Source organism: Streptomyces sp. CA-250714 (genome assembly GCF_050936705.1).
Lineage (GTDB): Bacteria > Actinomycetota > Actinomycetes > Streptomycetales > Streptomycetaceae > Streptomyces.
The window spans coordinates 3,230,944-3,288,382 of sequence record NZ_JBNJMI010000002.1; the positions used below are offsets into that span (position 1 = coordinate 3,230,944).

At 67.8% G+C, this 57,439-nt stretch carries 52 protein-coding genes and 1 CRISPR repeat array (2 of these 53 running past the window's edge); of the genes, 25 read left to right on the top strand and 27 right to left on the bottom strand.

The window, feature by feature from the left end; genetic code table 11:
* From ACQEU8_RS33325 to ACQEU8_RS33390, 14 genes are all read right to left on the bottom strand, one after another.
* Positions 1 to 168, bottom strand: partial view of a hypothetical protein gene (locus ACQEU8_RS33325; protein WP_433107767.1) — the 5' portion only. It extends 939 nt beyond the left edge of the window; only the first 168 of its 1,107 coding nucleotides appear in the window; its start codon is at positions 166 to 168; its stop codon lies beyond the left edge, outside the window.
* Positions 169 to 239: 71 nt separating this feature from the next.
* Positions 240 to 2,321, bottom strand: a complete 2,082-nt coding sequence (gene fxlM, locus ACQEU8_RS33330) for a methyltransferase, FxLD system (RefSeq protein WP_433107769.1) — start codon at positions 2,319 to 2,321, stop codon at positions 240 to 242.
* Between the two features lie 26 nt (positions 2,322 to 2,347).
* Entirely contained in the window at positions 2,348 to 3,622 is a 1,275-nt protein-coding gene (locus ACQEU8_RS33335; protein WP_433107771.1) for a lanthionine synthetase C family protein, read from the bottom strand.
* A complete protein-coding gene (locus tag ACQEU8_RS33340) occupies positions 3,619 to 6,690 on the bottom strand; it encodes a lantibiotic dehydratase (protein ID WP_433107773.1) in 3,072 nt (1,023 codons plus the stop codon). Before ACQEU8_RS33340 ends, ACQEU8_RS33335 begins: the two co-directional genes overlap by 4 nt.
* Before the next feature lie 82 nt (positions 6,691 to 6,772).
* A complete protein-coding gene (locus ACQEU8_RS33345) occupies positions 6,773 to 6,901 on the bottom strand; it encodes an FxLD family lanthipeptide (protein ID WP_433108900.1) in 129 nt (42 codons plus the stop codon).
* A gap of 262 nt (positions 6,902 to 7,163) precedes the next feature.
* Positions 7,164 to 7,832 (bottom strand): NUDIX domain-containing protein, encoded by a 669-nt coding sequence (locus ACQEU8_RS33350; RefSeq protein ID WP_433107774.1) that lies wholly within the window; start codon positions 7,830 to 7,832, stop codon positions 7,164 to 7,166.
* A 68-nt stretch (positions 7,833 to 7,900) separates the two neighbouring features.
* Positions 7,901 to 8,104, bottom strand: coding sequence for a hypothetical protein (locus tag ACQEU8_RS33355; RefSeq protein WP_433107776.1), 204 nt, complete (start codon positions 8,102 to 8,104; stop codon positions 7,901 to 7,903).
* An 81-nt stretch (positions 8,105 to 8,185) separates the two neighbouring features.
* Positions 8,186 to 8,329, bottom strand: coding sequence for a hypothetical protein (locus ACQEU8_RS33360; RefSeq protein ID WP_433107778.1), 144 nt, complete (start codon positions 8,327 to 8,329; stop codon positions 8,186 to 8,188).
* Complete coding sequence (locus ACQEU8_RS33365; protein WP_433107780.1) at positions 8,314 to 9,120, bottom strand: hypothetical protein; 807 nt, start codon at positions 9,118 to 9,120, stop codon at positions 8,314 to 8,316. The genes ACQEU8_RS33360 and ACQEU8_RS33365 overlap by 16 nt, the downstream gene beginning before the upstream one ends.
* Before the next feature lie 118 nt (positions 9,121 to 9,238).
* A complete protein-coding gene (locus tag ACQEU8_RS33370) occupies positions 9,239 to 10,009 on the bottom strand; it encodes a winged helix-turn-helix domain-containing protein (protein ID WP_433108903.1) in 771 nt (256 codons plus the stop codon).
* Between the two features lie 188 nt (positions 10,010 to 10,197).
* Positions 10,198 to 10,674, bottom strand: coding sequence for a hypothetical protein (locus ACQEU8_RS33375; RefSeq protein ID WP_433107782.1), 477 nt, complete (start codon positions 10,672 to 10,674; stop codon positions 10,198 to 10,200).
* Between the two features lie 304 nt (positions 10,675 to 10,978).
* Positions 10,979 to 11,356: a hypothetical protein gene (locus tag ACQEU8_RS33380; RefSeq protein ID WP_433107783.1), complete on the bottom strand. Its 378-nt coding sequence runs from the start codon at positions 11,354 to 11,356 to the stop codon at positions 10,979 to 10,981.
* The gene (locus tag ACQEU8_RS33385; RefSeq protein WP_433107785.1) at positions 11,353 to 11,808 is read right to left on the bottom strand and encodes a DUF6415 family natural product biosynthesis protein; all 456 of its coding nucleotides are present in this window, start codon (positions 11,806 to 11,808) and stop codon (positions 11,353 to 11,355) included. The genes ACQEU8_RS33380 and ACQEU8_RS33385 overlap by 4 nt, the downstream gene beginning before the upstream one ends.
* Positions 11,805 to 12,215 (bottom strand): ATP-binding protein, encoded by a 411-nt coding sequence (locus tag ACQEU8_RS33390; protein ID WP_433107787.1) that lies wholly within the window; start codon positions 12,213 to 12,215, stop codon positions 11,805 to 11,807. Before ACQEU8_RS33390 ends, ACQEU8_RS33385 begins: the two co-directional genes overlap by 4 nt.
* A 690-nt stretch (positions 12,216 to 12,905) precedes the next feature.
* Here ACQEU8_RS33390 and ACQEU8_RS33395 point away from each other — a divergent pair.
* Positions 12,906 to 13,916: a hypothetical protein gene (locus ACQEU8_RS33395; RefSeq protein WP_433107789.1), complete on the top strand. Its 1,011-nt coding sequence runs from the start codon at positions 12,906 to 12,908 to the stop codon at positions 13,914 to 13,916.
* The gene (locus ACQEU8_RS33400; protein ID WP_433107791.1) at positions 13,913 to 14,749 is read left to right on the top strand and encodes a DUF1932 domain-containing protein; all 837 of its coding nucleotides are present in this window, start codon (positions 13,913 to 13,915) and stop codon (positions 14,747 to 14,749) included. The genes ACQEU8_RS33395 and ACQEU8_RS33400 overlap by 4 nt, the downstream gene beginning before the upstream one ends.
* Before the next feature lie 46 nt (positions 14,750 to 14,795).
* Here ACQEU8_RS33400 and ACQEU8_RS33405 read toward each other — a convergent pair whose 3' ends face one another.
* The gene (locus ACQEU8_RS33405; RefSeq protein WP_433107793.1) at positions 14,796 to 14,921 is read right to left on the bottom strand and encodes a hypothetical protein; all 126 of its coding nucleotides are present in this window, start codon (positions 14,919 to 14,921) and stop codon (positions 14,796 to 14,798) included.
* A 507-nt stretch (positions 14,922 to 15,428) separates the two neighbouring features.
* Between ACQEU8_RS33405 and ACQEU8_RS33410 the strand changes: the two genes are divergently transcribed.
* The 3 genes from ACQEU8_RS33410 (at position 15,429) to ACQEU8_RS33420 (ending at position 18,534) form a co-directional block, all read left to right on the top strand.
* The gene (locus ACQEU8_RS33410) at positions 15,429 to 15,767 is read left to right on the top strand and encodes a hypothetical protein (RefSeq protein ID WP_433107795.1); all 339 of its coding nucleotides are present in this window, start codon (positions 15,429 to 15,431) and stop codon (positions 15,765 to 15,767) included.
* Positions 15,768 to 17,356: 1,589 nt separating this feature from the next.
* Positions 17,357 to 17,809 carry a hypothetical protein gene (locus tag ACQEU8_RS33415; protein WP_433107797.1) on the top strand — a complete coding sequence of 151 codons (453 nt, stop codon included), beginning with the start codon at positions 17,357 to 17,359 and terminating at the stop codon, positions 17,807 to 17,809.
* Positions 17,810 to 17,862: 53 nt separating this feature from the next.
* Positions 17,863 to 18,534, top strand: coding sequence for an HNH endonuclease family protein (locus ACQEU8_RS33420; RefSeq protein ID WP_433107799.1), 672 nt, complete (start codon positions 17,863 to 17,865; stop codon positions 18,532 to 18,534).
* Positions 18,535 to 18,686: 152 nt separating this feature from the next.
* Here the strand turns inward: ACQEU8_RS33420 and ACQEU8_RS33425 are convergent, their stop codons facing one another.
* Positions 18,687 to 18,812 (bottom strand): hypothetical protein, encoded by a 126-nt coding sequence (locus ACQEU8_RS33425; RefSeq protein WP_433107801.1) that lies wholly within the window; start codon positions 18,810 to 18,812, stop codon positions 18,687 to 18,689.
* A 1,866-nt stretch (positions 18,813 to 20,678) separates the two neighbouring features.
* Here ACQEU8_RS33425 and casA point away from each other — a divergent pair.
* A complete protein-coding gene (gene casA, locus ACQEU8_RS33430; protein WP_433108905.1) occupies positions 20,679 to 25,403 on the top strand; it encodes a type I-E CRISPR-associated protein Cse1/CasA in 4,725 nt (1,574 codons plus the stop codon).
* Between the two features lie 5 nt (positions 25,404 to 25,408).
* Here the strand turns inward: casA and ACQEU8_RS33435 are convergent, their stop codons facing one another.
* Entirely contained in the window at positions 25,409 to 26,611 is a 1,203-nt protein-coding gene (locus tag ACQEU8_RS33435) for an IS110 family transposase (protein WP_433107803.1), read from the bottom strand.
* 208 nt (positions 26,612 to 26,819) lie between these two features.
* On the opposite strand from ACQEU8_RS33435, the gene casB reads away from it, so the two are divergent.
* From casB to ACQEU8_RS33490, 11 genes are all read left to right on the top strand, one after another.
* Entirely contained in the window at positions 26,820 to 27,620 is an 801-nt protein-coding gene (casB, locus tag ACQEU8_RS33440) for a type I-E CRISPR-associated protein Cse2/CasB (RefSeq protein WP_433107805.1), read from the top strand.
* Positions 27,621 to 27,703: 83 nt separating this feature from the next.
* Positions 27,704 to 28,903 carry a type I-E CRISPR-associated protein Cas7/Cse4/CasC gene (cas7e, locus tag ACQEU8_RS33445; RefSeq protein WP_433107807.1) on the top strand — a complete coding sequence of 400 codons (1,200 nt, stop codon included), beginning with the start codon at positions 27,704 to 27,706 and terminating at the stop codon, positions 28,901 to 28,903.
* Positions 28,900 to 29,652 carry a type I-E CRISPR-associated protein Cas5/CasD gene (gene cas5e / locus ACQEU8_RS33450; RefSeq protein WP_433107809.1) on the top strand — a complete coding sequence of 251 codons (753 nt, stop codon included), beginning with the start codon at positions 28,900 to 28,902 and terminating at the stop codon, positions 29,650 to 29,652. Before cas7e ends, cas5e begins: the two co-directional genes overlap by 4 nt.
* Complete coding sequence (gene cas6e / locus ACQEU8_RS33455; RefSeq protein ID WP_433107811.1) at positions 29,652 to 30,380, top strand: type I-E CRISPR-associated protein Cas6/Cse3/CasE; 729 nt, start codon at positions 29,652 to 29,654, stop codon at positions 30,378 to 30,380. The genes cas5e and cas6e overlap by 1 nt, the downstream gene beginning before the upstream one ends.
* Positions 30,377 to 31,333, top strand: coding sequence for a type I-E CRISPR-associated endonuclease Cas1e (gene cas1e, locus ACQEU8_RS33460; protein WP_433107813.1), 957 nt, complete (start codon positions 30,377 to 30,379; stop codon positions 31,331 to 31,333). The genes cas6e and cas1e overlap by 4 nt, the downstream gene beginning before the upstream one ends.
* Positions 31,330 to 31,692: a type I-E CRISPR-associated endoribonuclease Cas2e gene (gene cas2e, locus ACQEU8_RS33465; RefSeq protein WP_433107815.1), complete on the top strand. Its 363-nt coding sequence runs from the start codon at positions 31,330 to 31,332 to the stop codon at positions 31,690 to 31,692. Before cas1e ends, cas2e begins: the two co-directional genes overlap by 4 nt.
* 90 nt (positions 31,693 to 31,782) lie before the next feature.
* Positions 31,783 to 32,240: direct repeats of the CRISPR family, unit length 29 nt; unit sequence GTGGTCCCCGCGCATGCGGGGCTGTTCCC.
* Between the two features lie 481 nt (positions 32,241 to 32,721).
* Entirely contained in the window at positions 32,722 to 34,329 is a 1,608-nt protein-coding gene (locus ACQEU8_RS33470) for a restriction endonuclease fold toxin-2 domain-containing protein (protein WP_433107817.1), read from the top strand.
* A gap of 10 nt (positions 34,330 to 34,339) precedes the next feature.
* A complete protein-coding gene (locus ACQEU8_RS33475; protein ID WP_433107819.1) occupies positions 34,340 to 34,807 on the top strand; it encodes a hypothetical protein in 468 nt (155 codons plus the stop codon).
* A gap of 1,613 nt (positions 34,808 to 36,420) precedes the next feature.
* Positions 36,421 to 36,609 (top strand): hypothetical protein, encoded by a 189-nt coding sequence (locus tag ACQEU8_RS33480; RefSeq protein ID WP_433107821.1) that lies wholly within the window; start codon positions 36,421 to 36,423, stop codon positions 36,607 to 36,609.
* A gap of 1,127 nt (positions 36,610 to 37,736) precedes the next feature.
* Positions 37,737 to 38,177 (top strand): hypothetical protein, encoded by a 441-nt coding sequence (locus ACQEU8_RS33485; RefSeq protein ID WP_433107823.1) that lies wholly within the window; start codon positions 37,737 to 37,739, stop codon positions 38,175 to 38,177.
* Positions 38,178 to 38,365: 188 nt separating this feature from the next.
* Positions 38,366 to 39,190 (top strand): SAM-dependent methyltransferase, encoded by an 825-nt coding sequence (locus ACQEU8_RS33490; RefSeq protein WP_433107825.1) that lies wholly within the window; start codon positions 38,366 to 38,368, stop codon positions 39,188 to 39,190.
* A 51-nt stretch (positions 39,191 to 39,241) separates the two neighbouring features.
* Here the strand turns inward: ACQEU8_RS33490 and ACQEU8_RS33495 are convergent, their stop codons facing one another.
* From ACQEU8_RS33495 to ACQEU8_RS33505, 3 genes are all read right to left on the bottom strand, one after another.
* Positions 39,242 to 40,156 carry a helix-turn-helix domain-containing protein gene (locus ACQEU8_RS33495; protein WP_433107827.1) on the bottom strand — a complete coding sequence of 305 codons (915 nt, stop codon included), beginning with the start codon at positions 40,154 to 40,156 and terminating at the stop codon, positions 39,242 to 39,244.
* A 105-nt stretch (positions 40,157 to 40,261) separates the two neighbouring features.
* Entirely contained in the window at positions 40,262 to 40,495 is a 234-nt protein-coding gene (locus tag ACQEU8_RS33500; protein WP_433107829.1) for a DUF397 domain-containing protein, read from the bottom strand.
* Between the two features lie 900 nt (positions 40,496 to 41,395).
* Positions 41,396 to 41,878: a MarR family winged helix-turn-helix transcriptional regulator gene (locus ACQEU8_RS33505; RefSeq protein ID WP_433107831.1), complete on the bottom strand. Its 483-nt coding sequence runs from the start codon at positions 41,876 to 41,878 to the stop codon at positions 41,396 to 41,398.
* 110 nt (positions 41,879 to 41,988) lie between these two features.
* Between ACQEU8_RS33505 and ACQEU8_RS33510 the strand changes: the two genes are divergently transcribed.
* Positions 41,989 to 42,735, top strand: coding sequence for a dienelactone hydrolase family protein (locus ACQEU8_RS33510; protein ID WP_433107833.1), 747 nt, complete (start codon positions 41,989 to 41,991; stop codon positions 42,733 to 42,735).
* A 222-nt stretch (positions 42,736 to 42,957) separates the two neighbouring features.
* Here the strand turns inward: ACQEU8_RS33510 and ACQEU8_RS33515 are convergent, their stop codons facing one another.
* Both ACQEU8_RS33515 and ACQEU8_RS33520 read right to left on the bottom strand, forming a co-directional pair.
* A complete protein-coding gene (locus ACQEU8_RS33515; protein ID WP_433107835.1) occupies positions 42,958 to 43,221 on the bottom strand; it encodes a hypothetical protein in 264 nt (87 codons plus the stop codon).
* A 20-nt stretch (positions 43,222 to 43,241) separates the two neighbouring features.
* Positions 43,242 to 44,156, bottom strand: coding sequence for an SDR family NAD(P)-dependent oxidoreductase (locus ACQEU8_RS33520; protein WP_433107837.1), 915 nt, complete (start codon positions 44,154 to 44,156; stop codon positions 43,242 to 43,244).
* A 146-nt stretch (positions 44,157 to 44,302) separates the two neighbouring features.
* On the opposite strand from ACQEU8_RS33520, the gene ACQEU8_RS33525 reads away from it, so the two are divergent.
* Positions 44,303 to 45,181 carry a helix-turn-helix transcriptional regulator gene (locus tag ACQEU8_RS33525; RefSeq protein WP_433107839.1) on the top strand — a complete coding sequence of 293 codons (879 nt, stop codon included), beginning with the start codon at positions 44,303 to 44,305 and terminating at the stop codon, positions 45,179 to 45,181.
* Positions 45,182 to 45,273: 92 nt separating this feature from the next.
* Here the strand turns inward: ACQEU8_RS33525 and ACQEU8_RS33530 are convergent, their stop codons facing one another.
* Together ACQEU8_RS33530 and ACQEU8_RS33535 are read right to left on the bottom strand one after the other, a co-directional pair.
* Positions 45,274 to 45,699 (bottom strand): hypothetical protein, encoded by a 426-nt coding sequence (locus tag ACQEU8_RS33530; RefSeq protein ID WP_433107841.1) that lies wholly within the window; start codon positions 45,697 to 45,699, stop codon positions 45,274 to 45,276.
* Positions 45,700 to 45,943: 244 nt separating this feature from the next.
* The gene (locus tag ACQEU8_RS33535; protein WP_433107843.1) at positions 45,944 to 47,206 is read right to left on the bottom strand and encodes a helix-turn-helix domain-containing protein; all 1,263 of its coding nucleotides are present in this window, start codon (positions 47,204 to 47,206) and stop codon (positions 45,944 to 45,946) included.
* Between the two features lie 186 nt (positions 47,207 to 47,392).
* On the opposite strand from ACQEU8_RS33535, the gene ACQEU8_RS33540 reads away from it, so the two are divergent.
* Positions 47,393 to 48,010 (top strand): flavoprotein, encoded by a 618-nt coding sequence (locus tag ACQEU8_RS33540; RefSeq protein WP_433107845.1) that lies wholly within the window; start codon positions 47,393 to 47,395, stop codon positions 48,008 to 48,010.
* Positions 48,011 to 48,275: 265 nt separating this feature from the next.
* On the top strand, positions 48,276 to 48,680 hold the full coding sequence (locus tag ACQEU8_RS33545) for a VOC family protein (protein WP_433107847.1): 405 nt from the start codon (positions 48,276 to 48,278) through the stop codon (positions 48,678 to 48,680).
* 78 nt (positions 48,681 to 48,758) lie between these two features.
* Here the strand turns inward: ACQEU8_RS33545 and ACQEU8_RS33550 are convergent, their stop codons facing one another.
* Entirely contained in the window at positions 48,759 to 49,607 is an 849-nt protein-coding gene (locus ACQEU8_RS33550) for an NAD(P)H-binding protein (protein ID WP_433107849.1), read from the bottom strand.
* 177 nt (positions 49,608 to 49,784) lie between these two features.
* Here ACQEU8_RS33550 and ACQEU8_RS33555 point away from each other — a divergent pair, with 177 nt between their 5' ends.
* Positions 49,785 to 50,444, top strand: coding sequence for a TetR/AcrR family transcriptional regulator (locus tag ACQEU8_RS33555; RefSeq protein WP_433107851.1), 660 nt, complete (start codon positions 49,785 to 49,787; stop codon positions 50,442 to 50,444).
* Positions 50,445 to 50,557: 113 nt separating this feature from the next.
* Positions 50,558 to 50,950: a VOC family protein gene (locus ACQEU8_RS33560; protein WP_433107853.1), complete on the top strand. Its 393-nt coding sequence runs from the start codon at positions 50,558 to 50,560 to the stop codon at positions 50,948 to 50,950.
* Between the two features lie 54 nt (positions 50,951 to 51,004).
* Here ACQEU8_RS33560 and ACQEU8_RS33565 read toward each other — a convergent pair whose 3' ends face one another.
* Both ACQEU8_RS33565 and ACQEU8_RS33570 read right to left on the bottom strand, forming a co-directional pair.
* Complete coding sequence (locus tag ACQEU8_RS33565) at positions 51,005 to 52,873, bottom strand: MFS transporter (protein ID WP_433107855.1); 1,869 nt, start codon at positions 52,871 to 52,873, stop codon at positions 51,005 to 51,007.
* Positions 52,874 to 53,269: 396 nt separating this feature from the next.
* Complete coding sequence (locus tag ACQEU8_RS33570; RefSeq protein ID WP_433107857.1) at positions 53,270 to 56,074, bottom strand: serine hydrolase; 2,805 nt, start codon at positions 56,072 to 56,074, stop codon at positions 53,270 to 53,272.
* Between the two features lie 193 nt (positions 56,075 to 56,267).
* On the opposite strand from ACQEU8_RS33570, the gene ACQEU8_RS33575 reads away from it, so the two are divergent.
* Positions 56,268 to 57,047, top strand: coding sequence for a GOLPH3/VPS74 family protein (locus tag ACQEU8_RS33575; RefSeq protein WP_433107859.1), 780 nt, complete (start codon positions 56,268 to 56,270; stop codon positions 57,045 to 57,047).
* Positions 57,048 to 57,390: 343 nt separating this feature from the next.
* Positions 57,391 to 57,439, top strand: the 5' portion of a protein-coding gene (locus tag ACQEU8_RS33580) for a helix-turn-helix domain-containing protein (protein WP_433107861.1). Its footprint extends 812 nt past the window's final position; only the first 49 of its 861 coding nucleotides appear in the window; it begins with the start codon at positions 57,391 to 57,393; its stop codon lies beyond the right edge, outside the window.

Genomic DNA, 57,439 nt, shown 5'->3' on the forward strand with positions numbered 1-57,439 from the left:
GAGCGCCGACTGGTTGTAAACGGCCGAGGCAAGTCCTTGATCTTCCTTGCGCGCCGCGGTGTCGGCGAGGTCGACCAGCGCGTGCACGCGCTCGGGCAGCGGGACGCAGGCGGGGCGGAAGCGGGCGACGAGCGGGAATCGCTGGGCTATGGGTCCGTACGGGTCCATGGTTCCCCCGGTGGTGGGAGGAAGGGTGAAAGTGGTGCCCGCCGCTCGTGCTCCGGCGGGCACCGTAGGGGTCACTGCCAGTCAACGACGATGCGGTTGAGCGGGGTGTCGATGGCGAAGAGGCCGGGGCGCTGCTCGATCGCCGGGGCGTCGATAGGCTGGATCTCGAACGTGGCCTCCCGTGCGCGGAAGTCGTGGTCCCAGGTGCGGATCAGGTCGGCGACCTTCGCGGCCAGCTCGTCGCTGCCGGGCCCGTGGCCGATGACGCCGAATTCCCAGAGTTTGCCGCCCTCGGGGGTCTTCTTCTCCGACAGGCGGCGGGCGAGGTAGGTGATGGCGCCCTTGTCGACGGCCACGGTGGAGGAGGGGTAGGGGTCCTCGGTGAGGACGGTGCCTTTGGCTTCCTTCGGGAACAGCATCCGGATCATACCGCTGGGCAGGGAGCAGGAGAGGAACAACTCCATCCACTCCGGGGACTCCATCGCCCGGACCATCATGCCGGTCCACTCTTCGGTGCGCGGCTGGTCCAGAACGCCGGCCAGCGCGTCAGCGTCGATGTGCTGCGTTGCGGGGGCCTGGAGTCGTACGGTGCCGTCGGAGCTGAGCGGGATGATGCGGCGGTCGTCGTCGGCGATGCCATGCCTGAGCGGCATGAAAGTGTTCATCTTGCTGCTGATGGACACCCACCGGCCGTCGTGGTGCTCGTAGGCGATGGAGCGGGCCACGCTGCCCTTGAGGCGCTGCGGGACCAGGAGCCGTCCTCCGGGGGCCAGTTGCTGCATCCAGGCGTGCGGGACGCCGTGTGCGCCAACGGTGGCGATGATCCGGTGATACAGGGCGCCCTCGGTGTGACCGATCGCCCCGTCGCGGGTCAGGGCCTCGACGTTGGTGACTCCGGCTGCGGCGAGGTGCGCGCGGGCGCCTTCCACCAGGTCATCGTCGACGTCGATGGTGGTGACGTGACCGGTCTCGCCGACCAGGTAGGCGAGCAAGGCAGCGTTGTAACCGGTGCCGGCTCCGAGTTCAAGGATGCGCTCGCCGGGCTGGACCTCCAGTTGATCCAGCATGAGGGCGACGACTCCCGGCTGGGATGCGCACGAGAGGGACGTACCGTTGGTGTCGTACTTGATGTTGACCGGCGCGTTGGCGTACGCCTCCTCAAGCGTCGCGTCGGGCACGAACACGTGTCGTTCGACGTTGCGCAGCGCGTTCTCGACAGCGGGGGTGCGGGCGTACCCGGATTCGCGGATCTTGTCGACCAAGGTGTTGCGAAGGCGTTCGGCGTCGGCCTCGTGGGTGGTGAGCGTGTCGGTGTGCACCGCGCTGACGCTATCGGTCTCCGCCGTGGCATCGGAGGGCGACGCGGTGCTGTCACTCGATCCCATGACTACCTCTCGTGCAATGTGGGAAATGGCGTGCTGGTCGTCTCGATGGAGACCGGCGCGATTGGCGTGAAAGATGGCGTGGTGGGCGATAACGGCTCGCAGACCACGGGTGAGCCCGCCGTGGGCGGCGAGGTCGGCGAGTGTGGTTCCGGCTCGATCGAAGGCCGCCACCCACTCTGCGTGCCCGTCGAGAGGGCCGTCGGGGCGGCACAGGCTGTGGACATCGGTGGTCATCAGCTTGCGCATGGCCGGGATATGAGCGGTGGTCTTCTCCCGGGTGAGCGGTTCGGTGGTGGCCCGGCGGAGCTCGGCGACCTTGGACCAGACGTCGCCCTGCTCGAACCAGTCCAAACCCGCGGCGCGCATCATGCAGCTGAGCAAAAGAACCGCAGTCTCTCGGCCCCCCAGCCGCCTGGGGCCGGGCTCATAGGCGAGCAGGTGGCGGCTGTCCTCGTGGAACAGATCGTGGGCGGCATCCATGGCCCTGGTGCCGCCAAACGCCGTGGTCTCCGGTTCGTAGATACCTGACGTCCACGAGAGAGCAGAGCCGTCGGCAACGAGGGCGCTGAGCGTCGACTCCACCAGCAAGGACGGCTCGGATGCCCGGTATCGCAGCGGCCAGGGCTGTTTGTTCATGAACCACCAGCCGGTGAGCTGCCCCGCGTCTTCGGCCCCGAGCAGGGCGGGGCCGAGTCGTGCGGCGATGACGCGCTTGGCTGTCTCGCGGTCGGCGAAGGTGACGTAGTGCTGGTGCCAGTCCGGGGGCATGACAAAGTCCTTCGGTTTCGAGGCGGTCAGGCGATCAGCAGGCAGGTGTCCCATGCGGAGCGGGGCGGTTCGGCCGTGGCGGACGCCAGGAGCGCCAGGGCGATGCCTGCGGCGCCGTTGAGGAACCCGGGCCCGGCTTCCGTGTCCTGGACCATCGCCAGGGCGGTGTCCGCCGGGTCGGTGTCCGGCGGGCACACTGCGGACAGGAGCCCCGGGATCGCAGCGTTGAGCTGTCCGGCGGTCGAGGGGTGGGCATCGTGAGCCATTCGGGCGGCGACGTGGGCGAGGCCAGCAAAGCCGTGGCACAGACCGTTGTCTGTGATGGCCTTGAGCTGTCCGGGATCAGTGAGGGCTGTCGCGAGCGCGATCTCCGCGTTGATCTGACGGCCGGTGTCGCCCAAAGCGAGGGCTGCGAGCTGCTGGGCACGCGCGAGGCCCGCAGTGCCGTAGCACCACGACGGCCGCCGCGACGAGGACGGGGCCAGGTGCCCGGCCCCCAGCTCGGTGCGGGTGACCCAGTACGGCCACACGGGGCCACGACCGGCCTCCTGCTGCCAGCGGTCCAGCCACGTGAGGATGGTGCGCATGGCGTCATGGTGGCCGTCGGCCAGAGTGCCGTGCCGGGCGGCGAGGGCCAGCAGAGCGAGCACGCCCCCGATGCCATGCGCGATGCCCATGTTGGCGTGCCCGCCAGGGAACTTCTTGTCCGGTCTGCCCGAGGGCCCGCTAGCCGTCCACCAGCCCGGCAGCTCTTCGCCCCGATCGGTAATCGGGTCGGTGAGCCGTACGCAGTAGTCGAGCACGGCCCGTAAAGTGACGCTGCCGGGGTGGCGGTGCAGGAGGTAGGTGCCGTAGCCGCTCAGGCCCCGGATCACGTCGAACTCCGCGAGCTCGGCCAGCAGTCCGCTGTCGATGCGGCGGTGCGCGGCATCAAGGCGCCGACGGACGTCGGCGGCGACCTGGACGTCCAGGGCGTCGAGGACTCGTTGGTAGGGGCCGGGCAAGTGCTCTGCGGCGCGGGCCACAGCGTGAGCGAGGGCGGGCGCCCCGTAGAAGGGGTGGCTGTCGGGCCCGCTGGTGAACGGTTGCCGAGTGGCGGCAGCGAGCCAGTCGTGGACGCGTTGCCACGGCCCCAGACCGGAGGCGGCCCGCTCGATGTGCAGCAGTGCGATACCCGTTGGTCCATACGCAAGTTGTTGCCTGTCCGCGGTTGTCGTTCGGGGACTTAGGGGAGCGGTGTCGGGGGTGGCCAGCAGGTCGGCAACGGCGTCCGTCACCGTGAGCGCGAGATGGCGGGTCACCGGGTCCTCCGGGACATCCAGGCCAAGGCGGTGGCGCGTGCGAGGTAGTGGCAGATCGCTTCCTCGTCGAAGTCGATTCCGACGTGCCGTACGAAGTGGACGTGCAGCAGCGAGGAGAGGACGTCGTCCAGAGCGATGCCTTGGGTGTCCGGGCCGGGGAAGTGGGGCCGGTAGGCGGCGAGCGTGTTGTCTCGGTCGGCCCACGCCTCCACGATGGGCTGCCCGCCGGGCGCGCCGCGCAGCGCCTGCCAGCCGTTGGACGGATCGGCCAGCCGCACGGTCTCGGTGAACTCCGGGCGCGGCGCAGGCATTGGCGCGGTGCGTGGGAGGTGGTCGACCAACCAGCGCATGCCCGCTTCGGTGCTGCCGAGGAACATGGTGGCGATAGCAACCGTGTGGGCGGCCACCAACGCGCGCTGGGCCGGGCGCCGGGGCTGGGAGAGCTGAGCGACGACGGCACGCGAGTCCGCGCGGAAGACTTCCTCGGCGGCATCCCATGCGGCGCCGGAGCCCCAACGTCCCATCTCGCGGTACGAGGTGGGGAAGCGCAGGTCAGACAGGAGACTGGCGGCGCGCAGGTCGTCGGCCCAGGTGCTTACGGTGCGCGCAGCCTCGGCGAAGGTGGCTGGCTCGGGCAGGGCGATGCGCACCCGGAGGTGCTGGTGGGGGTCGCGAAAGCGGATGAACCACCAGGGGGGATTGCCGAGTCGGTTAAGGAGTTCCGGGAGATGCTGGGTGAGCAGGGTGTCTTGGCGTCGTGGGTCCCCGTACAGGGTGGCCAGCAGTGCAGAGGAGACGCCGGGGGTCTGGATCTGCGCCGGGGAGAAGGAGCGGGCTGGGGTGGGGTCGGGCAGGGTCGGCCACGCAGGTGGCCGCGTCGCCTTGAGCGGCACAACGACCTCGTGCGCGCGGCCGTCGCACCATCCGTACGCCTCCTCCGACGGGGCCTCGACGAAGACAGCCCTGCCGGCGTGGGCCAAGTGCTGGCGCAGCAGCGTCCGGTGGCCGGCCTGGTCCAAGTCGAGGAGAAGGTGACGATCGCCTTCGACCAGGAAGATCCGCTGCGGCAGCCGCCGCCGGCCACGCCAGTCATCGAGCGCGGCGTCCCACTCGGGCCGGGGGCGGTGGCGGCTCGGAAGCTCGGGTGCATCCAGTCGCCACCGTGCCGGGGCGAGCACCGTGCGGCCATAGCGGAGCCGTGGCAGGAACGGCATCGCGCTTGCGGCGCCCCAGTCGAACGTGGTGATCTGCGCGCACTGGGCACGGGACAACTCGGTGAGGAACCGCACGAGCGGCGGGGTGTGCTCCTTGAGGTTCAGCGCGTTCATCCCCACGGCCTCAACGCGGTGTCCGTGCTCGGGAGCGGCCAGGTACATGCGGCGCCCGTCGCAGGCCACCGCCAGGTCCTCGGGCGTGAGCAAGCTGCCCTCAGGATCGCGGTGCTCCTGCACGCTGATCACGGTGGGCAGGACCTGCGGAGCGCGCGTGACATGGGCGCTTGAGGGCAGCAGCGGCGGGAACGAGAGCTGTGCAGGGAGAGTGCGGGCATCTGCGGTCGGCAACTCGGACAGCTCTGCTGCCAGCACCTCGCGGTCCTGGGGAGCCAATACGCCGAGGAACCGGCCCATGGTGACGCCGACGCCACGGGACACACTCATGACCTCTAACTGGAAGCGCCCGCTGTCCAGCTCGTCGGCGCTGGGCGCGTGGACCCGGACACCGATCTCCAGGTGCGGCGGTACCCGGGGCCTCTCGGGCCCTATGTCTATCGCGGCGATCAGGTCATCGGTGAGGACCACCTCGTCCCGGCTGTCGAGCACGGCCGTTTGTGCGAGGCGTACCAAGGCGTCGTCCCGCTCGGAGAGACGGCGACGGCGCGTGTCCGCGGGGGTGCCCGGATACCCGTCGGGGAAGCCGGTGCCGCTGTCCGCGATGACGTCCTTGAGCGGCACCATCGTGCCGATGCCGTACCGCTCGTAGAACCGCCGCTGGTACGCCTTCCATGCCGCGGTCCCGTACGGCAGGGCGCTGACGCGGGTCAGGACCTGGGCAGCGCGCTCGACTTCACGTGCGACGGCTTCGGTCAGTTCGACCTGGGCGTCCAGGCGAAGATCAAGTGCGAGGGGGTGGTGCCGGAGGTCGGGGACCAGGGAGCGCATCCGCGCTGTGACTCGTTCCCGGCCGTCGCGGGTGCCACAATCCCGCATGCTGATCTGCACGCCTCGCAGCTCGCGAACGGTTTCCGCAATCGGAGTCAAGGCATGCGCGTCCACGGCGTCGAGCTGGCGTAGCAAGTGTGCCAGCGCGTCGGTCTCAGTGCTCGGTGCGTGGAGGCTCGTGATCAGCACTTGGTGCCGGATCAACCCCACCATCATTCGCCGTACCGTCTCAGGGCCCGCCGCAGGGAAATCGGCGGTGATCTTGTCGGTGAGCACTCCAACGCGAATCGGTGCTCGGGCTGCGTTCAGCACCGCCCGCACGGGGTCGGTCAGGCCAATTGATGCCTCGAACGCGCGCCTGCGGTCGCTGTGGGTGTCGGCCGTGTACGGCACGATGAGTCGGTCACCACGGATCGCGACGGTGTTGTTGACGACCACCGAAAGCCGGTCCAGCAGTTCAGGGCACGATTGCAACCACTCGACAATGGACTCCAGCCATTCAGCACTCGCCCGGCCGATGACCACATGGTCCGCGCCCCATGTCGCGCGGGTGCATGCTCCGAAAGTGGCCGGGGCCACGCCAGCAAACAGTCCGAACGGCGTCGCCCGGTGCTCGGCGCGCAGGATGTAGCGCACCACTGAGCTGACCGCCCGGCGGACATCGCGCGCGGACGGCGCCCGGGATGAGCAAAGAGCATGCACCCGGGAGGCGAGGGCGGGGCTGGCGTGTCTCACCGCGTCAGCAACATCGCCCTCAGCCCATACCCCCCGCAACCACGCGAGGCGAGCAGCCGCGCTAGGCGGCGAAGGGTCATCGAGGTCAGGGCACGGAGAAACGGAAAGCGTTGACCGGGCGACAACGCGGACGAGCGCGGTCGAACCGGCGCGGTATGCGGTGCTCGAAACCATAGTGGCCTCCGTGGCCGAGGGCGGACGGCCGGTGCCCCCGCATGCGTAAAGGCACCGGCCGGGGGATGACGTGCGCCTTGGGTCAGGCCACGTTGGTGGTGCAGGCGCCGCAGGTCTCGCCGCAGTTGTCATCGGTCAGGTTTGTCAGGCTGGCGCTGTCGCTCATCTCTAGCAGCGTGACGTCCAGCTCGAAGCCGTCCGGCTGCGTCACGTCCTGGGCGCCAGCACTTTGCTGTGCAACTGTCACGGCAATTCCTCCTAGTGGTAGGTGTGTTACCTGGTACAGGTGGTGCTCCGACCAGGGGCCGCGCGGAGCGTAATCACATCACTACGCTCAACGGTCGGTTCCTGGCCAGCCCCGACACGAGGGCCGTGCCCAGACGTCGTTCGCGGGCCGCTTTTCTCATGTCGGGAAGTCGCTCCGGGGCGCCTACAGAGTGAGTTCGAGGGCCGCTCCGTACTCGGCAACAGGGCTATTCACCGTTCGGCTTCCTCGTAAATGCGATAGCCATGAAGTTCGTTGAGATTCCGTGCCTTCGGGCCCGGAGGGCGGCCCGCACCCGGCACGCTAGGCCACGCGGGAAAGGAAGCCTGAGGGGGGTATGGGGGCTCGACCGGTCAGGCGCGGAGGGGTTCGGGTATGGCGTCACTGGTTGGCCCTCGGCCAGGTAGGCGCGCTGGGATGGGTCGGCAAGCGCAGCGAGAGCTTCGCAAATTCGGCGGTGCTGGACGGGGTTGCAGTAGTGCCTGAGCTGGTTACCCGAAACGAATTTCCAATCGGTCAGTTCGGGTTCTTCGCCCGGTGCCGGGTCGGGCAGGGTGATAGGTGCATTGCCAGGGAGCATTCCGCCATCAAAGACGAAATTCAGGCCTTCGACAGCGCCGCTGTCCGGATTGGCTGCGATGTGATCCACCACCAGCAGATCACCCACTTCCAGGTCCGAGAGCCCGGTCTCCTCGATCCCTTCGCGAAGCGCCGCGTGCGGCACCAGTTCATTGGATCGGACGCCTCCGCCGACGAGCTGCCAGTGCGTGCGGTAGCTCGGCTTGACCAGCAGCACGTCGCCTTCAAGGTTGCGGATCAAGAGCAGGGCGCCGACGCGGCGATGTCCGGGCTGCTGGTTGTTGTGGTCAGTGTGCATGGGCTTTCCTCCCTCGGTACGGCAAGCCTGGGCCAGGCCGTGCGGGGCGGGAACGACATGGCGATCCGTCAGTGAGGCGTGACGACGGGGCAGGCGGTCATTCGCGGACGCGGCCGATCCTCACGGTCGCGCGAGGATCCTCCCCATTGGATCTTGTTCTTGGCCTGTCGCTTGGCGTCTTCCTCGTCGTCGGCCAGGACCTTCACCTCCGTCGCTCCTCCTGCCTTGTTAAGGCCGCTGACGATGGCGGTGACGCTGTAGCCCTTTTTCACTGGGTGCCTTTCTGCTGGCTCAGCCCGGAGGTTCCGGGGACTGGTGGATGGTGGCTCTGCCCTGCGTGCGGTCCGGCGCGGTCAGGAGCGCAGAAGGAACTCGCGTCGGTTGATGCCTACAAGGACGTTCAGGTCCAGGTCGACCACGACGATGCGGTGGTCGGAGAGCCCGCCGACGTCGATCACCTCTACGTGGCTGATAGCGGGTCCTAGCTCCTTGGGCACGTAGGTGCGGATGATGCGTCTCGGCGGGCCTGCTCGGGGCGAGCGAACTGGGGCGTGGGGGAGGTGGCCGCGACTGCGCACCGCCGGGTCTCCCCTGTCGCGTTGCGGGCAAAGTGTCGCGCCGCGTCCACCCATCCCGCCTGCTTCAGCGTCCGGTCGGGACGGTCGTCCATCACCCGCTCGCCGGAGGGGAGCAGGTAGCTGCGGTGTACCAAGTGCCGCCGGTCGGTGATCTCCTCCGGCCGGGGCGTCGGCGGCTCGCCTTCGACGGGATCGCCGGCGCAGTAGGAGTTCCAGTCGCCGGTGATGATGGCCGGAAGGGGCCTCGGACGGCCGCCGATGCGGCGATCCCCGAACCGGGTGGTGCACTCCGCTTCGGCAAGCCGTTGGGTGGACGAGTCGAAACGGAGATGTGTGCTGGCAGCGATGAAGTCGACCGGCTCAGACGTTTTGAGCAGGCGCAACGTCACGGCTGCCGGATGCAGCCACCAGTCCGGCCAATGATCGATCCCCTTCCACCTCGCGTCCGGGGTCGGCGAGAACATGAGCGTTTCGGGGTTCCAATAGACGGCTGTCGCTCCCATGCGTGGGGCGAGAACACCTTCCATGCCGAGCGCTTTTCTCGACTCGTCCCACAGCCCGGTGCTCGGGTCTTCGCAGCCGAGCAGTTCCATGCGACCCAGAAAGTCGATCCGCAAGGACCTCAGCAGGGCGTACATCTTCTGGCGGCAGTCGCGGTCACCTCCGCCGTTGCGCAGGAAGTTGCAGGCAGCGACACGTAAACGGTTCAAGAAGACCTCCTTAAGAGACGGGCCAACACCCCGTATCGGGAGCGCGAGCAGCAGGCGGTCACGCCTCAGCCGCTTCGGGGATGCGGGCCCACGGCAGCGGACTGGCCACTCCGGGGTCTCATGCGGACTCAGCAGGAACGGTCTGTGGCTCGGGCAGAGGGAGGTCCTGCACCGGGCGTGAAGCCGCGACGTTCGCGGCGGGGGCGGTGAGAGCACGCCGGTGCGGTGGACGAGGAGGATTGATGACCGTGACCGGCCGCCCCCTCGACACGGCCACCAGTCCTTCGGCACGCAGATCAGCGACAGCTCTGGAGACAGACGTAGTGGAGGAGCCGAATTCTTTGGCCAGCTTCTGCTGGGACGGCAGGGCTTGCCCGTCGCGGTACACGCCGGAGGCAATCCGCTGCCGAAGCCGCTGGGCAATGTGCTCGGGCATGTTGCGATACGGCTTCCCCGGCCCGGGGACCCGCAGCCGCCTGCCAACCTGTTCCAGCACCCCTGTGTCCACGAGCAGGACCACTGCCCGCCGCACCACGTCAGGCGACGCACCGAAGTCCTTGCTCAACCCGGTTCGGGGCAGGTAGCTGCCGGGCGCGTAGGCGCCAGAGGCGATGGCGCGGGCCACTGTCTCCGCAAGCTGGGCATCGGAGCCCTGTCGCAGCAGCCAGATCAACGTGCGGAGCTGACCCGCCAGAACGACAACGTGCTGGAGCCCAGCTGGCTGCGGGCGGGCGCGCAGTGTCGCCCTGAGAGCCACGACGACGTGGTCGATCTGTCGGTTGGTCTTCGCTGCGGTACCGGCGCAGGACAGCAGGTCCGCCGCGAGAGCATGCAGCCGGTCCGCTCCGCGCTCCCATGCGGCTGGCGAGTTCGGGTACCCGCTCTTCATCACGCTGCGCACGGTGCCCATCGCGGTGGCCAGGTCGGGAGTATCTGGCCTCGGCCGACTGGCCGATACAGGCGTGGGGCTGGGTGTCGAGGATCTGGTCATAGCTCTCCCGGTGATCGTCGTCGAGGGAAGGTAAGAGGACGTCCGTCGGATCGCAGCGAGCCGCCGGATACGGATCGGAGACCCGGCTAGGCTGCCGCGGCTACGAGGTCGTCCAGGTCGACGGCTGTGCAGTTGTGCAGTGTGACCACCAGGCGTGCTGCTACGGTCCAGCGCAGCTGAGGGTCGGCGAAGGAGACGTGCGTGAGCCCGTCATCGGCTTCGCTGGGAAGGGGTTCGAGAGTCTCGGGGTCGTACACCAGGCCAGCAACTCCCCACAACAACGGCGTGTCCACGAGCGAGGCGACGTGGCTCTTCCGCAGGCGGGGGCAGTCGCGTACGGCCTCGGCCGCGCAGCTCTCGTGGACAGGAGGAGACGAGCTCTCTTCGCCCTCCCCGATGGGCTCACTGCCGGCTACCAGCCACAGATGCCGCTCGTCAGCGCGGCCGAACGTCTCATGCCCGCAGATCTGGCAGCGCAAGTACTTCATGCACTGCCGCTGACGCAGCGCGTGCACGCTACCGAGACGGGCCCGCCCCTTGCCGCGGGCGATCGGTACCCGCATCCACAGCGCGCCATACCACCGGTCGGCCCTAGGGGCTTCGTCCGTGTATCCCAGCCCCTCGCCTCCCCGACCTCTGTGGCGCTTAACAGGGCCGATTGTCGGGACCTCGTGCGTCCACGGTGCGATGTATGGGACGCGAAGTCCTTGTTGGTAGAGCTGCTGGGGCATTGAGGACTCCTGCTGCTAGGCATTCGAACGAGGATTTGCGGCGTCACCGCTCCGCGTCGTGGGTGGCGTCGGCCTGCGTGTTGGTGCTACGTCAGCGCGCGGGTGTGCGAGTGGTTGGCTTGTGTGGGTGCTCTTTTCACGGGCCAGCGCCGCAAGCTGCGGCTGACATCGCCTCGGTCTGGTCGGCGCGGGGACAGGCCGCAAGAAGAGGGAGCCGGGAGACCGGGTGGGCCAAGAGCGTCCACTGGTGCCGGCCGAGGCCGAACTGGAAGTCGTAGAGCCTGCCGGAGCGAAGCTCGCTCACGGCTGCTGCGGCGCCGGGATGGTCGCCGAGCCATGCCCAGACCTGGGCGAACACGGCGCGATCGAGCATCCAGACAATGTCCCGCGCCGTCTCCCGGAGCCAGGTGACCGCCTGAGCAGGGTCCGGCGTCATCGTCCCACGGAGGGAGACACGGGAACCGTGGGGGTTGGTGTAGTCCATGTGGCACCAGTAGGTGCGGGGGAGCGTCACGCCGACCACCGCTCCTCCACCTGCGCTGCTTCTTGCTCGACGGCCAAGACCTCGAGGACGTCCCCGACGACGAAGGCCAGGCGGCGGACGTATCCCCGGGCGCCGGGGAAGTCGTCGGGTACTGGGGCTGCGTCGAGTCGCTGAGAGCGGGTGACGACCGCGGTCAGCTCCGGACTCCAGTCGCCGCTGACCCGGGTGGTGGCGATGTGAACAAGCTGGCGAAGGTGCTTGCGAATACGGGGCAACAACTCGTCCAGCTCTTCCCGAGTCAGGAGCGCCGACTCCTTGCCCATCACAGCGTCCAGCGCGTCATCGATCTCTTCGTCCTCGATGAACCAGTCGTGCATGACGTCGATGCAGGTGCGCAGCTTGGTGACGGGCGCCTTCCCGGCAGGCTCGACGTCGAGTTTGCTGCGCTCTCGCCGAGGGAGGACGGGACGCGGCGTAGTCATGCTGCCTCCCGCTGCGGCGTCGCCCGAATCTCGAACCACACGCTCTTCCCGCCATCAGGGTTCGGTTCGGCTCCCCAGGCGTCGGTCATTTCGTCGAGGAGGACCAGGCCGCGCCCGGTCTCCTTGGTCCAGTCCGGCTCGCGTTTCACCGGGAGGGTCTGGCTGGTGTCACTGACGGTGACGCGGAGGCGGTCAGGGCTGCGGTCGAGGGTGAGTTTGCACTTCGGGGAACCGGTGTGTCTGGGCACATTGGCCAGCAGCTCGTGGAGGCACAGCGCGACGGTCTCCGCTAACGGCGCGAAGCCCCACAGACACATGTGTGCCTTGACGATGGTCCGCACGCAGCCCAACGCGGACGCTCGTACGTCGAGTTCTTGCTTGAACTGCGCGGTTCCTGCCTCCGCCATGACACTCATGGCACCTCCAGTGCCGTACTGGTGCGTAGTGAACGGCCACCGTGAATCGCGCTGTAGCCCGGCTCACTGTGGTTCCCTCGCCAGCCGCCTCGGGGGCAACGGAGCGTGACAGCTCGATTCGGCTCCCGTGACGTTCGTGGAAGCGGCAGTCTGGTGCGGAGGCAATGCCTTAACGAGTGCCTTAACGGTGTCGTCTTGAGTCGTCTGGTGTCACACCGCTGTCATGTAGCTGGTCCGGCCGGTCTCGTATCGAAGTGCCCTGTTGTCGCAAGCAGTTGGTGCTTAGCGTGGAGCGAGGTACAGGTACGAGCCCCGAGGAGAGGCATGGAGTCGGAACCACCCCTCTTTCAGGTCCTCATCAATCAGAAGGGCTGGCAGGACTACGAGGTCTTCAAGAGGCGGTACCAGGAAGCCGCGCGACACGTAGCCGAGCAGGAGGGGCCGTCCTCGCTCGCGACCGCGCCACCACCGGAGAAGCGTCAATTCGTCAGGTGGATGCACGGAGAGGTGAAGACGGCACCGCGGACTGAGGCCCGCCGAGTCCTACAATTCATGTTCCCGGGCATTTCTGTGGGCCGACTGTTCGCCCCTGCCACTACAGCAGCCGGGCTCCCCGAACCACCCTGTCAGACAGATTCCGGTTCGGAAAGCTCGTTCGATTGCGGTACTGAGGATGTGGTGATGGCAGCCGCCAGTGAATCAGCGCGGTTCGCCGCCAGGGCGGAGAGCAGCAACGTCGGTCCACACACGATAGAGCAATTCGAAGCTGATATTCATCGAATCGTGACTAACTACCCTAATCGCCCGGTAGGGCCGCTTTTCCGCGAGGTCCGAGAGCTTCGCAATCTGGCCTTTAATCGCCTTGAAGGCCGCCAGCCTCCCCAATACACCCGGGACTTGTACGTTGCGGCAGGTGTACTGTGTGGTGTCCTGGCTAACGCCAGCTTCGATCTCGGCCGATACGACGCGGCGGAAACGCAGGCTCGTACCGCTTTCATGTGCGGCGAACTGGCTGGTCACAACGGCCTTCGAGCGTGGGTGCGTGGACTTCAAGCCCTTATCGCCTACTGGGATGGCCGCCCTCACGACGCAGTGCGTTTGGCTGAGGCAGGTGCCGACTTTGTGCCAGAGCAAGGGACGGCGCATATCCGCCTGGCGAGCATCCAGGCGCGTGCTTACGGCCAACTGCAACTCGAAGGCGATGCCGTCGCCGCACTACGCAGTGCCGACAACATGCGCGACCAGCTCCTCAATGGTGACGACGTCCCCGGCGGAATGATGGCCTTCCCAGTTGAGAAGCAGTTCTTCTACGCAAGCAGTGCGCACCTGTGGCTGGGAGGCGGCCAACACCTGGGCGAGGCAGAGGCACGCGCGGAGGAGGCGGTGAACATGTACGAGGCTGCCGCGCCGGAGCGCCAGCGTCTCGGGGAGATGTCCCTGGCCCGCATGGACCTGGCGACGGCCCGCTTGAGCCGCGGTGACCTCGACGGCGCGGCCGTTCAGCTCTACGACGTCCTCGGCGTCAACGCACGCCGAGCCACAGAAAGTGTGCGAAAGCGCCTGGGTCAGTTCCGCCGTGACCTGGCAGTACACCCAGCCAGCACTGCCCCATCGGCAGTCGCTATGCGTGAGGCTATCGTCGCCCACCAAGAACACAGTTCGGCTGAGCTACCGCCAGGAGGCACACAGTGACCACGGTGACCGTTCTCCACCCCGGCTCGATGGGAGCGGCGGTCGCCGCCCAGGTGGTGGGTGCCGGTCACAGCGGCCTGTGGGTTTCCCAAGGCCGTAGCCGAGTCACTCAGCAGCGCGCGGAGGATGCCAGCCTGACGGCGTGCGCATCACTCGGGGAAGCCCTCGACGCGAGTGATGTGGTTCTGTCTGTGTGTCCACCGCACGCCGCCGAAGAGGTTGCTGCCGCCGTCTCCAAATATTCGTTCAATGGCCTTTACATCGACGCCAACGCAATCAGTCCTCAGCGTATGCAACGTATCGCCAGCGACATTCGGCCTGCTCCCGTAGTGCTCGACGGAGCGATCTTTGGCCCCCCACCGACAGCGCAACGAACGTGCCGTCTCTACTTGGCGGGGGCTGAACAGGCCCTGGAACCGATTCACGACCTGTTCAACGAGACCGCCGTCGAGGCGCGCAGCGCAGGTGATCGGATTGGCTCAGCGTCGGCGCTCAAAGCGTCCTTCGCGGGCTTCCAGAAGGCCGCTCGTACTCTCGCCGGCGTCTCACATGCCCTCGCTGATACCCATGGAGTGGGCGATCTCCTGATTTCGGAGGCCAAGACCATGGTCTCCGAGATCCTTTCCGACCCCGACTACCTTCCGAGCGTTGCTGCGCGCGCTTGGCGGTGGGCGCCGGAGATGTTGGAGATCGCGGAAGCACTGCGGGCCGCTGGACTGCCGACCGAGATCGCCGAAGCCACTGCCTCTGTGATGACGCGCTGGGAGAAGGACAAGGACCAGTACGATCTGCCCCTCGCTGATGTGCTCGCTCACCTCCGTCAGGGCTCGTAACACTGGCGATCAGCAGATCCTCAGAACGGTACGCCGCACCGCAGGATCACGTTCGCGTACGGCGTAGCCTCCCTGGTGCGCGCACCACCAGCCGCGCCCCCAGCACGCGCTCGTTGAGTTCCTCGTGCGGTACCAGGTCCAGGCCCTGGGGCCATCCGGACAGGAACTCCACGACGCGCAGGTTCCCATCCCGCCCCTCGCAGCGGCCAGCGCCCCTTCGATCTTCAGCTCGCCCAGCAGCGCATCGACCACTGCCGTGAATCGTGGTTCGCCCGCCACCAGCGGCATCACCTTGGGCCTGCCGCACCCGTACGGGATCGGCAGGCCCAAATCGCACACGACACTTGATCGATATGCTCAAGCTCCCACGCGCGCCGGGCCAAGTGGGCTCCCGACTGCTTCAGCCTGCGCCGTGCACTACAGGGGTAGGCCGTCAGCAGCTGCCGTTGGCAATCGCGCCATGCTGGATGTCCCGGCCTGCTGAAGGGCAGCTCGCTCAGCATCGAAACGTCGCGCCACCGTCGGCTTGCTTCCTCCAGCAGCCTGAAGATCGGCCGTTCTCTGGCTGAATATGGCCCCTCTGCGTAGGCTCACAACCAACCGGGGCGCATGGAAAGCAACCGCTAGGCACCCGTGTGTCAGACCGCCCACGCGCAGAGCAGCGAAGGAATGAGCCACCATGCACGTCACTAACAGCATCAGCGGAGGCGTCCACCACGGAGTGACGATCCAAGGCGGCGACTTGTCCAGTGTCGACCTCTCCTCCGACGGCACGAACGTCACCATCAACGGCCGGGCCGTCCGCGCCACCACGGAACCCGAGGTCCAGGATCAGCTGGTTGCCGACCTCCGCGAAGACCTCGATCGCCCCGGTCCACGTCTGGCCGTCCTCACCAAGGGCGAATCGGCTGCCGTGTCCACGCTCCTCAGCCTGGTCGCCGAGCACCCACAACTGGGCCGAATAGCCGATGAACTCGGTCACCGGCTCTTCTCCCGGGTCGAGGAACACGAGGTCTGACCGCCCGCTACGGATGGCGGCGCACAAGCGTCAATGCCGTCACACTCATCACCTCATCGCCCTCATCCTTCTCCACCGGCTGGGCCCAGCACTGAGTCATGCCTCCAGCGGGCAGAGACCTGGCGGCTGCCGGACACGGCATCAGGCATGTGCGTGCTGCCACCACGTCCAGCCCCAGGTACCTGCATGCGGGCCTGTGCGGACTTTGCCGTAGCGCCAGAGCGCTTTCTTGCTCGACCATGTGCAGCGCATCGTGATGCGGGTGCCTTGGGAGAGCAGTCCCTTGGACCGGTACCGCTTGCCCGGCCCGCTGCGCAGATGCACGTGGCTGTCTGCGATCTTCCAGGTTCCCGCGGCGTGATCGCTGTTGCATCCACGGGCTCCTACGGCCGTGGCCGGGGGTGCAACCGTCAGCGTGGCGGTCGCGGCCAGGGCGAGAGCGCCAGCTGTTACCGCTGCGCGTTGCGCGAGTACTCGTTGTTGTGCACGCTGCATGCGTCCCTCCCTCATCGATAGCCGATCAACGGCTCGACGAGCTGAAGGGTCACGGGAAAGGCCACCCCCGTCGCCCAGTTCGGCAACGACGCGCCCACCGTGCAGCTGGGGGCCGTCCACGCCCTGGTCGGTCTCGCTGACGACGCTCCTACACCCCAGCAACTGCGTACGGATCACCGCCTCAGCCACCCGTTGGGACGATGAAACCGAGTATGGGCTTCTCCGGTAGCAGCATGGAATGAAGTGACGTCGGGCGCCACTACCCGGTTGTCGGTGGACAGATGCTCTTCCAACGCGTTCCGATCCTCGGTCGCCCGAAGGGCGACCGCCACCCGCCCGCCGGGGTCGGCCCGTGGAAGGACAAGCCGGAGTTGCGATCCTCGGTCGTCCCGGAGGGCGACCGCCACGCTGATTGACCAGCGGATTGATTGTAGGCGGGCAGCAGCAACTACGCGTGACTCGGGCCCAACAGTGATATCTCCGATATTCTGCTTATGTGGAAGTCGCGTGTTGCATGCGTACCTGAGGTTCCGAAGCACCACCTAAGCAACCCACACACTTAACCGACATCGATCGACATCGACTCGCCTTTGATCGCGCCTGTCACACGGCAATCCAGCGCTTCCTGACCTCCCCCAGTGACACAACGTCGGGAGGAGTCCTTCAGAGGCACTGTGACGAGCCCTGCCGGCACTTGCCTAGACCGCCAGGGACGCGTCCATGGAACGGTCGCCCCTGAACCAGCGGAGGAAGCCGCCGCGGCGGCCCGATTTGGTAGACAGTCTCGTTGTCCCAGCTCACACTCCCCGCAGGCTCGGCCTGCGGCTACATTATGGCGCTGGTGTGCCTGCACCATCGGGGGGATCACAGACTGGTCTCCGCAAGCTGCGGCTCGCGGCCTAACTGCGGCACGCCTGACGCTCCGGAAGCGTCCACGTACACCCGAGTTGGTAGGTCTGCTCAGTCTTGACGAGCACCCCTGTGCTGTACGGGTTCCGCCGTTTCCCATCTGCGGTGTGCCCTGCCCCCGCAGCCGCAGCAACTGCAGTCCGTTCTACTGCGCCTCCTCTACTGACGGTGCCAGTATGGGCACCATGAGCGACTGGACGGTGATCGGGCTCTTCGACCAGGACGACGCCACTCTGCACGTCGCGGCTGTCTTTCCGGGGGATGTGACCGCGACCCCGCTGACGCCGTCCACAGACGGCCTTCTGCCGGTCCTCCGCGTCATGACGGCCCCGAACGCCACAGAGGCAGCAGCCGCGTTGCAAGCACACGTCGAGGGCGCAGAACCGATGCCCGCCACCAGCCCGTGCCGAAGCTGTCGAGACCGTGGCAGGGACGAGGCCCGGTTCCGGAACGCGTTCGGCCACGACAAGCCCGGGCACCGGCTCTCAAACCTTATGAAACGAGAAGGCTTCGGCGACCCCGCTTCCCTTCTCGCCGCGGACCTGAGCGCACTGGATGGCCTGCGCGGCATGGGAGCGGAATCACGGGCGCGGGTCCGCCTGGCCCGCCGTCGCCTGCGCAGCCCCTCGGTCGGGTGAACCGTAGCCCTCGCCGTGGGCGTGCCGCCTGTCGAGCCGCTACAACTCCAGCCGTGAACACCTTCGTTCGCGGCCTCGCGGCCGCCGCACTGACGATCCCCCTGATGGCTGCCGCCCCCGCGGTGGCCGAGCCCGCACCGGTGAAAGAGCGGGTGAGCATGGCGGTCAGCTCAGCGATCGACGCGCTGCCCGTTGGCAAGGAGAATCGCGCTGGCTACAAGCGCACGAAGTTCAAGCACTGGATCGACGCCGACAGGGACGGCTGCAACACCCGGCAGGAAGTCCTCGTCCAGGAAGCCACCGAAGAGCCCAAGGTCGGCCCGGGTTGCACCCTGACGGACGGCCAGTGGCTCAGCTACTACGACGGCAAGACCACCGACAATCCTCGCGACCTTGATATCGATCACATGGTCCCGCTCGCCGAAGCCTGGGACAGCGGCGCAGCCGGCTGGGACGCGAAGACGCGGGAGCGCTACGCCAACGACCTCGGCAGCCCGCAGTCGCTGGTGGCCGTAACCGCGAAGGAGAACCGGCAGAAAGCCGACAAGGACCCGGCCGAATGGTGGGTGTCGGCCAAGTCAGCATCCTGCATGTACCTGGCCGACTGGGTCGCGACGAAAACCCGGTGGAAGCTCACCATCGACGAGGCCGAGAAGAAGGCGCTCACGGACCGGGCTGCCAGGTGCCCCACCACCCGCGTCAACACCGACATCGCCGCAAACTGAACCAGCCCGAAAGCAAGACGGTCCGCACGGGGCCTTGGCCGTACGCCGACCGGACAGGTGTGGCATGGGCAGCACCCCGTCATCTTCGGTTGGCGGGGGCGCCTGTGCAGCCTGGTCACTGCCGAGATCTGTGCGTCAGAGTCAGCGAGGAACTACTCAGGGTCCACCGGGAGCGGTTCCAGAACGCTGTTCCACCAGCTGGTGGCGGCTGGCAGGAGGTAGCCGTATGTGAAGAAGCCCACGACTTCGTCGCCGTCGCGGGCGAGGACGAGGCGCATGCCTGCGCCTGAGCGCACCCCGTCGGTTGGTCGGCAGCCGCTGGCCCTACCGGCGTCGCGCCTGCAGCTGCGGTCTAGGCCGGGCCGAGGCCCAGGGCGGTCTGGCCGAGGTGCCCGAGTTGAGATGAGACACCCGGTAACTGCGCGGCGTGACGTATGTGACGCTCATACGCTCAAACTGGGCGGCTAGGACCACAAGGAACGCGGCCTCGCCCACAGGTCGTCGCCACTCGTCTCGTCCGGCCTCGCGCTTCCCCCGTCCAGCACTGATCCAGCACCGCAACGGAAACGGGGCCGACCCGAAATCGAGCCGACCCCGGCTGACCTACACATTTACCAGGTCAGCGATCAACTGCTACGGCAGGCACTACACATTGAACCGGAACGTCGACGAAACCGCAGTCACCTGCGGAAACGCGCCGCTGCGGGACAGTAACCAGCGCATAACCAGCAACGGTCGACGGTACTGCCCGAAACCCGGGCCGCAGATCACTTGACCCCAATCTCGGCATTTGAAAGGCGAAGAGGACGATCCCATGCGGCAAGCACAGCAGGCAGCCAGTCCAGCCGATCCGCACACGGCTCGACGCGGGGCCAGTGCTCAGCCTCCGGGTCCTCACTGCTCGAGGCAGGTAGTTCCTACACGACCGCGACGCCGAGGGAGCGCGGATACCACCATGCGCTGCCGGACCACACATTGGTTCACGACTGAACACCTCCCGTCGGCGCAGGAACCACCGCGCCCGTCGGCTTGCCACCCGCACGGTCCGCAGCAACAGGCCACTGCACCGACCTGCGGACCTTGGTGGCCGCCATGCCCCCAAGGTGTTCCCAAAGACACCTGGCCGAACATGCCTACGGAAACACTGTGGCATCGGGTCTGCCACCATGCGCCGATAACGAGAAGCTACGGCAGCAAGAATTGGCAAAGCTGCGCTAATGGAGCACGTCTGGAAGTATGGTCCCCGCGCGAGCGGGGGTGCCCACAACGCGCCGGCCTCGGCCGTACCCTCGTGGTCCCCGCGCATGCGGGGTTGTCCCCTGGGGAGGCGCGATTCAAAGGTGATCCCCGCGGATGCGGGGCTGGCCCCCTGAAGAGAGTGTTAGTGGCCTCCGCGGATCATGTGGTCCCGCCTCTGCACGGGCGGCCCCGGGCCTCCCACTCTGGGCGGGCACACGTACGCGACGATGCCCGTATACGCGGGCCCCGCCGGTAGTCGGCTGTCCGGGCTGCGGCGACCTGTCCGCGTGAGCGTACGTAAGCCTCCCGTGGGCCTGTCAGTTCAGGAGCGACCCCCTGGAGCAATCTTTCTCTTGCGCCGCAACTGGGGAGGCGTATTCAACCTTTGATCCTCAACGAGCTTGCGAGCAGCGGGCGTTCAGGCTGCTAGGCTCCCCGGCAGCCCTCCCTCGCAGGCGGGACCGTGCCAACGCGCGCGGGCCCGCCGCTCCTCGTTGACGCGAGAAGGGGCGGGCCCGGCATATCCCAGAGCACTGTGCAAATGCTGAAGGAGTAATCAATGTTAAAGCCGAACCTTGGCTGCCCGTCTGCCCACCCCTCTGATTCCACGTCATGCGCTTGTGCGTACGGCTTAGTCACCGCGACGATCGCCGCCGCTCCAGCCACGCCCTCGCCGTACGCGCCAGGACTGTGGGGCCTCGTCGTAGTGGTGATCGTGTTGGTTGCGACGATCCGGCTGGTGGCGGCCAAGCGTCGAGCTTGATGGAGAGCGCAGGCTGTCCGGCCCGGAAGGGGCCGGGCAGCCTATTTCGTGTCGCGCCCTTACACCAGGTGCGAGGTGTGGTGGGGGATTTCGCTGTATCCGTCCTGCGAGGTATTTCGGCATGTTTGATGCATCCATGACCATGACGGCTGCGGCGCGTTCTGCGGCGTTTCAGGAGTTGCCCCCGGCAGCGCGAGTGGCCTGGGCCAAGCACGATCGCACGACGGAGGGTTGGCTTCCGCTGTGGCGGCATATGGCCGACAGCATGGCGGTCGCCGGGGAGCTGTGGGAGCGCTGGGTTCCGCGTTCAGTCAGGGGGGTGGTGACTGAGACGTTGCCTGGCGGGGACGGTGATGCTCTTCGGCTGGTGCGGTTCCTTGGCGGTGTTCATGACATCGGGAAGGCCGCTCCTGCCTTTGCCTGCCAGGTTGAACCTCTTGCCGTGGGCATGAGGGATGCCGGATTGGACATGTTGACCGCCAGGGAGTATGGGTCGGACCGGCGGCTGGCTCCGCACGGGCTGGCTGGGCAATTGCTGCTTCAAGAGTGGCTGGGAGAGCGGTTCGGGCTCGCTGGACGGGTGTCCGGGCAGTTCGCGGTCGTGGTGGGCGGGCATCACGGGGTGCCCCCTGAGCACCAGCACATTCACGACCTCCAGCTTCGGCCTCACCTGCTCCGGCACCCCGGGTCAGCAGAAGGGGTCTGGCGTGACGTGCAGTTCGCATTGATGGACGCATGCGCACAGGCGGCAGGAGTAACGGAGCGGTTCACGGAGTGGAGGGGAGTACGGCTGCCGCAGACGGCGCAGGTGATGCTGTCCTCGGTGGTGATCGTCGCGGACTGGATCGCCAGTGCTCCTGAGCTGTTCCCGTACGACCCGGAGTCATGGCGGCCTGCCGGAGCGGTAGGTGAGCAGCGTCGGTTGCAGGCTGCCTGGGCGGGGTTGGACCTGCCGGGACCGTGGACGCCAAAGGTGCCGCAAGGGCGGGTATCGGAGCTGTTCGCGGCGCGTTTTCCTCAGTTGCGGGGCTGTGAGGTGCGTCCGGTGCAGGCCGAGGCCGTACGCGTGGCGCGCTCCATGCCGGAGCCCGGCCTGGTGATGATCGAAGCGCCCATGGGCGAGGGCAAGACTGAGGGGGCCCTTGCTGCAACGGAGGTGCTTGCCGCGCGTTCGGGGGCGGGCGGGGTTCTGGTCGCGTTGCCGACGCGTGCCACGAGCGATGCGATGTTCGGCCGCTTGACGAAGTGGCTGGAGCACTTGCCGCATGACGAGGGCGCGTCGTTGGCGGTCGTGCTCGCTCACGCCAAGGCGGCGCTGAACGGGACGTGGGCCGGCATGTTGAGGCAGGGGCGACGGGCTGTCGCCGCGGTTGATCCGGACGGCGCGAGCGAGAGCGTGGAGGTGGGTGCGCGTCCTGCGGGGCTGCATGCGCATCAGTGGCTGCGGGGGCGGAAGAAGCAGCTTCTGGCGTCGTTCGCGGTGGGGACGATCGATCAGGTGCTGTTCGCCGGGCTGAAGAGCCGGCACCTGGCGCTTCGGCATCTGGCGGTGGCGGGGAAGGTCGTTCTCATCGACGAGGTTCATGCCTACGACGCGTATATGAGCAGGTATCTGGACCGGGTGCTGGAGTGGCTGGCGGCATACAGGGTGCCGGTTGTTCTGCTGTCCGCGACGCTTCCATCCGCGCGTCGGCGGGCTCTGGCTGCCGCGTACGCCGGGGAGTCGGGTGCTGCGGAGATCGAATCGGCGGCGGATGCCTACCCCCTGGTCAGTGCGGTATCGCCGGGCTGCCGGGCCGTGAGTGTCCGTCCTGGCGCGGCTTCGGGGCGCCGGGCGGAGGTGGTGGTCGAGCGCTGCGATGACGACGTGTCCGTCCTGGCCGAGCGGCTGGCCGAGGAGCTGGCCGATGGCGGCTGCGCGCTGGTCGTCCGGAACACCGTGGCTCGGGTGCTGGAAGCGGCGCAGGTGCTGCGCGAGAGGTTCGGCGAGGAGGCGGTGACAGTCGCGCACTCCCGCTTCCTGGCCACAGACCGAGCGGCGAAGGACGCGGAGCTGGTCCGGCGGTTCGGGCCGGGAAGCGACCAACGTCCCGCCAGGCACGTGGTGGTTGCCAGCCAGGTGGTCGAACAGTCACTCGATATCGACTTCGATGTGATGGCCACCGACCTGGCACCGGTCGACTTGGTGTTGCAACGAATGGGACGCCTGCACCGGCATGTACGGCCAAGACCGGCTCGGCTGCGTAGGCCCCGGTGCCTGATCACGGGAGTGGACTGGCAGGCCACCCCGCCTCGCCCCGTCGAAGGATCGCGGGCGATCTACGGGGGCGACTACACGCTGCTGGCTTCACTCGCCGTGCTCGGCCCCCACTTGGACGGCTCCCCCTTGAGTATGCCTGACAGGATCAGCCCGCTGGTGCAGCAGGCGTACGACGCTAATCCGGCGGTGCCGCAGGCATGGGCGGAAGCCATGGACGAGGCCCGGGTGGAGCACCAGGAGTTGCTTGCCGCGAAGAGGGAGAAGGCGGAGAGCTATCTCCTGGGGCCGGTGCGGCGCCCCGGAAGGCCGGTGTACGGGTGGCTGGAGGCCCAGGCCGGGGACACCGACGACACCGGTGCGGGCCGCGCGCAGGTGCGCGACGCCGAGGAGTCCTTGGAGGTCCTGGTCATCCAGCGGCGGGCGGACGGGAGCCTGACCACGGTCCCGTGGGTGGCTGACGATAAGGAAGGGCCGCTCGGTGCTCTCGTTCTGCCCACGGACTTTCCGCCCAGCCGTCGTGCGGCACAAGCGGTGGCGGCCAGTTCCCTCACGCTGCCCGCGCTCTTCAGCAAACCGTGGGTGATCGACCGCACCATCGCCGAACTGGAGGGGCTGCTGGTTCCGGCCTGGCAGGTGAAGGAATGCCCGTGGTTGGCAGGGGAGTTGCTGCTCGTTCTGGACGAGAATTGTCAGACCCGCCTGTCAGGCTTCCTTCTGGAGTACAGCCCTGCCGACGGGCTACGGGTCATGGGGCCGTCACGGGCCGATGATGGCCCGTTCCCGAAAGGCGGGCGGACCACTGCGGCCGAGCACAGGGTTGCCGGAGAGGACGGTCGGAATGAGCAAGCGGGCAGTGAGGGCGCCGGAGAGCAGTTCGGCTCCTCCCGGTCGGTTACGGAGGGCGGTGCGGTGAGCGAGGAACGGCCTGTGGACTCCGGGCCTCCCTCTTTCAACCTGGTCTCCGCACCGTGGGTGCCGGTGCAGCGCAAGGACGGCACGGTGCAGGAGGTCTCTCTGTCACAGCTGTTCAGGGGGGCCGGGCAGTTTCGACGGATGGTGGGGGACCTGCCGACGCAGGAGATAGCTGTGCTGCGACTGCTCCTGGCCATCGTGTGCGACGCGTTGGCGGACGCGCATGGCGCGACGTTCCCTGAGGCGTTGGAGGACTGGGAGGAGCTCTGGCTCTCCGACGACCCGTTCGCCGAGGTCCCTGCCTACCTCGACCGGCACCGTGACCGCTTCGACCTGTTCCATCCCGAGAAGCCCTTCTACCAGGTGGCCGGGCTGCGCACGGCCAGAGACGACCTGGCTCCGCTCAGCCGCATCGTCACCGATGTGCCCGTCGGCTCGGTGTTCTTCAGCATGCGCAGGCCCGGCGTCGACACTCTCTCCTACGCGGAGGCAGCCCGCTGGCTGGTGCACGCGCACGCATTCGACACCTCAGGCATCAAGTCCGCCCTGGTCGGCGATGAGGAACGGTCGAAGGCAGGAAAGGTGTATCCGTTGGGGGTGGGCTCGCTGGGGAATCTGGGCGGCGTCTTCGCCGAGGGCGACACCCTGCGCGAGACGCTGCTGCTGAACTTGCTGGTCCCCAATGAGCTGGACCTCGCCCAGGACGGGGCCGAGGACGACCGCCCCGCGTGGCGACGTGCGCCGACCGGAGCCGCGCCTCGTGATAGCCAACGGCCAGCCGGATTGCGCGATTTGTACACCTGGCAGTCCAGGAGGCTCCGACTGCACCCGGAGAACGGAGCAGTGACAGGCGTCGTCCTCGGGTATGGGGACCAGCTCGCCATCGCCTCCCCCTGGAAGCTGGAGCCGATGACGGCCTGGCGCCGCAGCCCTGCTCTGGAAAAGCAGCAGCAGCGCGAGCCGGTGTACGCACCGCGGCGCCACGACCCCGGCAGGACAGCCTGGCGCGGCCTGGCCTCTCTTCTTCCCGCGCGCCAGAGCACGAGGGACGTCGGGAAGAAGGGGGAGGCCCCCCAGGCCCTGCGCTCGGCCATCAGTCGCTGGTTCACCCAAGTGATCACCGAAGGAGAGGTCGATCCGGGCAAACTCGTCCGGCTGCGTCTCGTCGGTGCCGTCTACGGCACACAGCAGTCTGTGGTGGACGAGGTAGTGGACGACTCCGTGGTCCTCCCGGTGATCACCTTGCACGAGAAGAACCCGGTGTACGGCGCCGCGGCCTTGGACGCCGTCCAGTGGGCCGAGGACGCCGTCGAGGCGTTGGGGCATCTTGCCGGGAACCTCGCGAGGGCTGCCGGAAGCGATCCGGCACCGGCCACCGGCACCGCGCGGGACGCTGGGTTCGGCGCGCTGGACGGTCCCTACCGAGCGTGGCTGACGGACCTGCTGTCCTTCTCCGACTTGGAGGCGGCGCGACGGGCCTGGAAGTCCACTGTGCGCCGGCACATGACCAGCCTCGGCCGCCAGATCCTCGCCTCCGCCGGACCGGCCGCGGACGAGGGGCGGATGGTCGAACTCCCCGGCCTGGGGCCCCGGTGGATGGACGCCGGCCGCGCCAACATGTGGTTCGCGGGACGCCTGAACAAGGTCCTCGGCCCGGCCACCGACATGCCCCAGGACCTCAGGGAATCTCAATGATCGTGTCAAGCCGTCTGCGTGACCGGTGGAGCGGAGGTGAACAGCCTCTTGTCACGCAGCATCGCCCACAGCACGTCGACCCGGCGCCGGGCCAGCGCGAGCAGCGCCTGGGTGTGCAGCAGCCCTTCAGCGCGCTTTCTGAGGTAGTAGTCCCGGGACGGCCCGGGGCGCATCATCGCGGTCTGGGCGGCCAGGTAGAAGATGTGCCGCAGGCGTCGGTTGTAGCGTTTGGGCCGGTGGTAGTTGCCGGTCCGGCGGCCGGAGTCCCGGGCGACCGGGGCGAGGCCGGCGTGGGAGGCGAGGCGGCCGGCGTCCTTGTAGCCGCTCAGGTCGCCGACGATGGCGATGAACTCGGCGCCCAGGATCGGTCCCATGCCGGGCATGGACTCGATGATCTCGGCGCGGTTGTCGGTGCGGAAGGTCTCGCGGATCTCCCGGTCGTTGTCCTTGATCCGCTCGTCCAGGGTGAGCAGCTGGTGGGCGAGGTCGCAGACCAGCTTCGCCGCCCGCTTCTCCCCGGGCAGGGCGGTCATCTGCGACTGAGCGGCCTCCACGGCCTTGGCGGCGACGTCGGCGGCGCCGCGGACCTTGCGCCGTTCCAGCCAGGTCGTCAGCCGCTTGACGCCGATCCGGCGAAGGGCGGCCGGGGTCTGGTACTCGGTCAGCATGACGACCGGGCCCTTGGCCGCGGAGTAGTCGAAGGCCCGTTCCAGAGCAGGGCAGATGCCAACCAGGAGGTCACGGAGCCGGTTGACCAGTCTCACCCGGTCGGCGATCAGGTCGGCCCGGTGGTTCGTCAGGACCTGGAGCGTGGTGACCAGCTCCGGAGGAGTACTGAGCGGAGCGAAGTCCCGACGCATGCGGGCCTGGTCGGCGATGACACGCGCGTCCTTGGCGTCGGTCTTGCCCTCGCCCTTGTAGGCGCCGGACATCCGGTTGACCGTCCGGCCGGGCACGTGGACGACTTGCTGGCCGTGTGCGATGAGCAGGGCCAGCAACAGGGTCGAGGCCCGGCCGGAGATGTCCACCGCCCACCGCACCTCGCCGGCCCGCTCGCGGGCAGTCCCGATGAGGGCAAGGATCTGGGCCTCATCGTTGATCACCTTCGTCGAGAACAGCGTCTCGCCGTCGCCATCGATGGCCACCGCCCAGTGGTGTCCCTTGCCGGCATCGACGCCGACCCATATCCGCTCACAAGACGTGCTCAAGCCCGTCGCTCCGTTCCACCATGACCAGCATCTTCGTGGCCCGGAGAACACTCCGCCGACAGGTCCCTGACCAGCGATGACCGCAGTTCTCAATCAGTGGTCGGAGCATCCCGGAGGACCGGGCGGCCATTCTCCCTGAGCCATCAACGGCAACGCCTCATCAGCCACACCCGGTCCTCCCGGACCGCCAACATTCTTAGGGCGCCTCATGACCACCAGCACGAACCAGACCTTCTCCACACCGGGCACGGACGCCACCGACCGCAGCGTCGCCCTGGTGCAAAGCGCCACCCGCCGTACGGTCGGCCGTCTCCAGGGCGGCTACCGCCAGGACGTCGCCTCCGCAGTGGCCGCAGTGGCGCGGTTGCGCCGAGAAGCAGGCCGCGACCCACACGTCTCCCCCACCGCGTGGGGGCTCGACGACTTGGAGGACCTCTCGTTTCTCAGGGACGCGGAGCAGGAGACGGAACAAGACCGCAGGGGCGACCTGGCCGCGCCGCAGCACTTCTCGGCCCGCGCCAGGCAATGGGTGGAAGAGCGACAGACTCAAGAGGAACGGGCTGTGCACCTGGCGGTGACCCTCTGGGCCCTGCACCAACAGTCCATCCGCGACGCCCCGATGCACCAGAGCAACTGGCCGCTGGGACGCGCGGTCCGGCGGCTCGCCCACGGCATGACCGGGACCCAGGATCAGCTTGAGGCTGCCGACACCGGCAAGGGCGGCTCCGGAGGCGAGCGGCACCCCGTCGAAGAAGCCAGCGAGACCATCCGCAAGCGTTTCGTGCGGATCGGCACATCGACGGACTTCGACACCCTCAGCGGGCGTCTGCGCCAGATGGTGCTACTGCTGCGGGCCGCGCGCATCCCCTTGGACTACGGATACCTCGCGGGCCAGTTCCTGCTCTGGCAGAGCGAACCTCTCCAGGACGGCGTACGGCGTGCATGGGGGCGCGAGTTCCACCTCGCGTACGCGAGGCAGCCCTCGGCCGAGGACGCCCAGGCCGAGTGACACCCCGCCACAACCCGCACAACCAACCATCTACGCGCACTTCGACGGCCCACGAGCAGGGCCCGAGCAGAAATGGATCTACGGTGACCCGAACCATCCTCGACATCCACATCCTCCAGACCGTCCCGCCGAGCAATCTCAACCGCGACGACACAGGCACCCCCAAGTCGGCTCATTTCGGCGGGGTGCGGCGAGCGCGCGTCTCAAGCCAAGCGTGGAAGCGCGCCACGCGCCGGGCGTTCGAGGACCTCCTGCCCCCGGCAGACCTGGGCGTGCGGACCAAGAAGGTGGCAGCCGCGCTTGCCGAACGGATCGTCGCCCGGAACACGCATCTGCAACCGGTGTCCGTGCAGCTTGCCACCGACGTGCTCAAAGCCGCGACGGGCTCGACCATCGACGTGCCGAAGCGCAAGTCGAAGACCGTTGAGGGGGAGGAGGGAGTCCAGGCCCCTGAATCCTCGTACCTGATGTTCTTGAGTGCGCGGCAGTTGGATGCCCTCGCCGAGCTGGCCGTCACCGGAAGCGGCGAGGATGGAGACCCCAAGGAACTCAAGAAGTTCCTGAAGGAGAACAAGGCCCACGCCAGGCAGGCCGTCGACACTCGGCACTCTGTCGACATCGCCCTCTTCGGCCGTATGGTCGCCGATTCCGCCGACCTCAACGTGGACGCGGCCACACAGGTGGCCCATGCCCTCAGCGTGCACAAGTCGGACATCGAGTCCGACTACTACACGGCGGTGGACGATCTCAGCCGGGAAGACGAGACCGGTGCGGGAATGATCGGAACCATCGACTTCAACTCAGCCACGCTCTACCGCTACGCCGCCGTGGACGTCGATCAGCTGCGACGCAACCTCGGAGACGGGCTGCGCGAGAACGAGTCGCCGACCACCCCGGTGGAGAAGGCAGTGGGAGCCTTTCTGGAAGCCTTTGTCACCTCCCTGCCGACCGGAAAGATCAACACCTTCGGCAACCACACGCTTCCCTCAGCGGTGATCGTCAAGCTGCGCAACCGCTGGCCCGTCAGCTTCGTGGGGGCCTTCGAAGAACCGGTCCCCAAAACCTCGACGGGTGGATACGTGCGGGAGAGCTGCCGGAAGCTCGCCACGTTCGTGCCCGACCTGGAGCGGCAGTACGGCATCGCCGACAAGGAGCAGAGCTGGGTATTCCGCGTGGGCGAGGAGACGAGCGCCCTTGGCGAACTCGGCACGGAGGTGTCACTGACAGAGCTCGTGCGCGAGGTCTGCGAGGCGGTGGGCCAGCGGCTGGAGACCAGCGTATGACCGCGCTGCTGCTCCGGCTGGCGGGCCCCATGCAGTCCTGGGGTGCAGCCGCCCGCTTCGCCCGCCGCACCACGGAGAACGCCCCCACCAAGAGCGGCGTGCTCGGCCTGCTCGCCGCCGCGCAGGGCCGGTCCCGTGCCGCGGACCTGTCCGACCTGGCCGCGCTGCGGTTCGGCGTGCGGATCGATCAGCCCGGTTCCCGCATGCGGGACTTCCACACCGCTCACCACGCCGACTCCGGCAAGGCCATGCCTCTCTCAGAGCGGTACTACCTCACCGACGCGGTGTTCATCGCCGGGGTCGAGGGCGACGCCGCGCTGCTCCACCGTCTGCATCGCGCCCTCCTGGCGCCGTACTACCTTCCCTACCTCGGGCGCCGATCCTGCCCGCCCTCACGGCCCGTCGAGATGGGGCCGCCCGTCGACACCTCCCTGGAAGAAGCGCTGCGCGGCGCCCCCTGGCAGGCATCCGACTGGTACATCCGGCATCTGGAGCGCACTGCCCGAGCCAGCGGCAGCTCATCCGGCACGGAAGCGCTGGATCTCCTGCTGGACTGCCCACCCGGAGAGACTCCCCACCTGTCCCTGCGCGATACGCCGGCCAGCTTCGACCCCCGCCACAGGCGCTACGAACTGCGCGGATTGATCACCGACCGGACCACCGCCGCGTCCCACGACCCGACCACCGGCCTGCGCCCGGTGGGCCCTTCTGACGAGGGCACCACGGAGAGCCTCCCGAGGACCATCTGATGTACCTGACGCGCTTCCGCATCAACACTGCCCGCACCGAAGCCCGGCGGCTGCTGGGCTCACCGCACTTCATGCACGGCGCGGTGAACATGGCCTTCCCCGACGCGCCACCCCGGGACGAACACGGACCACGCGTGCTGTGGCGCCTCGACCACACCCCCTCCGGCCGACCCGACCTGTTCATCGTCAGCCCCAGCAGACCGGACCTGACCCACCTCGTCGAGCAGATGGGTTGGCCCACCCTCCAAGAGCCGGGGTGGTCCATCTTCGCCTACGAGGAATTCCTCGCCACCCTCAAACAAGGAGACACCTGGGGCTTCCGTCTCACCGCCAACCCCGTGCACCACATCCGCAAACCGGGCAGCGCCAAGGACGCCCCCACCAAGCGGACCGCCCACCTGACCCCCAAACACCAGCTCCAGTGGCTCCTCCAACGGCAGCAGAGCGCCGGGTTCGAAGTCACGCGTACGCCCGAGGCACGCCGCCTGCTGCCCGGACACGATGACGATCCCGGCGACAAGTACGAGGTGATCGTGCACAATCAGGTGCCGTACCAGTTCCGCAAACGCAACACGCGCTCACGAAGCGAAGTCCGCTTCGTGAGCGTCACCTTCGACGGCCGGCTGCGGATCACCGACCTCGACGTGTTCCGCCGCACCCTCACCCACGGCCTGGGCAAGGCCAAAGCCTACGGTTGCGGCCTGATGACCCTGGCCCCCCTGCGGTGAGCGGCACCGTCAGCCGCCGGGCCACCTCCACCCCTCACCAGCTGTACAGGGTCAGAGACCGGCTCTCCTTCATCTACCTGGAGCGGTGCACCGTCCACCGCGACGACAACGCGATCACCGCCACGGACACCGACGGTGTCACCCACATCCCCGCAGCGACCATCGGAACACTCCTGCTCGGACCTGGCACCCGCGTCACCCACCAGGCCATGTCCGTCCTCGGCGAATGCGGCGCCGCGGTGGCCTGGGTCGGCGAGCACGGCGTGCGCTTCTACGCCGGCGGCCGAGCACTGACCCGCTCCTCCGCGCTGGCCGAAGCACACGCGACCGCCTGGGCCAACCGCCGGAGACGATTGGAAGTGGCCCGGGACATGTACCGTCTGCGCTTCCCGGAGGAGAACCCGGCCGGACGCACCCGCGATGAGCTGCTGCGCATGGAAGGCCGCCGCCTCAAGGAGTGCTACCGCCGTGAATCCACCCGAACCGGCGTTCCCTGGCGGCGCCGCGAGTACCACCACGGGGACTTCTCCGCAGGCGACGCGCCCAACCAGGCCGTGACTGCTGCCGCGCAATGCATGTACGGCATCGCGCACGCAGTCGTCACCGCCCTCGGCTGCTCCCCAGCACTGGGCTTCGTCCACTCCGGCCACGAACGCTCCTTCGTGCTGGACATCGCCGACCTCTACAAGACCGATATCGCCATCCCGGCTGCATTCGACGCAGCAGCGTACGGTCCCGACGACGTGGCCACACGGACGCGACGGGCTCTACGCGACCGCATTAACGAGACATCGCTGTTGGACCGCTGTGTGCGGGACATCAAGCAACTCCTGCGCTGCGACGAGGCCCGAGCCGACGACACCGCAGAAGGCCAGGACAGCGTCACCTTGCAGACCGACGGGGACCTTCACGTGGCAGGCGGGCGGAACTACGGGGAAGACCCGATCTGGTGACCGTCATCGTCCTGGCCAACTGCCCCGCCGGGCTCCGAGGCTTCCTGACCCGCTGGCTACTGGAGCTCTCCCCCGGCGTCTTCCTGGGATCCCCCTCAGCACGCGTACGGGAGATGCTGTGGGCCGAGGTATGCCAATACTCCGGCCAAGGCCGCGCCCTGCTCGCCTACCAGACCAACAACGAGCAGGGCTTCACCTTCAAGACCCACGACCACAGCTGGCGCCCCATCGACCACGAGGGACTAACACTCCTACGCCGCCCAAACCCCATCCAATCCCCTGCAACCGCCCCCACCTCCAAGCCCCCGAAACTGGGCTGGAGCAAGGCCGCCAAACGCCGCCGCTTCGGAAAGAGCTGATGGCTTTGAGTAGGAAGATTGACTATGTCGGAATTCGCTGTAGTGGGTAAAAATCGACGCTCGGCGATGTGAAGCCCCTGGTCGCGGCCTGTGGTCCCCGCGCATGCGGGGCTGTTCCCTGTTCGGGCTTGAGGTTGCCCGCCCTTGCCATGTGGTCCCCGCGCATGCGGGGCTGTTCCCACGGACGCCGCCGCGAACACGATGGCGTACTGGTGGTCCCCGCGCATGCGGGGCTGTTCCCCAGCTCTCCCCCTCGACGCCGAACGGCGAAAAGTGGTCCCCGCGCATGCGGGGCTGTTCCCCGTGATTATCGCGGGCTTTAAGTTCAAATGGCGTGGTCCCTGCGCATGCAGGGCTGTTCCCTCGTAGACGGCCACGATCCGTCGACGCTGCTGGGGGGTCCCCGCGCATGCGGGGCTGTTCCCTGGGTCGACGGCCCTGGTTGGCGTGCCCTCGCGTGGTCCCCGCGCATGCGGGGCTGTTCCCCCGAGACCCCACCCTCCGAGGGACGTAGTGAGGTGGTCCCCGCGCATGCAGGGCTGTTCCCTCGTCTCCTCCGTGCCGACCGACCGCGCTGCGGTGGTCCCCCCCCCCCCCCCCCCCCCGCATGCGGGGCTGTTCCCAACGCCGAGCTGATGGCGGAGTGCCTGCGCGTGTGGTCCCCGCGCATGCGGCGCTGTTCCCGCGACCCTCCGTTCAGCCTTCCCGCTCAGTCTGTGGTCTCCGCGCGCATGCGGGGCTGTTCCCCAATGAAGCCAATCAGCCGCCCCCACACCCCTGTGGTCCCCGCGCATGCGGGTGGCAGCTCTGCCCCGGCGCACACGGAAGAGTCGTGCTCCCACAGGGGCCAGGACAGGGCCCGCGTGGAGAAGTCCCTGGCCCCGCATGCAACGCAAGACTGCGGCATCGTCCGTTCACCTCGACACGCGCGGCCGACGTCAAAGGCTGCTGATCAGGTGCCGTGTCGACGGCGAGCGCTCGATGCGATACGTCTGGTAGAGCGCCTCGACCGCGGCTGGGGGAAGACCTATGGGCGACCACGGCGGCATGCATTTGTATGCCACCAATATGATTAAAGGCTCTCTGGGGCTTATTGACGTAATGAGAGGAGTTCGCGACACCACGATCGCGCTGTCTTCCGAAATCGGGGGGCGCCAGAAAGGAATGGCCGGTGACGATGATGCTGGCCATCATTTTTCCAAGGTCTACATGCCAGCGGCAAAGACGACCCTGGATCAATTGGGTTTCAGCGCCTACGTGGTAGGTCAGACTGGCGCTGGCCTCATGCGCACAGCCAGAGAGTTCATGGCTCAGGAGGATAAATTTGTCGCCGCTATCCTGGGTAAACAACAGGACCTGACGGCGGGTATGGCTGATCCTAGCGACGGATGTGACGAGGAATTCCTCAATCGCGGACAAGAGCTCCCTGACGTGGTCGGCAACACAGCCTGGCACCATCAATATCTCGCTTCCCAGCGCTTTAGGGGTGACGCGGATAAAGCGAGAGATGTGGCCACCTCTTGGCGAAAGGCCGGCCAGATGCTTGATCGCCTCCTCGACGCAGCGCAGAGCTGCGCCAAGGCGTCCAACAAAGCCCATGGCGGTGAGGCGGCAGACGCTTTCGACCGCTATTTCAAACGATGTGTTGGTTTCACAGCGCCGCCGGACAGGGCACAGGCCGAGGAGACGCTCGTTGCAAATCTGGTTGCGGCCTGCCATCAATTGGCGAAGGCATGCGATAAATACGCGGGACACGTCGACAAGGCGTACCAGCAAATCAGCGCAGATAACTCCAACGTCTTCCATGTTGACAACCCTTTTGATAATCCCAGGTGGGGTGGCAACGGCAATGATGGGGGTCTCAATGACGCGGTGTTGGGCGACCCGCACATACATCAATTGGGAGACGTAGCTCAGGCTCTTGATGATTCGAAGAAGCGAGTTCACCTCCCGAAGCCAGACGGGTCTCTCGGGTTCCCTTTTCCGTTCGTTCCCCTGCCTATTCCCCGCATTCGCATACCGGCAATGCAGTTGGCAAGCTTCAATGGTGTGGATCCGAACATTGCTGCTCGGGATCCCATCCCGCCCGATCCAAATTCGGGCCACCGCTTGCTGACCCCCGGGGAGGAGAATAGGTTCCGATCATGGATGTCCTCTCTTCCTGCCGGGGGTTTTGCAGGTGGCGGCGGGCTAACGAAACCAGACAATGCCTACCAGTTGAGGATTTCCGGCTACCCCGAACGTGAGGTACCCCTGCCCGCACACGCCATGGGCGCGAGTGGTAGGGGATTGATGGTGGACGGCCTGCGCCCTGCAGACGGCTATGCTGTCGAGGCGAAACACGTGCGTAACCCTAACTGCCGCACCAACCCTCGGACCCTTGACTCCGTCGACGAGACATTGGCCACCGAACCGCGTTTCGATGACAAGGGACGGATGCGTTTCAACCCACGCATAGATTCAATGTACCCGGGTGATGAAAAGGAGCTGCGGAGATATCACGCGGCGATGGAGGACCCACGCAACAAGGAGATCCGAGGGCTGGAGGTCGTTACAAACGACAGGAAAGCTGCCGCTTACTGGCAGAGCATGATGGCCATGAGCGGGGTAAAAGGTGATTCTCGATACGTACCGTGAGGCAAGAGGCATGAGCGAAGAACCCCAGCGTTACACCTTTATTTTCACCCCACCCGAAGAGGATGCCGGTTGCTGGAACCTGAACCTGCAATCTTTCTCCCAAGCACTGAACGAGACGTTCCCTGACTCCTCGAGTTCACAGGAAGAAGGCGCCTTGGGCCCTCGACGAGCTCAGTCACTCAGCTTCGAGTTGGAACTCATGCCCAATGAGTGGCTGGAGGGCATAGTAAGTACGCCTTTTCCGCAGACCGGGTCAGTCGTGCTTGAACTGGCAACACCAGTTCAAGGTGCTGCGTTTGCTAAATGGCTACGGGATGCTTATGTTCCTCCCTCCGCTCCGATCGAGGTTATCATCGGGTTGGCGCTGGAAAACGGAGTGGAAGATGTGCGAACTGTTCCGCCGACCGGCGACCTATCCAGCATTGTGAGAGAGCTGGAGGAGCACATTGCCCTAGTGGAGGAAGAGACCCGCAGTTGACAGGGAGGGCGTTCCCGAGTGGGCGTAACGTGCTTCGCCTGGACAAACGTCGTGGCGCGAGAGCGGGGTCGGGACAGTCAGTAACGGCTCGATGTTTGCACACTCCCACGGGAGACCGGACATGGGACGGTATACCCGTCGTCGCGTATGGCGAGGGCCACACGGACGGCTCACGCGAGTCTCCAGCCCTGAACAGCGAAGCGTGCGGATCGCATCGGCAGCCAGCCCGTCTCCATCAGCGTTAGATCGCCACAGCCGGGCATCAGGGCCGGTGGCCGTGGTCTTGCTCTTTGAGACTCATCGCCCCTGCGAGGGGTACCAACCTGTGGCCGGTCCTCCCGAAAATGCAGATGGAAGGGCGCCCTCATTGCCCCTGCGAGGGGCACCAACGACTTGATGGCGGGATGCGATCATTTGTTCAGTTTTGAGCACGCGGCACCAGCCGGGTCCGCCCCTCCACCCGCCGCTACGGCGCAAATACGCAGCTCAGCACCATGTGCGCGACCAGCCATGTTTTGTTGCTCCTGCCGGGGACTCGAACCTGCGGCGACGGCGCTGAGACCATCACCTGGCCCCGGGCCGGGAGAAAGAGGCGCCTACAGGGCAGCGGTCAGGCTGCCTGGCTAAGCGGCCCTGAGACTGTCAGCTGGACGATCGATTGGCATGCCCCTGGTACGGACGGCCAGGCTTCCGCGTGCACAACCACACGGAAATCCTGGGAAACCCGCAGGTACACGCGGGAAGTCCAGCCAGCCCCGGATTGACCCTGACCAGGGTACTGATCCAGGTCAGGGCCCTCTCCGCCTACGGAGTGGAGAGTACGCCCCGATCAGTTCACCGCGTGACCGGCGGACCTTGAAGTACGGCCCAGTCTCGGAAGTCAACGGCGTGGTTTACCCGTAGCGATCCGGTCGCTCAAACGACCGAATTGGGTGCCACGCCACTAGCGGGTCTTGGGCGCCCGTCTCCCGAAGCCCAATCTGCTTCTTTGCCGAGTGAAGCCTGCCACCGCTTGCCGACGCAGGTGTTCACCGATCGCCGGGTGCAGGTTTTTACCAGCAGATGCCAACGATATTTGCTCCTGCGGCTTTGCTTTCTTCCCATCTGCACGTGCTTATGGGTTGGACGTGACGATTCCATTTGTATGCACCCGTCGAGGGCTCGCCGGGGCGGCATCAGACGCCGTTCCACCTGGAGCCTTGCCATCGAGAGGCACGCTGTGGTCGAGACATCGTTCAACCTCGATCAAAAAAGAATAAGAAAAGAGGAAGTTGGTCGCCAAGAGGAAGTGGATGGCCAGGCTTTATCCCCGCCTGCCGATTTGCAAGGCGAGACCGGCTTGCATGGAGGGAAAATGTGAGGATGCAAAGCGAATGGGTCTGGTCTGACGATATGGTGTCGTGACCGCATGCAGCCGACCGATGGCGGGCTGTCATAGCGGTGGCTCCGGGCCGCATCCCCGGAGCCACCTGTAAGGCCATCGACAACCAAAGGAAGGTTGGAACGTGACCCTCAGAGAAAACCGGGAGCTGGCGTTTACTCCCCCGGAACTTCCCCTCGGGATTATCCCTGCCCTGAGCGCTGGTGAAACCCGTAACGCTGCACTGGTCGATATGCGACTGTGTGCGAGCCTGCTGATCGTCGTCATCATCCTGGTGGCCGCCATTGTCCTCCTGCCTGCGGCGTCGCCGTCAGGGGAGAACATCCCTGGCACATGGGCGGCGGTTCTCTCCGCGGGGCTGAGCCTGGTCGGTCTCTCCTGCCGCAGCTACCTCCGCATCGTCCGCTTCCGCCGGGGCTGAGCCCCCACCCCTGGGTGGACGCCATCGCAATGCGTCCACCCAGGATCGCGACTGATGGCGCCCCGGGAAGTGGGCGACCACACCCGGGGTTGGCGAAGGGAACCTCCGATGGCAGTGCCATCACCACAACCACGATGCGCCTTCTGCGGGAAGGACATCGAGCGATCAAAACGGGGCGGGCGCCCGAAGGACTACTGCAATCCGACATGCCGGCGCCGGGCACAGCGCCTGCGCGACCGTCAACGGCGCGCATCCTGGTCTCCGCGGACTTCTTGGAAGGTGATCACCCACGACCTGTCTGTCCGCGCTCAGCAGTTGCATGCTGTCAGCTGCGATCAGATGCCGCTAGCGGTGGTGCTGGAGTGGGCCGCACGTCTGCATGAGGATGCGGACTGCCTCGCTGCAGTGGCGGTCGACACGGTGCGACAGGACGGATGGGCCTGGACGGAGATCGCGTCCGCGGCCGGGCTGAGCGAAGCATCCGCCCGCGCCCGGTGGGGTGGTGGGCGCGCCTCCCGCCTAGTGGCCGTCCGCGTACCGCCGTCCTCCGCCCGACCGGCATCCTGCGGCCAGTTGCTGCCAGCCGTGTGCACCGAGCCCAGCCTGCAACTCGCACTACAGGAGGCGCTCGGCGCCGCTCAAGAGCTCGGTAGTGCTCTGCGCACGCTCCTTGAGCAGTCCGGTATCGGCCTCCGGCGTGTCTCGGCCGTCACTGGATTGCCGCTCCCGGTGATTACCTCCATGATCGAGGGCCGCATGGTGGCCTCCTGGCCTGAGACTTACATGCTGTCTCACGCTCTGGGAGGTGAGCCGCAGGATGTGCGGCTGCTGTGGCAGTACGCCCGGGGTGACCAGGCACCCAGCGACATGAGGGACAGGGCCGGGCAGCTGGGCGCGGCACTACGCGGTGCCCGGCTGGCGGCGGGGCTTCCTGATCTCAACGCGAGCTGCCCTGCGCACCTGGACGCGGCCGAGGTGCGGGCTGCCTTTGAGGGACAAGCGGTACCGGACTGGCCCGTGTTCAGGGAACTCCTTGTGGAACTAAGGGCGGACCCATCGAGGTTCGAGCCTTTGTGGGTGGCTGCACGAACCGCACAGCGTGCCGTACGGGAAGGAGAGCAATGACCGTGGGCGAGAACTACGACTGTGCGTCCTGCCCGCCCTCGTTCCGGCTGGAGTTCGCGGCCTTCTGCGAAGCGAACCGGGATGCGTATCTGCGCTACGCGCAGGTACGCATCGAGGACCCGGCGGAAGCGAAGCGCTGTGTGGATGCGGTGTTCGATGCCCTCGGCGCGCGCTGGATCGCAGTGCTACGCAGCGAATGTCTGGCTGCTCGAGTCTGGGGGGACTTGCGCACCGAAGCCGGTTACCGTGAGAGCGGTGCAGCGGGGCGTGCAGGCAAGTTCCACGCTGTCCTGAGGGAGGACCAGGCCGACATCATGGTCTTACACCGCCACCTCAGACTGCCCGTCGGTCATGCTGCAAGCCTTATGGGTCTTGCGGACCACGATGCCCGCGCCCTGCTGAGAGGCGCCGAGCGGGAGCTCGCCAGCCTGCTGGAGTGCTGAAGACGCCTGAGCGACCTGGCGCACACCTGCCTGACCGGGTGTGCGCCGGCGGGCAAACACACTCACTGAGCAGGGTAACAGCCCCCGTGTGCGCCCTTTTGAGCGACTAGCTGACCGCTTCGCGGACTCCTAGGATGAGCCCTTCCATCCAGGACAGCTAGCCCACGCCAGGGCTCACGGGAGCGTGCATGGCCTACGGGGAGAAACCCCAAACTCACTTCATCGACACCAACGAAGCCAGTGCCGCGCGCATGTACGACTGGCTTTTAGGAGGGACGGAAAACTATGAGGTCGACCGGGATGCATGCAGTCAGCTTCTGAAGATCGCGCCCAGCAGCCAGCAACTGGCCCGCACCAACAGAGACTTTCTCAGGCGTGTGGTGCGCATCCTGGCCTCTGAGAAGAGGATCAGCCAGTTCCTCGACCACGGATCCGGCCTGCCCACTCAGGACAATGTGCACGAGGTTGCGCAGCGGGCCCGCCCCGGCGCCAAAGTCGTCTACGTGGACAACGACCCCATGGTCCTTGCCCACGCCCGCACCACCCTAGACGACAACCAGAACACCATGGTTCTCGACTACGACATGCGACGCACGCGCGACATCAGGCGGGCCACCGAGGGGTTCTTGGACTGGGACCGGCCCATCGCGGCCCTGTTCGTATCCGTGCTGCACTGCCTGCCCGACACTGACGACGAACGCGACCCGGCCGCCCTGACAAGAGCCCTCGCCGATCATCTCGCGCCTGGCAGCTACATGGTGATCTGCCAGCTGGTCAGTGACGACCCCGCTGTACGCCAGGGCGTCACCCAGCTCATGGCAGAGGCCACAAACGGCAACTGGGGGAGGGTACGCGAAACCCGCGATGTACGTCGGCACTTCGACCACCTGGAGATCGAACCACCAGGATTGGTTGATGTGATCGACTGGCGGCCGGACTCCCCGCCGCCCCCCGCTCACCTTCGGCCCACGGATTGGGTTGAATGGGGTGGCGTCGGCCGCGTCCCCGGGTGAATCACGGCGACGAAGCCGCCCTGCAAGGGCCGCCTGCGGCCCTTCAGCGGACTACTCCGCAGAGGCCAGTGCCTCCCAGTGATCGATCGCTCGGTCCAGCGATGTAGTGCTTTCCTCGCGGTTGTAAGCATTCGCGCGCACGTTGACCAGCAGCTTGCGGTACTTGTCGAGCTGGCGCTTCTGCGTGACGTAGTTGGCCCCGTCAAGGTGTTCGACGTAGGCCAGCTCCTGACAGTCGACGTCGGGCAACTTCAGGTGAAAGATCGGATAGGGGGGCACCATGGCCTGCTTGCGAACGATCCGAACATTGACGCGGTTCGTCAGCGTCGCTTTGAGCAGGAACTTCATCTGCTCGGCCATCACGCCGGCAGTGCCGTACGGCCGGTAGAGAACCTCCTCGGCTATGAGCGCCGCCAAGGTGGGAACACCCTTGTCAAGGATGACCTGCCGCTGCATCCGAAGGGCGACGACACGGTCGACCTCAGGATCCGAGAGGCCGACTTCCATCATCCGAACAAGCGCCCGCGCGTATGCCTCGGTCTGCAGCAGCCCCGGCACCACCCGGGGCTCGAAGACGGAGATGCTCTCTGCGGACCCTTCCAGACGGATGAGACGCTTGAGGAAGTTGGGTGTCACGTCGGCGAAGCGAGCGTAGAGGTCCGCATTGCCGGCCTGGGCCAGAAGCTGGTCCAACTGGCTCTGCTGCTCGCGGGAAAGACCGTAGAACGCCGCAAGGTCGTGAACATCCCGAGGTTTCGCAGGGCTCTCGCCTCGCTCCAGGCGGCTCACCTTCGATGTGGAGGCCCGGATCACGTGCGCAGCGTCAGCAAGGGTGTATCCGAGACGCTCGCGGTGCAACCGCAGCTCATCCCCCAGCAGCCGACCGGCGGGTCGCTGCTCGTCCGAGGCCTGCATGCGGACGACTGACGCGTCGATCTCCAGCCGGGCCTTGCGAGCGGCGGGCATATAACACTCCGAAGGGACAGGGAGAACCAGTAATTTCACCCCAGAATGCCGGGAGCTGACCCGCCGCCACAAGCTATGGCCAAAGCGTGACCATGAGTCTCGCCACTAGGCGGTGAGGTGGTCGAACTCCGACCCCTTCGCGCCTTCCAGGAACGCCAGCAGCTCAGCCTTGGTGAAGACCAGGGCTGGCCCCTCAGGGTGCCGCGAGTTCCTCATGGCGACATCCCCGTCCGGCAAGCCCGCTACTTCGATGCATTCGCCGGCCCCCACGCTCGCCTGCGCCTTCAGCCAGGTAACGCCCATGATTTCGCCCGCCGGGACACCGTTCATGATCGTCATTGCCACCCTCACTCACTTCTGGTCGTAACGATCGGACCCCGGTGCACACGATTCCCATATGGGAATCGGTGTCGCCGTCCATGCAAGGGTACGTGGATCAACCCTGGCGAACATGCCCCCGAAAGAGTGCAGTTCGATTCAGCTTTGTTGATTGCCTTGTTGACCGCGCCGTTGTAGAGAAAGCGCTCCATACTGCCGACGAGTCGAGGAACCGCCCCGCTGCCCGCACCTTGCGCCACTGCCCCAACTCGCGCCCTTCCAGGGGCCATGCGGAGTACGCCCCTCCGGGCGCAGGTGGTCAGCGCCCAGCGAGACCGGGGGTCTACTCGCTTGAACCCAGGTGACTCACCGGCCACCAAACGGTTCGTAGAACGGTCGCCCGGCTGCGGCGTGGCCGGGGAACCAGTCTCTTTCCCGGCGAGCATGCTGCGGGCGTCGAGATCCACTTCGAGTTGGATGTCCGATGCCTACGCTGCGCAGTCAAGGGCCTGCAAGCCTGTAGGCCTCTTCAATTACGATGAGGGCCCCAGACCCGTACTGGATCTTTCGTTTCCCATCTGTGGTGTGCCCTGCCGGGGGCACCAGCGAGAAGGCCCCGGACCGATCATGGTCCGGGGCCTTTGACATCCGGACCCGACATCGACGCGGGCGGTCAGCCACGGTCAGGACCGTGCCGGGCGCCTGCGCTGTGACCACCGCCCGTCGCGCAGTCCGTGGCGTGGCGGCGCCGCGTGGCCCCGACGGGCAGGAAGCCAAGTGCCGTCCGGGCGAGTTCGCCGCTCGGGAGGGAGTGCGGCAGACGGCCGGGGGACGTGCACGAGTGGGGGGGGGAGGCGTTCCCGTTGATCGGCGGCGTCTCGGGGCGCAGCCGGTTGCCCCCACGCGGACTGCCTGCGCCGCTCAGGGGATCCGAGCGTGATGGTCCAGCAAGCGAGTGAGCAACCGCACCAACTGGTCGCGTTCGGCCGGGCTCAGCGGGGCGAGCAGTTCGTCGTGGAGGTCGTCCAGGACCTTGTCGAGGAGGCGCAGTTGGCGGCGGCCTCGGGCGGAGATGGTGATGATGTTGCGGCGTCGGTCGTCGGGATCCGGTGCCCGTTCGACGAGGTCGCGCTCGGCGAGTTCGTTGAGCACGCTGACCATGTCGCTGCGGTAGATGCCGGAGCGCCTGCTCAGCTCCGCCTGGCTGGCCGGTCCGTACTCCTGGAGTGAGGCGAGCACGGCGTAGTGCCACTTGCGGGCGTCGGCCCGGGCCAGCCCCTCGTTGATCAGCCGGTCCGACCACATGGTCAGCTGTGACAGCAGGCGGCTGGCCCGCCGACGCAGCCTGTCGGGTGTCTTGAGGGCGGCGTCGTCGGGCACGTCCGCAGAATCGGCTCTGATCACGGCACCAACCCTATCCGTTGCGTTAGTCCGACTAACGATGTACGTTCACTCGGGCCCGAAATCATTAGTGCGGCTAACGCTAATGGGGTGAACTCCTAGGAAGGAAGCTCTTGCCCACCAAAACAGTGCGGATTCCCACCACGGACGGCCAGGCCGACGCCTTCGCCGCCTTCCCCGATCGTGGCGAGCGGCACCCGGGGGTGCTGATGTACGGGGACGCCTTCGGCATCCGGCCCGTACTGCGGGAGATGGCCCGCGAACTGGCCGGGCACGGGTATTACGTACTCGTCCCCAACTTCTTCTACCGGCACGGCCCGGCACCGGTGATCGACCTGCCCGAGCACATCGGAGAAGAGGTCCGGCCCGCGGTCATCGCCCAGCTGATGCCGTTGATCGAGGCGCACACCGACGAACGCATCGTGAGCGACGCGGATGCCTACCTCGGATTCCTCACCGCTCAGCCCGAGGTCAGCGCCGGGCCGGTCGCGGTGACCGGCTACTGCATAGGCGGCCTGCTGGCGATGCGCACCGCCGCGGCCCACCCCGGCCAGGTGGCCGCCGTCGCCGGATTCCACGGCCCTGTGGGCGCCGACGGGCCCGACAGCCTGCACCGCCTTCTCTCCCAGCTCACCGCCGAGGTTCACCTCGGCCACGCCGAAACCGATATGACGCCCGAGGCCCTCGGCGAGCTCAACCAGGCCCTGGACGCGGCAGGTGTCGACTACACCTCCGAGATCTACCCCGGCACCGTCCACGGCTTCACCATGTCCGACACCGACGCCTTCGACCCCTCCGGACTACAGCTCCACTGGGACCGCCTGCTCCCCCTCCTCGACCGCACCCTGACCAACAACTGAGGCCTCCGGCCCAGCTGGGAGTTCTGACGTCAGGCACATCGAATCATCGCGCTGACGGAACAGGCCCCCACGTGACAGGGCCGACCGGGCGGCGGAGCCGGCATCGGACCGGACCTCCACCGCGAACGCCCTGGCCCGCCGCTGCGACTTGCCGAACGCGTCGGTTCGTACGGACCCCCGGAGCGAACGACGACCCCCGACAGGAAGCCGGATCAGGTCACGCTATTTGGAGCCGTCGAAGGGGAAGCGGAGGAATCCATGCCAGCGGAAAGCCGAGCTCGGCTTGGGGTTTGTGTAGGTGACGGTGCGCACCGTGTCGTTGCCGCTGTGCAAGCGGATGTCGACCTTGATCTTCCTGAGTGCCCAGGTGAAATCCCGTTTCGAGTTGTTCCAGTCCACCAAGAAATGCGTGGCTTTCGGGGCTTTCCGGCTGAACGAGCGAAACCACCGCTGCCAATCGAGGGAAAGCGACATCACCGCTGGCACGGGAGAGAGATGGGCGGGGGTCAGATGGCGGTGAGGCGTTCGGCGGTTTCCCAGAGTTGGCGTTCGCGTTGGGGGTTGTAGGACTCCTCCGACGAGTGGGCCACGCGGTTGCGGTCGACGTAGGCTCCGGTCGGTGCCTGGGTGGTGCCGAGGGCGAGGCCGGCGAGGTGACGCCCGGCGGTGGTGCGGGTGGTGGCGAGCGGGGTGAGGGCCAGCGCGGGCAGGAGGCGCCGCATGGCGAACCGGGAGAGGGGATCCGCCTTCCGGGCGAGGCCGGTGCCGGGAACGAACCCGGGGTTGTAGGCGATGGCGTCGATGCCGGCCGGCAGGCGGCGTGCGTACTCGTGCACGAGGTAGATGGTGGCCAGCTTGCTGGTCGAGTACGCGGTACGCCCGGCGGCCGTGGAGCCCGGTTTGGAGAACGCGCCTGTGCGGGCGAGGACGTCCGGGGAGTGCCAGACCGGGCCGGGAACCATGCCCATGTTGTGCTTCATGTCCCCGAAGTGCGTGTCGCTGGTGGTGATCACGATCCGCGCCGGCCGGGTGAAGCGGTCCTGGAGCAGGCGGATGAACAGATGGTTGGCGAGCACGTTGACGGCGAAGGTGGACTCGAAGCCGTCGGGCCCCTCGGTGAGCGCGTTGGTGTACTGCGTACCCGCGTTGCCCACGAAACCGCGCAGTGGCGGCAGTTCGCCGTGCTCCAGCCGGTCACCGATCTCCGCGATGGCCGACCGGACGCTGCTGAGCGAGCCGAGGTCCGCCGCGACGTACGACACGGCGTGCCCGCCCGCGCCGAGCTCCGCGGCGAGCCGGGGGCCTGAGTTTCCGCGGGCGACGACGAGGAGATGCACATTCGGCGACCGGCTCAGAATGCGCTCCGCGGCGGCGCGGCCTATCCCGCGGCTCGCGCCGGTCATCACGATGGTGGACTGCATGAGAGGCCCTTCATTGAGCGGTCGGCGGGCGCCCGCTGGCGCACGCCAACGCTTGCCTCTCCCGCCACCGCCGACCAGTGCCGTCCCCGTCACTAGGACCAGCAGTACCCAGCCTCATCAGGCGCCCGAGCAGCGACAATGGCTGCATGGCTGCCTTCCGCTCCGCTTTCGCCGCGCTCCTGCGTGCCTGGCGCGATCGTCTCTCCCCGGCCGACGCCGGCTTCACCGCGACGCCAGGCCGCCGCGCCCCGGGACTGCGCCGCGAGGAGCTCGCGCAGCTGGCAGGGCTGTCCGTCGACTACGTACTGCGCCTTGAGCAGGGACGCGCGAACAACCCGTCGGCCCAGGTCGTCGGCGCACTCGCCCGTGCCCTCCAGCTCTCCCGTACGGAACGCGACCAGCTCTACCGGAGCGCCGGTCTGCTGCCGCCGCAGGACGGAACGATCAGCACGCATGTGCCCCCTGGTGTCCAACGGCTCGGCGCGCGCCTCCGGGACGTTCCGATCGGCGTGTTCACCGCCGACTGGACGCTCGTGTGGTGGAACACCATGTGGAGTGCCTTGCACGGCGACCCCTCCGCGTTTCCGGCAGCCGAACGGAATCTCGCCCGCGCACTGTTCGGCACCGGAGCCGCCCACGCCGCGCTCCGTCCCGTCCGGTCCGAACGAGGCGAGGAGGCCTTCGCGGCGTCGATCGTCGCCGACCTCAGGGACGCCGTGTCCCGCTATCCTTCGGACGCCCAACTCGACCGCCTCGTACGAGAACTCCGGGAAACCTCCGGCGCTTTCGCGCACTACTGGGATACGGAGACGGTCGCAGCCCAGCACACGACCGAGCAGAAGACGATCCGGCATCCCGAGATCGGCGACATTCTCCTCGACTGCGACGTCCTCCTCGTCCCGGGCGCGGACCTGCGCATGGTGACCTACACAGCAGCGACCGGAAGCAGCGACGCGGGCAAGCTCGACCTTCTACGCGTCACAGGCAGCCCTGCCACTGCCGCACACCCACACCCGCACCCCTGACGGCAACAAGTCTGCGGCGGGGCGCTGCTGCCGCTGTTCGTACCGCTCGCCGGATCGCCCGCCGCCCGGCGGCCGGGCCGGTGTCCGAAAGGTCAGTGTCTTTCTTTCGGAGGCATGGTGTACCGGGGGCGGGGGCCGAGGTTCTGGTTGATCGTGGTGTGCAGGGCGGCCTGCAAGGTGGCTGCCGGGGTCAGGCAGCCGGCAGGGGTGCACGGCACGGCCCAGTGCGGGCCCGGAGGGTGCAGGCGGCTGCTGGGCGGTACGGTCACCCAGCTCGCCGTACCCAGCACCTGGACGGCGGCGAACTCGCAGAACGACCACTCCCGCGCGCTGCCCGGCTCGACGAGCCAGTAGAGCCTGCTGCCGTACGGGTCGCGGATGACCGCCCCGGACGAGGTGCCGAGCCGGGCCAGTACGCCCTCTCCGAGGTAGGCGGGTACGCGTACCGCGTCCCACCACTCCCCTGCGGGTAACAGCACGGCATCCAGGCCCTTCGGCAGTGGCCACCACACGGTCACGGCTTCTCCTGTGCTTCTTCAGCGACTTCGCCCGCTCCGGCACCGTCGCTTCTGGGGGTGACGCGTCCCCGCGCTGTCGGTCGCATCTCACGCTTCCTCGCGCACGTCACAGATGTCTTCACGTGTTGGGACGCGACCCACCCTGCCGACAGCGGCAACAGGAAAGTGTCACCAATGTGTGACACCCCGGTCGCGCACCGTGGCCACCTTGCTGTGCACTCCCGTAGTGCCGGCTGCGTGCCCGTCACCGGCAGAGCCACGCCGCCATGTTGTCCAGCGTGTCGGGCGTACGGCGGCGCTGCGCCACCAGGCCGTTGATGGTCTCGCGCGCTCCGGGGTGGTAACGGGTCTGCTCCGGCGCCAGTTTGCGAGCCGTGACCACGGACTCCAGCGCGGCGTCGCAGCGCCCGGTCTCCATCTCGGCCCGTGCGCGGTCCACATAGAAGTGCGCTCTGCGGGACATCGGCCAGCCGTTCGGAAGGCGGACACTACGGGACTTCTCCAGCGCCTTGCCGTAGCGCCGCATCTCGACCTGTGCGGACACCTCGTGCACCGCCACATTGGCCGGTCCGAAGCTCAGCCAGTACACCCGTTCCGCCTCACCGGTGCGCTCCGCGTAGGAGGCGGCATCCCGCAGATGACTCTCCACAGCATCCGCATCGTGCGCACGGGCCGCGATGACGCTGGCGCCCAGGTGCAACTGTCCCTGTACGACGAGAGTTTCTCGGGCCTCCCGGTCGGCACTGTCGACGCGGGAGAGTGCCCTGTGGCCGGCGTCGATGAGACGAAGACCGATGGTGTGCTCGCCCTCCCGGAAATAGGTGAGTGCGCGCATGTACTGCCGTACGGCGGCCAGCAGCGGATCGGAACCGCGTTCGGCGGCCCAGCCGAGCCGGTCGAGAGCGATGGTCGCCAGGTCATAGAAACCGAGCTTGGTGGCGATGTCGTGAGCCGTGCGGTACGCCGAACCGAGCGTCTGCCACAGCGCGGTGCTGGGGCTGCGGTGCACGGCTACGGTGACCTCGGCGATGAGGGAGGGCAGCGCGTGCGCCGCCTTGCTGAGCTGGGTGGCGCGCACCATCCGGCACAGATCGTCGGCCTGTGCGGCGAGTTCGGCAGGCGTCCTTGCGCCGCGTGGGCCGTCGTGCGGATCGTGCGGGCCCTCCTGCCCTCCGTACGGACCCGCGTGCCCCCTGTGCGGCTCGTGAGGGTCGTGCAGGTCGTACAGATCGAGTGATTCGCGGATGGGACGGATGAGAGCGGCGAGCCGGTCCTGCTGGAGCTCGGTGACGTAGGGCTGGCCCGTCAGCACTGTCACATCGATACGCAGCACCCGCGCCACGGCCGAGACCAGATCGGGCGAGGCGTTCTTGCGGCCCTCCTCCACCTGTCGTAACAGGCTGTAGGAGTAGGGCAGCCGGGCGGCAAGACCGCGCTGGGTCAGTCCGGCCAGCTTGCGTTGGTGGGCGATGCGGACGCCCGCGTGTTCCTCTTGCAGCCCGCGCATCCGCGACTCCGTTCCTCGATGCCCGGCACCGTACGCACGGCGTGCGGCAGCGATGCTTTTCGGACGGGAGCACCACCCGATCGGGTTCCATCGAGTTGCACAGGCGCGGCACGGTGTGAAAAGGGGCGCAGCGCGGTGTGAGAAGCGAAGACGCGGCAGCCGCAGGCTTCGTGGTGGGATGCGCGTATGGCCTCATCCGTCCTGTATCTGCTCGGTTGCGCGGCACCACCTGTGCTGCGGATTGCCGATGTCGTCGACGACGCCCAACGCGCGGGCTGGGACGTGTGTCTGGGGCTCACCCCCACCGCCGCGCACTGGCTGGCGGACCAACTGCCCGCACTGGAGCAGCAGTCCGGGCACCCGGTCCGGTCCCGCTACAAGCTGCCCGGACAGTCCGACGCCTGGCCACCCGCAACAGCGGCACTGATGGCACCCGCCACGTTCAACACCGTCAACCAGTGGGCGCTCGGAATCACGGAGAAGTTCATCGTCGGTTTCGCCGCCGAGGCGATCGGCAAGGGCATCCCACTGGTGACGATGCCGTGCGTGAACGCCGCCTACGCCCGCCACCCCCAGTTCGCGCACTCCCTGGAGACGCTGCGCCGGTCCGACGTACGGGTGCTGTACGGCGAGGGCGGCTTCGTGCCGAACGCCCCGGGCGAGGGCCGCCCTGACGCCTTCCCATGGGGGCAAGCACTGCGGGCCACGGCCGAAGCCGTGGCAGACGCCAGGGAAGCCGCCGCGGAGGACGCCGGAGAGGGCGCCGGAGAGGCGCGGGCACCCCGCCTCGACGACGCGGGGTGACCGTGGACTGCCCGGGGTCAACCGGCTGATCGCTTCCACAGTGACGGGCAAACCCGCGGAGCTGGCGGAGCTGACGCGGTGACGTACTGAGGCGTCACCGTGCAGAAGTGGCAAGAAATCTTTCCGTACAAGCGATGAGTTCTGGCAACGGGTCCGGTCTACTACTGCGTGGAGCCTTTCGCCCCCTGTAAGAAAGCGAAAGCCCATAACCCATGACATAGACCGACCGTCAGTACGCGCAGCAGAGCGCAGAGAAGAGGACCTCATGTCCCGGAAGATCTTCGTCAACCTGCCGGTGAAGGACCTGGACCGCAGCGTCGACTTCTTCACCAAGTGCGGCTTCTCGTTCAACCCGCAGTTCACGGACGAGAACGCCACCTGCATGGTCGTCAGCGAGGACATCTTCGTGATGCTGCTGGTCGAGCCGTTCTTCAAGTCCTTCTCGAAGCGGGAGATCCCCGACACCGCGCAGTCCAGTGAGGTGCTGGTCGCGCTGTCGGGCGACAGCCGTGAGGACGTCGACCAGCTGGTGGACGCCGCGCTGGCCGCGGGCGGCGGGGCGCACGGCGATCCGCAGGAGGAGGGCCCGATGTACGGGCGCTCCTTCACCGACCCGGACGGCCACATCTGGGAGGTCATGTGGATGGACCCGGCGGCCCTCGAGGGCTGACCGGCCCGCCGGCAGCCGCTGCCGCCCACGGCTGTCGGCCGGCCGGAGGCCGCCGGTGCGGCTCCCGCCGTCACCGCCTCAGCGGAAGTCCTCCGCATGGTCCCGGGCCCACTGCGCGAAGGTGCGCCCGGGCCTGCCGGTGAGCTGCTCGACGCCCGGGGAGACCTCGGCGGGAACGTCGACCGAGACAGCAGCGAGGTCGAGCAGCGCATCGGCGATCCCCGCGGGAGTACCGGCAGCGATCATGTCCGCGCGGGCCTCCTCCTGCGGGATCTCGTCGAACCGCAACTCCCGCCCTGTGGCCTCCGCGATGAGGCTCAGCTGATCGGCCTGGGTCAGCGACTCGGGGCCCGTCAGTACGGGGGTGGGACCTGCCCCCAGTGCCCCGGTCAGCGCGAGGGCGGCGACGTCCGCGATGTCGTCCTCATGGATGGGCGCAGCGTGCGCACGGGCGTGGGCGGCCCGCAGCACGCCGTCCCGCCGCAGTGCGTCCGCCCACGCGAGGGTGTTGGTGGCGAACATGCCGGGCCGCACATGCGTGCACTCCATACCGGCTGCCGCCGCCGCGGCCTCCACCTCGCCCTCCAGTGCCCGGTGATGCTCCGCGATGGGGTTGTCCGGGTTCATGGGCAGGGACGAGGCGACGACCGAGGACGACGAGAGGGTCACCACCCGGCCCACCCCCCGCTCGGCCGCGATCCGCAGCAGTTCACCGGCGCCGCCCCAGAAGGCGGCGGGGTTCAGGAAGACGGCGGAGACACCGTCCAGCGCGGCGTTCAGATCGTCGGCCGCCACCGGTGTCGCACCGTCGGGCAGCCGGGCGCGGTCCGGGTTCCTCGTCAGTCCGCGGACCTTGTGTCCCTCGGCGGTCAGACGGGCGACGAGCGGACGGCCGACGTTCCCGGTCGCTCCGGTCACCAGAATCATGCTGTTCTCCATTGCAACGTTGCTTCCTGGCACGCGGGTTCACGTGCGAGTGCGTGATGGTTTTGGCGCGGCGGCGCCCACTGCGCCGGCACGCTCAGGATGGCAACTTTCAACCAGCCGGATGAAGAAGTCAACCAGATAGATGAAGATGCGCGAGCAGCCGTTACGCTGGACGCCGTGAGCGACAACCCCGGCCCCTCTCCCGACGCGACTTCCGACGAGGCTTCCGACGCGCGCCCCGCGTCCGCCGATGCGCGCTCCCCGCGCCGTACGCCCCGCCCGGAAGCCCGCAAACTCGACCCGGAGCGCTCCTGCCGACGGCTGCTGGAAGCGGCGCTGGACGAGTTCGCCGCCAAAGGGTTCGCCGGGGCACGGGTGCAGGACATCGCCGACCGGGCAGGGCTCAACAAGCAGCTGATCGCCTACTACTTCGGCGGCAAGGAAGGGCTCTGGAACGAGCTGAGCCGACGCTGGACCGAGCGCGAGGAGTCGTTCAACAAGCCGGACGCCCCGCTGGACGAGGTGATGGCGCACTATCTGCACGAAGCCCTCGACGACCCCCGCGGCTCCCGGCTGAACGCCTGGGTGGGGCTGACCGGCAGTGGTCCGGAGACCGGACGCGAGGACCTGTCGGACCTCGACCGCCGCAAGGCCGCCGGAGAAATCGCGGAGGAGCTCGACACGGGCGCCGTCCTCCTGCTGCTGATGGGCGCGGTCGCCGCACCTGTGGTGACGCCGCACCTGGTCCGCTCGGTCGTGGGCATGGACCCGCAGTCGCCCGAATTCCGGGAGTTCTACACCGAACAGCTGCGCCGGATCGTCCGCCGCCTCGGCTGAGAGGACACTCCCGACGACACGCGGAAGACGACGACACGGGGAAGACACCGTCCACTGCCACCGTTGAACCGGGCCAGAGGAGGCACTAATCCGTCCCGGCAGAGGAGGCACCCATGTCGATCCAGCTGAACCACACGATCGTGTACGCCAGCGACAAGAGGCGCTCCGCGGAGTTCCTCGCCGGTCTGCTGGGGCTTCAGGTGCGACCGCAGTACGGACCGTTCCTGCCGGTCGTCACCGCCAACGACGTGGCTCTGGATTTCGCCGACGCCGGGGAGAATCCGGTCACGCCGCAGCACTACGCCTTCCTCGTCTCAGAGGAGGAGTTCGACGCCGTCTTCGGCCGGATCAAGGAGGCGGGACTCACCTACTACGCCGACCCCGGGCGCACCCGCCCCGGCGAGATCAACCACAACGACGGGGGCCGCGGCGTCTACTGGACGGACCCTGACGGGCATGTGCTGGAGATCATCACCCGCCACTACGGCGGCGAAGAGCCCTCCTGAGCACCCTCGCGGCGAGCCCTCACAGCCCTCACAAGGAGTCCTCGCCGCAGTCCCTCAGTCCCCCTTGCCGCCGTCGTCCGGCCCTTCGGGGCACGGTGTGCCGCGCGGCAGCTTGTAGGGGGCCGCGATGCGGTAGACGCCCGGGCGCGGCGCGTCCAGCTCCGTCCAGGTGTCCAGCACCGGCTTGTCCTTGCCCTCCGGCGGCGGGCCTCCGAACGTCGGTTCGGCCTTGCGCAGACAGCCGTTGACGTTGCCGCCGTACTGGGTGGGCGGCGCCAGCCGCTCCCCGTCCTTGTCGACCAGCCCGAGCCACGGCGAGTACGGCACCCGCACCAGCACCCGCCCGCTCTCCCGTACGCGCACGGTCACGCTCTCCGCGTCGGCGCGCTGCACGGACGCCGAGGCGTCGACCATCGGCACCGGGTCCTTGACCCGGAAGAGCCGCCAGCTGTCGTCGGACCAGACCTCCTTCAGATACGGCTGGCCCTCCCCCACCAGCTTCGCCTCGGCAACGCCGCCCGGTATGTCGGGCGGGTCGGCGGGGAGGACGACGTAGTGCACGGCCCAGCGGCGCAGCCACGCGTAGTAGCGCTCGGAGCTGAGGTTCTCCTCGTAGAAGAGCGGGTTGCGCTCCAGGTCGGCCTGCCGGTTCCAGCCGCGGGCGAGATTGACGTACGGAGCCAGCGCCGAGGCCTCCCGGTGGCTGTTGACGGGGACGACCTCGACCCGCGCCCGGTCCGCGTCGGCCTTGCGGAGCTGGGCGAGCAGCGGCTTCAACTCGCGGGACCAGTCGGTGTCCGGCGTCGTGTAGAGCACGTCCCAGGTGGGCTTGCCGATCTGCCAGCCGAAGGTCACCAGCAGTGCCAGCGCCATGGCCAGCCCGCGGCGGGACTTCCAGGGCCGCCACCCGGTCCCCACCACGATCGGCACCGCAGCCAGCAGCGCCACCCCGCCGAACAACAGCCCGAGCCGTTCCACGTTCGAGCCGACCTGCGAAGGTATCGCCCAGGTCAGCACAATCCCCAGGGCGTATATGGCACCGCCCACCCGCACGGCCATCCACGTCTTGGGGACGAGCAGTGCGACCGCGACGGCGCCCAGCACGGGGAAGATCAGCGATACGAACGGCATCGGCTGCACACCCGTGAACGGGAAGAGCAGCGCCGAGCAGGCCACGACGGCCGGCGGCGGCAGAGCGACCGCGAACATAGCAGCGGGCCTGCGCGCCAGCAGCAGCGAAGCCGCCACAACTTCGAGGAACAGCCCGGCGACAGGACTGGCCGCGGTGGCGAGCGCCGCCAGCAGCACAGCGAGCGCCGCCCGCAGATAGCGCGCGAGCCGGCTGGCGCGCCCACCCCGCCAGCGCGCGGGCCACGTCCACACCACGGCGACGGCACCCAGCCCGAACAGCACGCCCAGCGCGAAGGTGACCCGCCCGGAGGCAGCGTTGCACGCGAAGGCGAAGGCGCCCCACAGCGAGGGCAGCAGCGGCTTGGGCACCGTCCGTGCGAGAAGCAGCGACAGCAGTCCCGCCGAGAGCACCCCGGAGATGATCAGCGTCGTACGGACACCGATCACGGCCATCAGGTAGGGCGAGATGGCGCTGTACGAGAACGGATGCAGCCCGCCGTACCAGGCGAGGTTGTACGCGGAACCCGGGTGCTGCCCCGCGAACTCGGCCCAGGCGTCCTGCGCGGCCAGATCCCCGCCCCCGCTGGCCAGCAGCCAGAGCCACAGCAGATGCAGGACCCCCGCGACCGCCAGCGTGATGCCGACGACGATCAGCGGCGAGGACACCACGCCCCGGCGCCCTGTCTTGTCGGCACCTTCGCCGACTGCCGGTCCGGCACCTTCGGCGGCAACGCCGGATCCGACGAGACCTTCGGCGTCGGCGGCACCGTCCGCTGCGGCGTCTGCTTCCATAGCGTCTTCTGCTGCGTCGGCATCCGCTTCAGCCGCATCGTCCGCCGAAACGTCCGTCCTCGGCCGCTTCCTCCCCTGGCGTTGGCCGGGCAGGGGTGCGCGAACGGGGCCCGTGGCGTTGTCGCCCGGGCTTCCGGCTATCTCACCGGCGCCGGGGTCAGGATCCGACTCCGGCGTCCGCGGTGGGTGCACAGTGGCCACTGCGCTCTCTCCCCGTCCTCCCGTACGGATGTGCGGCTCAGGATCCGCATGACGTTACCGGACGACACCCCCGAGCTCGCCGCCGCCCCGCGCCCCGCAGCTCGCCGTTGGGCGAGCGGGGGGCGCGGGGCGCTCGGGCGAGCCGTGAGCCGGACATGCCGACGGAACGGGGGACGCGGCGCGGGGCCGAAAGGTTCAGCCGACGCGGGTCAGCTTGTCCCCGAACCCGGGCTCGGTGAGGTCGTCCTGGACGGCGACGGGGACCTTCACCTGGCCCGGCCCGTCCCCTGCGGTGAGGGTGCCGACCTTGGTGCCGGGACCGGCCTTGTGCGGAATGGCCTTGCCGTTGTCGGTCAGCTCCAGCTCGACCTTCAGGCCCGGCCAGCCCACGGCCGTCACGTCCTTCGTGGCCACGACGGGGGTCTTGCCGCCCAGCTGGTCGTCGACATAGCCGACGACCTGGCCCTTCTTGACCACCTTCTTGGCCGTCAGCGCGTCCTGACCGGCGTCGATCAGCTTCTTGCTGGCGGCCAGCACGGTGTCCAGGATCGATGGCTCGTACTGCCCGAGCACGGCGCCGATGATCAGCTGCTTGGTGCCGCCGATCTCCTTCTCGGCCGCGAACAGCAGATTGCCGCCCGCCTTGGTCGTCGTGCCCGTCTTGATGCCGACGACGCCGTCCATCGGGACCAGCCGGTTCCAGTTCGGCTGCGTCTTGCCGTTGGTGTCCTCGTACTGCGGCTGCCGCACGACCTCGCGGAACAGCGGGCTCTCCATCACCTTCTTGCCCAGCTTGACCTGGTCGGCCGCGGTGCTGACCGTCGAAGCCGTCAGACCGCTGGGGTCGGTGTAGTGGGAGTTGGTCATGCCCAGATCCTTGGCGGCGGCGTTCATCTTCTTCACGAACGCCTTCTCCGAGCCCGCGTCCCAACGCGCCAGCAGCCGCGCCACGTTGTTCGCGGATGCGATCATGATCGCATCCATCGCTTCCCGCTGCGAGATCTTCTGACCCGCCTTGACGTTCACGGTCGACTCGTTCTGCGCGCTCAGCCCGGCCTCTTCCTCGGCCTTCTGGTCGACGGGGATCATCTTGCCCTTCGACCCCTTCTTCACCGGGTGGTCACGCAGGATGACGTAGGCCGTCATCACCTTCGCAACGCTGGCGATCGGCACCGGCTTCTGCTTGCCGTACGAGCCGAACGACCCCAGCCCGGCCACGTCGATCACGGCCTGCCCCTCCGAGGGCCAGGGCATCGACGGCTTGGAGCCCTCGAACGTGTACGTTCCGGCAGCCGTCATCGACAGCTCGGGGTTCGGCAGCGGACGCACCGCCTGCACGACGACGAAGACCACCGCGAGCAGGAGCACCAGCGGCGTCCAGATCTTCACCCGTCGGGTGATCGTCCGCAGCGGTGTCTCGGGCGGCGGCGGGCTGTTGGTGAGCTGCGCCAGCAGATCCAGCGGCTGCGGCTGCTGACCGGCGCCGTCCGCCTCCGGACTGCCCGGCATCGGCTGCTGCCGCGTACGCTCCGGCTCGCTCTCGGCGGCACCGGGCGCCTCCGGCGGGGCCTGTGGGGCACCCGTGGGGCGCGGCGGGGCCGACGACCACGGGTTCGCGGGCGGCGCCGAGGGCGCCGACGCGGGCTTGTCGGGTGCCGTGGGCGCTGCCGCTGCCGGTGTGCCCGACTTGGCAGGGGTACGCGGCTCGTCGGCGGACCGGAGGGGGACGAACTGGCTGGTCCGCTCGGCGTCCGACTCCGCGCTGCTGCCCTTGTCCGGGCCGGAGCCGCCCTTGGGAGCGCTTCGGTCGTCCTTCTGGCCGCCCCGGCTGCCCTTCTGGCCGCCCAGGTCGTCCAGCTTCCGGGGGTCGGGAGCGCCGGAGGGAGTGGCTGAACCCTTTCTCCCGGGCTCTTCCGACTTCTTCTGCTTCTCGCTCTTTTCTGACTTTTCGGGCGCTTCCGGCTTCTCGCCCTCTTCGGGCTTCGCCGACTTCCCGCTCGCACCGTCCTTGCCCGTGCCGCCGGCGTCCCGCTTGACGTCGGTGGTGCGGAAGACCGCTGTCGGCTGATCGACGGCGGGCTTCGCCTTGGTGCCGGAACCGGCGCTGCTGTCCGGGTCGGACTTCTCGTCCTCGTCGGTGCCCTTGGCGTCCTTGGTGTCCTTGGGCGCACCGAAGAACGCCGAGGTCAGGCGCTCGGCGCGGTCGGCCGCCGCGGTGTCGTCGTCCTTGCCCGAACGGTCGCTCTCGCGCCGTACGACCCCGAACATCGCGGTGGGCGCGTCACCCTGCGGGGCCGGCTCGGCGCCCCTCTCTGCGCCCTTCCCCGCGTCCTTGCCGGACCCGCTGTCGGACTCGGCACCGGCACCGGCGTCGGAGTCCGCGTCGGAGTCGGAGTCGGCCCCGGCCTCCGCCGGCTTCGGCCGGACGGGGAGGTCCGTGGAGGCAGCGCCCATGCTGGTCCCTCCGGCGTCCTCGCCCGCGCTCTTGCCGTCGCCGTCGCTCTTGCCGTCACTCTCAGGGGTCTTCGCGTCCTCGGCGCCGTCGACGCCCTCAGGGCCCGCCGGGGTGCCGTCGCCCGCGACCCAGGCGGCCACGGCCGACTTCAGCCGCTCGTCACCGTCGTCGCCCTCGGCCCGTTCCTCGCCGCCCTCGCCCGACTCGCGCCGGTCGCTCTCGGGTGCCTCGTCCGCCGCTGCCTCGTCCGACATCTCTGCCGCGTCTGCCGTCTCGTCCGGGTCCGCCGGCTCGTCCGGCTCGCCCGCGGGGGACGCGGGAGCGGGGATCTTCGAGGACTTCGCGTCCTGGGTCGCCGTACCGGAGCCGTTCTGGCCGTTCCGGGTCCCGGAGGTGTTCGACCCTTCCTTTTCGGCCGTCTCGTCGGGGCGTGCAACCGTCCCGCCGCTCCCCGTCGTCTCCCCCGACGACCTCTCCCGCTCCGACCTGTCGGGGGATTCGCCCGCCACCAATGCCTCCTGATGCTGCTGCTCGCCGCTCGCCATACCAGTTAACAGTGTCCTTGCACCGAGGGCGCCACCGGCGTGGCGGCGCTCCCCCGGAGGGCTGCCTCAGCGGCCTCCCCAGCGGCAGACGAGAACGACATACCTACTGGTTCCCGCCCATAACGACCGTGCACTCTCGACAGACCATTGTGAGAGGGGTCACCCTGTCATTCATCCACGCGGGGAGGCATGGATGGGCAGGAGCCGCAGAACAATTCCCGAGGAGCTTCTGTTGCTCGCCCTGGACCCGGCCACGGGTACCACGGCGCAGCCGCAGTCGCTTGACCTCGGCCTGGCCGGAGCACAGCTAGTGGAGCTGGCTCTGGCAGGACGGATAGCCCCTGATGGGGATCGTATCGCCGTGGTACTGCCACGGCCGACCGGAGATCCGACCCTGGACTCCGCATTGGAACTGCTGCGCAGGCGCGGCAGTCCGGTGCGCGCTGTCCACTGGATCGGCGGGCCCCGATTGGGGCTGCGCCAAACCTATCTCACACATCTGGAGCGGTGCGGCATGGTGCACGCCGTTTCCGGCCAGATGTGCGGAGTACTGCCGACGACGCGCTACCAGGCGACGGAGACGGCCATCAGCCGGGAGATCAGGGCCCGGCTCGACACCGCGATCCGCACCGGCGTACCACCGGACCCGCGGACTGCGGCGCTCGCCGCGCTGGCCCATGCGGTCGGTCTCGGCAAGCATCTCTACCCCGGTAACGAGGGACGGTCGTGCCGTTCCCGGCTGCGGGACCTGATCAGGCACGACCCGATGGGCGGCCTCGTCGCACACGCGGTGATGGACGTGCAGAACGGTGTCGGTGCGCAGCCGCGGCGGGCCCAGGCGGGTGCGCCGAGCGGACCCTCTTCGGGACGTTCGGCAACTCGGGCGACGGCGTCCGCTACCGGTCCGGCACGGCACGTGTCGGAGCAGACGCGGCACATGGCGGGCGGCATGGTCCGGGCAGGAGCACGCTGACCGTCCCGCACGGTTCCCGGCAGCACACACGGACACCGCGCACCACGCGAGTACGGGCCGCGCCCCACGCTCGGCACGTACGCGCAGAGCACTACGCGCGTGGCTGAGCGGCGGCGTGCGTCGACTGCCGGGAGTGCCGTCGGGTCGCCGGGCAGGAAGCGGAACGCATGGGCGGGATGCGAATCCGGCCGTTGGGAACAACGGCCGGATTCGCATCCCGCGCGTGCGGTTTTTGGCAACTGCTGTACTCAACCCCGCACTCTCTGTTGCCATTTTCCAGCGCGAGCGCACATGTTGGTGGCAATCTGCTGGAGTAGTCGTACTTACACGGAGGTGCGGTCCCGTGGCGTCGAACGTCAACCCCACAGTCCGGCGTCGCCGACTGGGCCAGG

Coding starts and splice junctions, on each gene's coding strand:
- fxlM (WP_433107769.1), bottom strand. CDS start 2,321: ATGCCCCCGGACTGGCACCAGCACTACGTCACCTTCGCCGACCGCGAG.
- ACQEU8_RS33340 (WP_433107773.1), bottom strand. CDS start 6,690: ATGGTTTCGAGCACCGCATACCGCGCCGGTTCGACCGCGCTCGTCCGC.
- ACQEU8_RS33350 (WP_433107774.1), bottom strand. CDS start 7,832: ATGCACACTGACCACAACAACCAGCAGCCCGGACATCGCCGCGTCGGC.
- ACQEU8_RS33370 (WP_433108903.1), bottom strand. CDS start 10,009: ATGAAGAGCGGGTACCCGAACTCGCCAGCCGCATGGGAGCGCGGAGCG.
- ACQEU8_RS33375 (WP_433107782.1), bottom strand. CDS start 10,674: ATGCGGGTACCGATCGCCCGCGGCAAGGGGCGGGCCCGTCTCGGTAGC.
- ACQEU8_RS33385 (WP_433107785.1), bottom strand. CDS start 11,808: ATGACTACGCCGCGTCCCGTCCTCCCTCGGCGAGAGCGCAGCAAACTC.
- ACQEU8_RS33390 (WP_433107787.1), bottom strand. CDS start 12,215: ATGGCGGAGGCAGGAACCGCGCAGTTCAAGCAAGAACTCGACGTACGA.
- ACQEU8_RS33395 (WP_433107789.1), top strand. CDS start 12,906: ATGGCAGCCGCCAGTGAATCAGCGCGGTTCGCCGCCAGGGCGGAGAGC.
- ACQEU8_RS33410 (WP_433107795.1), top strand. CDS start 15,429: ATGCACGTCACTAACAGCATCAGCGGAGGCGTCCACCACGGAGTGACG.
- ACQEU8_RS33415 (WP_433107797.1), top strand. CDS start 17,357: ATGAGCGACTGGACGGTGATCGGGCTCTTCGACCAGGACGACGCCACT.
- ACQEU8_RS33425 (WP_433107801.1), bottom strand. CDS start 18,812: ATGCGCCTCGTCCTCGCCCGCGACGGCGACGAAGTCGTGGGCTTCTTC.
- casA (WP_433108905.1), top strand. CDS start 20,679: ATGACGGCTGCGGCGCGTTCTGCGGCGTTTCAGGAGTTGCCCCCGGCA.
- casB (WP_433107805.1), top strand. CDS start 26,820: ATGACCACCAGCACGAACCAGACCTTCTCCACACCGGGCACGGACGCC.
- cas5e (WP_433107809.1), top strand. CDS start 28,900: ATGACCGCGCTGCTGCTCCGGCTGGCGGGCCCCATGCAGTCCTGGGGT.
- cas6e (WP_433107811.1), top strand. CDS start 29,652: ATGTACCTGACGCGCTTCCGCATCAACACTGCCCGCACCGAAGCCCGG.
- ACQEU8_RS33470 (WP_433107817.1), top strand. CDS start 32,722: ATGGGCGACCACGGCGGCATGCATTTGTATGCCACCAATATGATTAAA.
- ACQEU8_RS33475 (WP_433107819.1), top strand. CDS start 34,340: ATGAGCGAAGAACCCCAGCGTTACACCTTTATTTTCACCCCACCCGAA.
- ACQEU8_RS33480 (WP_433107821.1), top strand. CDS start 36,421: ATGCGACTGTGTGCGAGCCTGCTGATCGTCGTCATCATCCTGGTGGCC.
- ACQEU8_RS33490 (WP_433107825.1), top strand. CDS start 38,366: ATGGCCTACGGGGAGAAACCCCAAACTCACTTCATCGACACCAACGAA.
- ACQEU8_RS33495 (WP_433107827.1), bottom strand. CDS start 40,156: ATGCCCGCCGCTCGCAAGGCCCGGCTGGAGATCGACGCGTCAGTCGTC.
- ACQEU8_RS33500 (WP_433107829.1), bottom strand. CDS start 40,495: ATGACGATCATGAACGGTGTCCCGGCGGGCGAAATCATGGGCGTTACC.
- ACQEU8_RS33520 (WP_433107837.1), bottom strand. CDS start 44,156: ATGCAGTCCACCATCGTGATGACCGGCGCGAGCCGCGGGATAGGCCGC.
- ACQEU8_RS33525 (WP_433107839.1), top strand. CDS start 44,303: ATGGCTGCCTTCCGCTCCGCTTTCGCCGCGCTCCTGCGTGCCTGGCGC.
- ACQEU8_RS33535 (WP_433107843.1), bottom strand. CDS start 47,206: ATGCGCGGGCTGCAAGAGGAACACGCGGGCGTCCGCATCGCCCACCAA.
- ACQEU8_RS33540 (WP_433107845.1), top strand. CDS start 47,393: ATGGCCTCATCCGTCCTGTATCTGCTCGGTTGCGCGGCACCACCTGTG.
- ACQEU8_RS33545 (WP_433107847.1), top strand. CDS start 48,276: ATGTCCCGGAAGATCTTCGTCAACCTGCCGGTGAAGGACCTGGACCGC.
- ACQEU8_RS33550 (WP_433107849.1), bottom strand. CDS start 49,607: ATGATTCTGGTGACCGGAGCGACCGGGAACGTCGGCCGTCCGCTCGTC.
- ACQEU8_RS33560 (WP_433107853.1), top strand. CDS start 50,558: ATGTCGATCCAGCTGAACCACACGATCGTGTACGCCAGCGACAAGAGG.
- ACQEU8_RS33565 (WP_433107855.1), bottom strand. CDS start 52,873: ATGGAAGCAGACGCCGCAGCGGACGGTGCCGCCGACGCCGAAGGTCTC.
- ACQEU8_RS33570 (WP_433107857.1), bottom strand. CDS start 56,074: ATGGCGAGCGGCGAGCAGCAGCATCAGGAGGCATTGGTGGCGGGCGAA.
- ACQEU8_RS33575 (WP_433107859.1), top strand. CDS start 56,268: ATGGGCAGGAGCCGCAGAACAATTCCCGAGGAGCTTCTGTTGCTCGCC.